Below are 57,671 nucleotides of genomic sequence, written 5' to 3' on the forward strand. Positions count from 1 at the left end.
AATATTCATTCAAAATTTCGGTCATCAGCTCAGATTTTTCTCCACAATAGCAATGATTATTAAGATAATTAAGAAGGTAAGAATTATCTGATATAGATAGTTTAAAAAACAAGGTCTTTATCAAATTTACTCCCTCTTCGGAGATATCTTTATGAGATAATATTAATTCAAATCTTCCTAATGAGGAGAAGAACGGAGCAGATGCACCAGCACCTAACAGAAAAGTGACGTTCTTTTCTAACAACACATTCTTCAACAACTCTTTTTTTGTTATTTTCATATTTATAGCTCCAATACAATTTTCTTAACTATATTGTAGCATCTAAAAATGGGTTAGTGAATAACATGTTTTTACTTCGATACTTAAATATAACAATACGTATCATTTATGGAGAGTTCTAAGAGATTTTAAAAAGTTTAAAAATTGGTTTGATATAGTAACTCATTAATTAACTTCTCTATTTAGATTTTCCTATAATCAAATTTCTATCATCAATTCTTGTCACTCCGCCAATCCTTCTCGTATGAATTTTCATTTTCTAAACAAATCGTACAACTTTAATATATAATTCTAACAGACAATACATATTTAATACATTTCATCCGTACCGACTTTTATTCGGTTCCCATAATGAGTTAGGTTTTCTCGATTTTGCTCTGCATTTTTTATAATATTAAAGTAGTTTAAAATCACATAAAAAATTTTTCTCATCCTTAATACATCTAAACACTAATATTATCAATAGATATAGCTTCTTTTTCTCCGGTAGAAAACGCAAAAAAGCGACAAAATCGTCGCTTTTTGTAGAAAATTGAAAAGCTGACAGCTGAAATGGTAGTTCATTTCTCTTTTTTGTTGATTTACCGCCATTTCAGCTGAGTTTCCATCCTATTTCCGATACATCTTAAACTCCAAAAACAGCTCATTATAATGCGACAGCATCCGTTTACCCAGATTATCATACACTTCCAAATTGTCGAGTTCGTTCATATCTGGATAGAAGCGTTCATCATTTTGAACTTCTTTCGGCAGGAGTTTCTTCGCTGCCATATTTGGCGTTGCATAGCCGACATATTCTGCATTGATGGCCGCATTCTCAGGATCCAGCATGAAATTGATGAACTGGTGAGCCCCGTCCACATTTTTCGCCGTCTTCGGAATCACCATATTGTCAAACCACAGATTCGAGCCGTCTTTTGGAATGACATATTCAAGATCCTCATTTTCACTCAGCATCTCACTTGCTTCGCCGGAAAAAGTAACCGCCACACCCGCTTCGTTATCTGCCATCAAAAGTTTAATTTCATCCCCAACGATGGCTTTGACATTCGGTGTCATTTTTTTCAGCTTCGTGAGAGCCTGCTGCAGGTGCGCTTCATTTGTATCATTCAGCGAGTAGCCCAGACTATTCAGGCCCAGCCCCATCACTTCCCGCGCCCCGTCGATCAGCATGATTTGATTTTTAAGCGCCGGATCCCAAAGTGAATCCCACGTGTCGAAACTTTTATCTGGAAACATTTCTTTATTATAAATAATCCCCAGCGTCCCCCAGAAATAAGGAATCGAATATTGATTGCCCTCATCAAACGAAAGGTCCATAAATTCAGGATCCAGATATTTTTCATTCGGCAGCTTGCTGTGATCGAGCGGAATCAACAGATCTTCGTCTTTCATTTTATTGATTGCATAGTCACTTGGTACGGCAATATCAAACGTTGTACCCCCCTGTTCGATTTTGGTCATCATCGCCTCATTAGAATCGAACGTCTGATAAATCACTTTGATTCCCGTCTCTTTTTCAAACTTTGTGATCAAGGAGGGATCGATATAATCGCCCCAGTTGTAAATCGTCAGTGTATTACTGCTTTTGCCGGAGTAGCCTTCCGCCCGGTTCATTCCCGCAGCAAGCACCATCATCAATGTCGCCGCCACGAGCACCGGAATGAAAATCTTTAAAAGTGGCTTCATTCTTTTGTCGCCCCCGATCGCAAGGTTTTCGTGTTATTTTTACGATTGATAAAGTAGTAACCGATCACTAGCACAATCGTAAAGAGGAAAATTAGTGTTGATAACGCGTTGATTGAAAGGGAAATCCCCTGCCGCGCCCGCGAATAAATCTCTACTGATAGCGTTGAAAAACCATTTCCCGTTACAAAGAAAGTGACCGCAAAATCATCCAGTGAATAGGTGAGCGCCATAAAGAAGCCCGCTAAAACGCCCGGTGTAATATAAGGCAGAATCACTTTCGACAAAACGTTCCACTGACTGGCGCCAAGATCTCTGGCCGCATCGATCAGCGTTGGGCTCATTTCCTGCAATTTCGGCAGAACCATCAGAACGACAATCGGAATACTGAAAGCAATGTGGGAAACTAGTACCGAAATAAAACCGAGCTTCACCCCTAAAATGGTAAAGAAGATTAGAAAACTAGCACCAATAATGACATCCGGACTCACAATCAACACGTTATTCAGGCTGAGTAGAGAATTTTTGGCAAATGGATGCGGCATAAATTTGATCGCAAGTGCCCCGCAAACTCCGATAATCGTTGCAACCACCGAGCTGAACAGCGCAATCACAAAGGTATTTAAAACGATGATCAAAAGCCGTGTATCTTGAAAAACTTCCTTGTAATAGCCTAGCGTAAAACCTTTAAATCCGTGCATGGTGCCACCCGAATTAAACGAATAGAACATCAAATAGAAAATCGGTGCATAGAGTAAAATAAAGACGATCACCAAGTAAATATTGCCCCAGTTTCGTTTTTTCATTTACGTACACCCCGCTTTCTTTTTGTCCCCGTCAAGAACATAATGAGAATCATGGCGATAATTAGAAATACCCCAATCGTCGAGCCCATTCCCCAGTCCTGGGTGACCAAAAAATGCTCCTCAATGGCTGTTCCTAGTGTGATGACGCGATTTCCAGCGATCAAACGTGTGATCATAAACAAGGAAAGCGCCGGTATAAAGACTGCCTGACAGCCCGCTTTAACCCCGTCCAGTGTCAGCGGGAAAATGACCCGCCGAAACGTGATCATGCTGGAAGCCCCTAAGTCTCGTGAAGCCTGCACGAGCGATGGATTGATCTCCTCGATCGCATTGTAGATGGGTAAAATCATAAAAGGAATGAAAATATAAGTTGAAACAAATAAAAAACTGAAATCGGTAAACAAAATCTGCTTCGTCCCAATCCCGATAAATTCCAAAAACTGATTGGCCGCCCCATATGTCCCGAAAATCCCGATAAACGCGTAGGCTTTGAGCAATAGATTGATCCATGTTGGTAAAATAATCAACAATAGAAAAAGCTGCTTATGCTTGAGTTTTGTCAGCAAATAAGCCGTTGGATAGGAAATCAGCAAAGTAAACACCGTAATCAGAAACGCATACCAGAACGAACTCAAGGTCATTTTCAAATAAACCGGCGTAAAAAAGTTTTGATAGTTGGCAAGTGTCAATTGCCCATCCACGTCAAAAAACGAATAGTAGACGATCAAAAGGATGGGCGCGATGACAAACAGCAAAATCCAAAAACAATAGGGGATTAGATAAAAATTCCGTGCTCTTCTTGTCATGACGTCGCCTCGTCATAGCTTTCAAGCCGCTTGTCAAATTCTTCTTCCGTTTCGCCCAGCCGCATGACATGGATAGCTTCCGGATCGAATGCCAGTCCTAACTTATCACCGATTTTAGCTTTCTTGGTTGTATGAACAAGCCACTCATTGCCGTCCACATCAATACAGCCAATCTCATAATGCACGCCGCGGAACAGCATCCAGTCGACCGTTACCTGCAATTTGCCTTTTTCAGCCGCCGTAATCTCCAAATCTTCCGGCCGAATCACAATCTCCACGACTTCATTCGGATGGAAGCCCTGATCGACACATTCAAACCGCCTGCCAACAAATTCCACTTCAAAATCCTGCACCATTTTGCCTGGTACAATGTTCGATTCCCCAATAAAGTCCGCCACAAAACGGTTGATCGGCTCGTCATAAATATCGATTGGCGTCCCGCTCTGCTGAATCTCCCCCTTATTGAGCACAAAAATTTCATCACTCATCGCAAGGGCTTCCTCTTGGTCGTGTGTTACGAAAATAAACGTAATCCCCAGCCGCCGCTGCAAGTCGCGCAATTCATACTGCATTTCCGTCCGTAGCTTCAAATCCAGTGCCGATAGCGGCTCATCCAGCAAAATCACTTCCGGCTCATTGACAATCGCCCGCGCAATCGCCACACGCTGCCGCTGACCTCCTGACATCTCACTGATTTCTCGCTTCTCATAGCCTGATAGGTTGACAAATCGAAGGGCTTCTTTCACTTTTTCTTCAATCACGTCTTTTTTCATCTTTTTAATTCGCAAACCAAACGCCACATTTTCAAAAACATTCAGATGCGGAAAAAGTGCGTAATCCTGAAAAACCGTATTGACCGGTCGTTTATTCGCCGGCACCTGGTTGATTTTTTGGTCGTTGAGATAAATTGATCCTTCCGTCGCCTCCAAAAAACCGGCAATCAGGCGAAGAATCGTGGTTTTTCCACAGCCAGACGGACCTAGCAGTGTATAGAATTTGCCCTTCTCGATTTCAAAGCTCACATGATCCAGCACCGGCGGATCATCATCAAATTGCTTGGTGACATTTTCAAAACGAATAATTGTTTCCGGCAAAATTTTCGCCTCCCTTTTTATAGATAAGAATCGGTCGCCACGAGAATAAATTTTACGGGCGTATCCGTCAGATTTTTCAATTGATGTGCTTCATGTGCTGTAAAATAAACGGCCTCCTGTGCCCGGGCCTGATATTCCTGTTCGCCAAGTGCGACTGTCAGCGTCCCTTCCAGCACATAGGCAAAAGTCTCCGCAAGAGATGGTTCAAACGGCTTAAAGCAGGCAAATGGCGCAATTTCCACAAAAACCGGCTCCATTTCCTGTTCATTCGATTCCGGCACGAGCCAGGTAATCTGATAGCCCTTTTCCTCATCCTCGTAAAAAGTATGTTCTTCTTTTCCATAAACGACTTTTTGCGTATTGTCATCTTCATCAAAAAAGTCTTTTGGTTTGATGCCTAAAACTTCTAAAAGCGCAAACAATGTCTCAATCGATGGGGAACTGAGGTTTCGTTCCAACTGCGAAATATAGCCTTTTGAAAGGTCTGTTCGCTCACCCAGCTCTTCTTGCGTCAGATTTTTACTTAAACGTAGATTCTTGATTCGATTCCCAATATCCATTGTTGCACCCTTTCTTCCAGTTTAGTCATGGTAAACCTGAAAGCACACTTGTTTAGTAAAATTAAACTTTAGGTTTACTCAAAGCAAGCATCATTATACAATATTCTATTTCAGACTACAAGAGGTTCAGCCAAAAAATTTTCACTCGTCAAAAAACCGCCTCAGCACAGTGGTTCCTGGCCTCAGCGGTTTCGTCTATTACGCCAATTCTTCTTCGTATAAATAAGTTTCCAGTCGATTCAAATTCTGCCTCAAATCCCGCGCCAAATCACGTGAGATCTTCCCAGTTTCAAAAAGCTGCTGAATATTATCGCGTTCAAGCTGAATCCCCACGACTTCAACCTCGCGCACCTTCTCCTTCTGCACACGTTTACGCGGTCCAGGCCGCTCCTCATGAACGCGTCCCAGCCAAAGCAGATGCTCATTCAAAAGTGGACGAATCAAATAGGCATTCTCAGATGTCATTTCTGTCTTCAACCGTTCGATGACCATTTTTTCATTTTCCACTCGTAAAAACTGAATTTCCTTCAGACCAGCAGCCTGCTTTTTCGTAAAGCGACGTACCTTGCCGCCCGATTTTTTCCATTGTTTCGGATGAAAGATCAACCAGAAAAATCGCGTGGCAAACATCAGCACCATCTTGATTTTCGTTCGGATCCGTTCCTTGATGGCCGATTCCATCAGATTCAGATAATGCTGGTAGCGATAGCTGTTTTGCGGCGTGATTTGACCACTTTCCAGAAGCTCAGTTGTCAGGTCGCGCTGCCATTCGATGATTTCAAGTCGCTTTGCCTTCTCTTCTGCTGTCATGCGGTGCGGCTGATCTTCCTGCTCGATATGATGGATCCGCCTGCGATAGTCCGCAATAACCTGCTCCGTCGCTGCCTGATTATCCGGCACCATCTGTTCCTTAAGTCCGCGAATCACATTTTGAAGCACTTTGATGCGAATCAGCTTTTCAGCCCGCGCATCATCCGAATCCGTTTCATCCTTGCGCGCCAAGATGGGCAAAATAAACGTTGCCAGTAGCAGAGTCGTCAAAATGACCCCCGAGGCTAGACAAATGATTAGAGCCCGCTGCGGGAATGCCTCCCCGTCGTCCAGGACAAAAGGAATCGAAAGTGCCGTCGCCAGTGTGACCGCCCCGCGAACACCCGACAAGCTGGTCAGAACAGAGGCCCGCAATGCCGGCTTTTGAACGCGTTTCTTTTTCTTATGATCCCCTCGGCGCCATTCAAACAGCCAGTAGCCATACACCCATAGAAAGCGTAAGATGATCAGGGCTGCTGTGATCAGCAATATGTAGAGGATGACTTGCCAGTTGCTGATACCCGAGTCCCGCCAGACCACTTCTACAATGGACGGCAGCTGTGTCCCGAGAATCAGAAAAACCAGACCATTCAAGACAAAAATAATCACCGACCAGGTACTTTTCGATACCATGGCAAGCTGCATCTGTTGCGGATCCATTTTTTTCTGCTCGACAGCGTGCATAATGCCCGCCGTCACAACAGCCAGAATCCCTGAAACGTGCAGCTCTTCTGCCGCCAGATAAATCGCAAACGGCGTTAAAATCTGAATCAGCATTTGCAAAGTCACATCTTCCATTCCAAGTCCGCGAATCCATTTTAAAAACCGGAATTTAAGGAAGCTCAGAATAAGCCCGACAAGGATACCGCCGATCGCAATGATGACAAAACTGACACTCGCATTTAGCAAACTGAAAGTCCCCGTCACCATCGCCGCGATTGCAAATTGGAAGGCCGTCAAGCCCGATGCATCATTCATCAGCCCTTCCCCTTCCAAAAGGTGCGAAATCCGCTTCGGCAAGTTGATCCGCCCGGAAAGCGAGCTGACCGCCACGGCATCAGTCGGTGCCAGTGAAGCAGCAAGCGCAAATGCAGCCGCCAGTGGAATGGTGGGAATCATCCAGTTGACAAAATAGCCGATCACGATGACCGTTATAAAAACCAGCCCGAGCGCCAGCATCAAAATCGGGACCCGCAGCCGCCACAACGCCCGTTTATCCGTCCTGACCCCGTCATTAAACAGAAGCGGCGCAATAAACATGACCAGAAACAGCTCTGGATTCAGCGTCAACTCAAAATGAAGCGGCAAAAGTGCAATCAATATGCCGAGCCCAATCTGAATGAGCGGGACAGAAACAAACGGAATAAACCGATTGATTAAATTTGAAATAAAAATAGCCACTAATAACAATAGTACAAATAAAAAAATTTCCAATAAAACTCCCCCTTCCTTTTTCCAGTAAGGCCGAAAAGGAAACATGCCCTAAAAGCACTTGCAATGAAACTCCCCCGAACAACTTTCCCTACTGATCCTGCTGTCCTTTATAACTGTTGATCTCTTCATTCAGTTTTCGCATCTTGTCATCCAACTGTCGAACGATCGACGCCGCCTCTTTGAGTTCATCTGTCAAATGCTTGGGCGCCTCCTGCTGATATTTATAATAAATTTTATGCTCCAGACTCGCCCAAAAATCCATGGCAACCGTCCGAATCTGAATTTCTACAATCATTCGCTCAGAACGGTTCGTCAAAAAAATCGGCACCTCACATAGCAGATGCAGACTGCGATAACCGCTTGGCTTCGGGTGATTCACATAGTCCTTCACACGTAAAATTTTCAAATCGCTTTGACTTTCAAGCATTTCCTGAATCTTAAAAATATCCGTCACAAATGAACAGCTGATTCGGATTCCCGCAATATCATGCACATGTTTCCGCGCATTTTCCGGCGTGATGTCCAGCCCTTTTTTCTCCAATTTAGCTCCGATACTTTCAAAACTTTTCACACGCGATTTAATATGCTCCATCGGATTGTAATCATGAATAAATTGAAACTCTTCATTTAAGATTTTTAACTTCGTATTGACTTCTTCCAGTGCGAAACGATGTAGCAGCATCACATTACGCCATTCCTTTAGTTCATTTACAGAAGGTTGCACATTGGTTCCCTCTTTCTCTATTCAGTCTCCTTACCATGTTACTACAAATTCCGTAAAAACGCTTTTAGATTGGTAAAAACTTAGAACTTTCTAAGGAAATTTTCATCAAAAAAAGCAGAAATCTGGCATGTATTCTTGAACAAATTTGTTCCCACCAGATTTCTGCTTTCATTTAGAGATGTTTGCGACTGTCGATCTCTTTTTGCACTTTCCGCAAAGCTTTCTTGCTACCGCGCTCAAAATCATGCTCTTCTTTTCGACTTTCGTAGGATTCGAACAATTGTCGCAGGTCATAATCAGGCGGATAGAGCTCACTCGCTGAAAATAGGAGCCGCGTGCGTTTTGCCTGAACTTGCAGCGACCTACCGTCTCGGAAAACCGTGATCTGCCCGTTCTGCATTTTCGGCTCATACACTAAGGCTGTTTCTTTTGTGTCCAGAAGCTCCACTTTATCGCCGCGTTGATAGGTGGAGATTTCTTGCTTGAGTGATGAAGCGGGTTTCATTTCTGGAAACTGCTTTTTCTGGAAGTCAGTCGACGTGTGCTCCATGTAATAAGCGGCTTTTTTAACGACCGCCTCGTTTAGCTGCATTTTTTTGGCGATAAATAAGGCATGACTGGCGCCTGACCGGTCGAGCAGCAGCTGATATTTCGGGACGAGCGTTTCTTTGGTGAAGGCCATGGCCGCATTTTTGAAATCCGGATGGGCCTTGCCGAATTGTTTGATCGCTTCATAGTGCGTGGTGGCCACAATCAGCGCCCCTTTTTCGTAGCAGCTCTCAAGGATGGCCTTGGCTAAAGCGGCCCCTTCGTTTGGCTCTGTCCCACTGCCGATTTCATCAAAAAGCAGCAGACAAGGCCGGGAAAGTTGTTTTTCAATCCGCGCGATATTGGCCATATGGGAAGAAAAGGTACTCAAGGCATTGTCGATACTTTGATCATCGCCAATATCCACAAAAAGCTCCTTCAAAAAGGCAATTTTCGACCCTTCAGCCGCCGGAATGAACAGCCCGGATAGCGCCATCAACGTTAGCAGGCCGACCGTTTTCAGTACCACCGTTTTCCCACCGGCATTCGGGCCCGTGATAATCAGACCGCGGAAAGTTTCGCCTAGCTGGAAATCAAGCGGGACGGCCATTTCGCGGGCAATGAACGGATGTCTCGCCCGATGCAGCACGATTTGTTCTGCTTCATTTACGATAGGTCGTGTAGCGTCCATTTCTCTTGCCAGCTGACCACGTGCAAAAATCAAATCAAATTCCGCAATCATCGCCAAATTTTCGAGAATCGGCTCGATCTCCGCCATAATTTCACCGGAAAGCAGCGCCTGAATTTGGTAGACTTCATTTTGCTCGCTAACTTTCAACGCCTGCCACTCATCATTTAGTTTGCTCACGGCCTCAGGTTCAATAAAGACGGTCGTTCCGCGGCCATTTTCTTCAATAATCGTTCCCCTGATCTGCTTTTTATAGCTTGCTTTGACAGGCACCGTATAGCGGTCATTTTTCTTAGTAATGAAAAAGTCCTGCAGCATCGGCTGATTGGTTCGATTGCGAATGAATTTGTGCAGCCGCTCGGTCAATTTGGCCTCACATGCATTTGCCGCCTGTCTGATTTTCCGCAGGGTACTGGAGGCTTCATCGGCCACCTGTCCATTACGAATGGAGCGATCGATCAGTTGCTCCAACTCTGGAAATTCTTCCAACGCCGCGCTATAATTCGCCAAATCGTGTGCCATCGATTGATTTTTTTGCAGAAAACGCTTGATTCGTCCCGCACTGCGTAAAAAGTCAGCAACTTGTTGAAATTCGTTCGGCTCTAAAATGAACTCCTTTTGCAGCTTGTTGAAAATCGATTGAATCTCCCCGGCAGCTGTGAGCGGCAACTTCTGCCCGCTATCCAAAATTCGTTTTGCCTCTTCTGTTTCATTCAACTTTTGCTGAATTGCCGCCCAGTTAGAAAGCGGTCGCACATTTCTTGCGGCTTCCCGCCCGCGATCACTGTAAACATGTGCGGTTAACTGCTCAATAATCCGATCAAATTCTAAAGTTGTCATTGTTTTTTCATTCATATTATAAAGGCTCCTTTTCACTCGCCCAAAAACACTGCGTCCGCAAAAAAAGCTGCAAGAACACCTGCAGCTTTGGTACACACATAAACGCGTGCCCTTTGAAAGCATTTTTTGGCATCTTTTTTAGGTATACTGAAAAAACCTCAAATTGAGTCTGTTTTTTCAGTGATTCAATTCCTAATTAAAAGAGCCCTACACTCACAAAAAAGCACCTCGATTTTTTTAAGCGGACGCTTAACTTTCCCCTTTAGTTTAGGTGGTTTAGCCCCGAATGTCAAGGTTCATCACGAACTGAACCCCTTTTGGTCCTAAAAAGCTTTCACCCGTATAAGTAAACCCGGCTTTTTCATAAAGACCACGCGCCGCAAGATTCGCTTCATTGACCCCCAACGTTAGCAGCCGCTTCGTCTGAAATTCCTGCCGCACAAATCCCGGCAACTGTAGTAGCGCCTGTTTGGCATGTCCCTGCTTAACAAAACGTGAATCTGTCGAAAAGCTGCGAATCAGCATTGCTTCCGACTCCAGTGTATATTTTCGCGTAACCGCTCCCCCGTCCAAAACAAAAAAACAAACCAGCTGATCTTCCTGATAGCCAAGTATTGGAAAGTAAGCTTCTTCTTTCTCCATTTGATACAGACAATCCCGCGGCTGGCTGGAATAATACTGCATCTCTTCCGTTAATAAATAATGCGCTACATCTTCTTGTAAATGTTCTTGATAACGTATTAATCGCACATTTGCCACCTCTCTTCCCGTTTATTTTAACAAAAGCTTCTTGATAAAGAAATTTTTTGCAGGCGTTTTTTTCGATAAAGGGTTGCAATCTCGCCTTATCTATTTTAAGATAGAATTTGATTTAAATAAAAATCCTCATCAAACTGGTGAGGTAGAGGTTGCAGGAATCACTAGTAATTCGTTGTAGGGGCGCTTTCCCCGTTTGAAAACGACTGAACAGGAAACCTGCCGAAGCATCCATTCGATTGCGCGAATCTGATGCTGGGACAGTTCTCGAAAGGGGCTGGACTGCTGTAGCCGACTGTTAGGCTATGGGTGTGCTATCTGACAGGATGATGCTGGTTGAACGAAGATTTTTCAAACCGCGCTTCTTTTCGGAGCCGGTTTTTTATTTTGCAAACCGTTCGACTCGTTAGGCACATCTACCCTCCATTATTTAAAAACAAAAAGGATAGAAAGGTAGATTTAGTTTGAAAAAAGAAAACAACGGAGAGATCAAACGCTCTCTCAAAACGCGTCATTTATCCATGATCGCAATTGGCGGCTCGATCGGGACTGGGCTCTTTTTAGCCAGCGGAAATGCCATTGCCACGGCTGGTCCTGGTGGCGCTCTAGTGGCCTATTCGGCTATCGGCATCATGGTCTTTTTCCTGATGACCAGTCTCGGTGAAATGGCTACCTATATGCCCGTTTCCGGCTCATTCAGTACTTACGCCAGCCGCTTTGTCGACCCGGCATTCGGCTTTGCACTCGGGTGGAATTACTGGTTCAACTGGGCGATTACACTTGCTGTCGACATTTCAACGGCTGCTCTGATCGTTCAATTCTGGTTTCCAAACACGCCCGGCTGGATCTGGAGCGCGATTTTCCTCGTGCTGATTTTCGGTTTGAACGCCTTATCCGTTCGAGCTTATGGCGAATCTGAATACTGGTTCTCAATTATCAAAGTGGCCACTGTGATCATCTTCCTGATCGTAGGCGTCCTGACTATTTTCGGGATCCTCGGCGGCGAATATATCGGCTTTAAAAATTTCACAACAGGTGAGGCACCCTTTAAAGGTGGATTCTTCGCCATTTTGGGAACATTTTTGATCGCCGGCTTTTCCTTTCAGGGTACGGAGCTTGTCGGAATTGCAGCCGGTGAAAGTGAGACACCTGAAAAAAGTGTTCCAAAAGCCATCAAACAGGTTTTTTGGCGCATCCTGCTCTTTTATATTTTTGCGATTTTTATCATTGGTCTGATCATTCCTTACACAAGCCCGAACTTGCTCGGCAGTGGCGCTGAAGATATTGCCATCAGCCCATTCACGCTCGTTTTTGAAAAAGCCGGACTTGCATTCGCAGCTTCTGTGATGAACGCCGTGATTTTGACATCCGTTCTTTCTGCCGGGAACTCAGGACTATATGCTTCAACCCGGATGCTGTGGTCGCTGGCAGAAGACGGAAAAGCCCCGCGCTTTTTGAAAAAAGTCAACCGGCGAGGCATTCCCATTGCGGCACTTGTCGTGACGACTCTTGTCGGGGCCATGACGTTCATTACAACCCTTTCGGAAAACGGCTCTGTCATCTATACTTGGCTACTTAGTGCCTCTGGATTAACTGGCTTTATCGCTTGGGTCGGCATTGCTGTCAGCCACTACCGGTTCCGTCGCGCCTTCATCAAACAAGGCCATGATTTAAGCGAGTTGAAATATCGTGCCAAGTTTTTCCCATTTGGTCCACTCTTGGCACTCGTTCTTTGCATCCTGGTTATCGTCGGACAGGATTACAATTCCTTCCTGCATCCAGACTTTTCAAATCCCGAATGGTGGCAAAAAATCGCCGTTTCCTACATTGGCCTGCCGATTTTCCTAGGCTTTTGGGGAATCTATAAATTTACAAAGAAAACAAAAGTTATCAAGCTGGAAGAGGCTGAATTCGATCATTACGAGTCGTAAACAGATTGCCCGCATTTAGGGCTGTAGCAGCTAAGAAAGAGGCGGTAGATTAAAGCCAATCTACCGCCTCTTTTTTGTCGTTTATTTTTTTATATATTCACTTCATTACGAATCGGTTCAGCGGTCGGCTTCGTAAAGCTTGCAATCAACAGTCCCACGATAAATCCTGCAAGCGCAAAACTCACCCAGCCGAGCGAGATTGAATAAAATGGAATGAAACGCCCGAAGAATTCATTGATGGCCACAATCGGCACGTGAAATGCATTGAGCCCTTCTACCAAACTGATAATTCCCGTAAAGGCTATCGTCGTGACATAGACGACCTGCCGCCCTTTAAACAGTGGATTAAGAAAAGTCAGTAAAATCAGTACAATCGTCAGCGGATAGATCATCATCAGCACTGGCGTTGAAAAGGTGATCAAATTATTCAAGCCAACATTCGCCACCAGACAAGCAAATACGGAAAAAATCACCACATAGTGCCCATAGCGAATTTTAGGATAAAGCTTTTGAAAGTAACTGGCACAGGCCGAAATCAAGCCAATGCTCGTTGTCAAGCAGGCAAGCGCGATAATCACAGCCAACAAAATCTGTCCAAAGTTGCCAAAGTAGTAATCAGCAGCTCCCGATAAAATAGGTCCACCGTTATCAAACACACCCAGTGTCCCCGCACTCATCGACCCAATGTAGCCAACAAAAACATAAATAACAGCCAAGCAACCGACAGCAATCAGCCCGGTTTTGAGACAAGCCGAAGCAATGGCACGTTTTGACTGCGCCCCCTTCGCCTTGATTGCATTGATCACAATGATGCCAAAAACAAGAGAAGCGAGGGCATCCATCGTGTTATAGCCATCCACAAACCCCGAAGTAAACGGTGCCTGAATAAAATCACCCGTTGGCGCTGACTGCTCACCAAGTGGCTGCACGATTGACGCAATAATCAAAATAAGAATAAAAATAAGAAGTGCTGGTGTTAAATATTTCCCCACCCGATCGACAATTTTGGATGGCGAAAGTGACAGCCATAAAGAAATGCCAAAAAAGATGACTGTAAAAATAAATAAGGCGAGTTTATGCGAACCTCCACCTAAAAATGGCGCAATTCCAATTTCAAACGAGACCGTCCCTGTCCGCGGTAATGCAAAGAACGGGCCGATCGTCAAATAAAGTACCACCGTAAAAATGACCCCATAAAGCGGATGCACACGACTCGCCAAGTTTTCCAAGTCATTACTCCCCGAAATCCCGATGGCCATTACACCTAGCAGCGGTAATCCTGCCCCCGTTAGCAGAAAACCAATGATCGCCGGCCAGACATTTGTTCCCGCCTCTTGTCCAAGCTGTGCAGGAAAAATCAAGTTGCCTGCTCCGAAAAATAACGCGAACAGCATCAAGCCGATAACCAAGTAAGCAGAAAATGAAAGTTTTTTATCCATAAAAAGACCCCTTTATCTAAATATTCTTAAAGTAGGTCTAGCATAGCGGATATTTGGGTCAAAAGCAATAGAAAAAAGGAATATTAGCGCAATAGTCACGACAGTAGGATCGCTGTATTCACACGAATCAGGATAAATTTACTGAAAACTTTTCCATTTCTTTATTTTTCAAAATATTATAATTCTTATCCTTTGTTATTGTCGTAAAATTTGAGCCGCCTTTTGATTCAGCATCAGAATCGCCGCTTTTTCCTGTTCGGTTAATTCCCCCGCCAGCTTTAAAAAGGCCTTGATCGAATAGCTGTTAGCCGGAATTTGCTGAATAACACTCTCCCCTTTTTTAGTCAGCCGCACAAAATAATACCCTTTGACCGGCACTAAAATCAACAGTCCCTTTTCAATCAGCACTTTTATATTTTCACGACCAATCGCTTCCTCCTTTGACTTCTCACGGATGAGCGATTCATAGTCCATTTCGCCTTCTTCCTTTATCCAGTCGAGCAGCTCAAACTGTTTCGGCGTGAGCCCAAACCCCGCCTGATTTTCAAGCGTCAAATGCTTCAGTGTATGTGCGATCGTATGGTAATGAAGCAAGAGTTGTTCTGCAAAGTCCATTTCTTGAATCATTGTTTTCATTCCATTCGCCTCCTCGCTTTATTCTACCACCAATAAATGGGATTATTTGGCCCTTTACACAAACATAAAGAAAGATTTACAAATTAATTATTTTAAATTAGTTGCTTATTTTAAGTAAGGGTGATAGAATTTATTTAGACACAATGAGAGGTTTACTTTTCTGATAAACAGGAAAAAAATGAGTAGACTGATAAAAAATGGAGGAATGAATAAAATGGCAAATGAAAAATGGAACATTGACCCGGCACACAGTTCAATCGAATTTCAAGTCAAACATATGATGGTATCGAAAGTAAAAGGTGCTTTTAACGCATTCACAGCAGACGTAGACATGGATCCTGAAAATCTCCAGGAAGCGAACATCCGCTTTTCTGTTGACGCGGCAAGTATCGACACACGGCAAGCGCAGCGTGACGGTCATTTGAAAAGCCCCGACTTCTTCAATGTGGATGAATATCCGCACATCACCTTCCAATCAACAAATATCACGGCTGATGGCGATGATGAATATGAAGTAACTGGCGACCTGACAATCCGTGATGTCACAAAACCGATCACTTTCCATGTGACCTATGAAGGCAGTGGTAAAGACCCAAATACAGGCAATATCGTCGCTGGCTTTGAAGGACGCAGTAAATTCAACCGCAAAGATTTTGGCCTGAACTATAATGCAGCCCTTGAAACTGGCGGCGTATTGATCGGCGATGAAGTAAAACTAAACATTCAAATTGAAGCAAGCAAATAAGCACGAAAAAATCCCGCGAGGCTCATCCTCACGGGATTTTTTATTTTCATCAGGTTCTTTCAATCAGCATGGCAAGCCCAAGTCCGCCACCAATACATAATGATGCCACACCCAGCTTTTTATCCTCTTGAATAAGCGCATGAACAAGCGTCGTAATGATACGTGCACCGGAAGCCCCGATCGGATGCCCCAGCGAAACACCTCCGCCATAAATATTCACGCGTTCTTTTTCCAGCCCCAGCTCCTGTTCCACAATCAGTGAAGAAGCCGCAAACGCCTCATTGATCTCAAATAAATCAATCTGTTCCGCCTCAACACCAGTTTTGGCTAAAAGCTTTCGGATGGCAAAAATCGGCGAGATGCCCATATCCGCAGGAGCCGTCCCGATTTCCGCATAATCACGAATCACAGCCAAGTAAGGTAGCTGATGTGCCTCTGCATAGTCCTTTGACGCAAGCAAAATAGCGGATGCCCCGTCATTTAATGTGGACGCATTGCCAGCTGTGATAGAGCCCTCAGGTAAAAAGACCGTTTTTAAGGCACCCAATTTCTCCAGCGTACTATTTTCACGGATTCCTTCATCTTTTGCGAGCAGCACTTCCCCATTTTCAGTGACAGAGATCATTTCTTTGTCAAATTTGCCCGCCTTGACCGCCTTGGCAGCCTTTTGATGAGACGCCAGTGAAAAACGATCCTGCGCGTCGCGACTGATTTCATAAGTTTCCGCCAGCTTCTCAACCGTCAGCCCCATATGCGTTTTTGAAAAAGCATCCGTCAAACCGTCACAAATCATACTAGAAATCGGCTCCCCGTAATCATTCGTCTCCGGGTCATAAGGCTTAACAAGCGGTGCCTGTGACATGCTTTCAGTTCCGCCCGCAAGCACGACCTCCGCCTCGCCAAGCTGAATCAATTGGCGTGCAAGTACGAGCGCTTTTAGACCGGAGCCGCAGACCTCGTTGACTGTCATAGCCGGCACGGTTTCTGGAATCCCACTTTCGATCGCCACCTGTCGTGCCACATTTTGACCACTGCCGCCTTGCAGGACATTCCCGAAAATCACTTGGTCGATCTGATCAGCCGAAACGGCCACTCTATTTAAAAGGCCTTTTGTCACGACAGTACCGAGTTGGGCTGCCGAAAGACCTCGCAAGCTTCCTTTATATTTCCCTACTGGGGTGCGTGCTGCATCAATAATTACGACTTCCTTCAAATAAACCGCCTCCACAAAAATATGATAATCCCTTTTGATTGCTAAAACGCTAAAATGCAAACAGTTTTCACATCTTTTCGCCTCTCTTATGATATACTAAAACAGAATCTTTTTCACTAACAAAGAGGTGTAAATATGAAAATCGGAATTGATTGTCTTTCTTTTTTTATCCCAGATTTATTTTTAGATATAGCTGAGCTAGCTGTCGCACGTGACACGGACCCAGCTAAATTCAAAATTGGCATTGGTCAGGATCAAATGGCCGTTCAGCCGCTCACGCAGGATATTGTCACACTTGGAGCCAACGCGGCCAAAAAAATCGTCACAGATGCTGACCGGGCACTGATCGATATGGTTATCGTTGGAACGGAATCTGGAACGGATTTCTCCAAAGCTAGCGCAGTTGTCATTCATGAGCTGCTGGATATTCAGCCGTTTGCCCGCTCTTTTGAAATCAAAGAAGCCTGCTACGGTGGAACAGCCGCCTTGCAACTGGCCAAAGAATACGTCGCCAACCATCCTGATCGCAAAGTGCTTGTCATTGCCAGCGATATCGCACGCTATGGGCTGAATTCAGGCGGTGAAGTCACACAGGGTGCTGGTGCAGTCGCCATGCTGATCACCAAAGATCCGCGCGTACTTGTTTTAGCAGACGACAGTACGTTCCTAACAGAAAATGTCTATGACTTTTGGCGTCCTGCTTATAGCGAATTTCCGATTGTCGACGGTCCGCTTTCCAATACGACCTATATCGAATCTTTCCAAAAAGTTTGGCACCGTCACAGCGAAGTAACCGGCTTGACACTCAGTGACTATGATGCCCTCAGCTTCCATATTCCTTATACGAAGATGGGCAAAAAAGCATTGCTCAGCGTATTGGATGAAACAGATGAAGCCACGCGTGAACGACTTCTCGCTCGTTATGAGGAAAGCATCCGTTACAGCCGCCGTATTGGCAATCTTTATACCGGCTCGCTTTATATGGGCTTAATTTCCCTGCTTGAAAACAGCGCGGCACTCACTGGCGGAAGTAGAATTGGGCTATTCAGCTACGGTTCTGGCGCGGTGAGCGAATTTTTCACTGGCTATCTGGCAGAAGGCTTTGAAAATCATTTATTCCAATCGGCGCATCAGGAACTGCTTGAAAATCGTCGACAAGTTTCCATTTCAACATATGAAGAACTTTTCATTCAAAAACTGCCTGTTCACGGTGAAAGTGCTGTTTATGAGGACCCAATGCGTTTTTCCATCCAAAAAGTCGAAGGAGACATTCGCTACTACCGCAAAACGGAAAGCTAACAAGTTCCCTCCACTTTCAATATAAACGTAAGCGGCATAAAAGAGAAGCAGGTCGCTCAAAGCCTGACAACTTTCATGCCGGAAAGAAGCGCTTCTTTTTTAGATCGCTTCTTTTTCTGCGGACATTTTTTTCAAAATAACTGCTAGTATTCTGCTAGGATTTGAGCTAAAATAGTTTTATTATGCATTTTTAAAAAGGGGGAATCCATTTGGAAAAGAAGCAGAATGAACAGCTGATTGGCATCTTCGCTGGTGCCATCGCTTATGTGATTTGGGGCATTCTTCCCATGTACTGGAAGCTTGCTGAACAAGTCCCGGCTGGCGAAATTCTTGCTTATCGCATCTTGTGGTCGTTCGTCTTCATGGTATTTCTCATTACCATTCTAAGAAAGACACAGGAAGTTTGGGCAGAAATTCAAGCGGTACTAAAAAATCCGCGGACGGCTATTTTGATTACACTGGCTGCTCTACTGATTACAGTCAATTGGTTTACTTTTATCTTTACTGTTAACAGCGGGCATGTCACAGAAGCAAGTCTGGGCTATTATATCAATCCACTTGTCAACGTGCTGATCGCAATGATTTTTCTGAAAGAACGACTGACTCGTGCTGAAATCGTCGCCGTTTTACTTGCTTTTGTCGGCGTGCTGATTTTATCGATTCATGGCGGTAGCATTCCTTACGCTGCACTGATCATGGCGGTAAGTTTCAGCCTATACGGCTTGATCAAAAAATATGTGCCGGTTTCTACCTACACAGGATTGACACTTGAAACGGTCATTATTGCGCCATTTGCTCTTATTTACCTATTATTTTTTGCCGAAAACTTCTTTATGAGTTTTGATTTAAAGACGGATCTCGTCATGGCTGGTGCAGGGATTGTGACGGCGATCCCACTACTGCTTTTTGCCACTGCCGCCAAAAAGATCAGTTATACAATGGTTGGATTTTTACAATATATCGGACCAACGCTCATGTTTATTTTGGGCGTGCTGGTTTATCAGGAAAGCTTTGACCATACCGAATTGATCGCCTTTCTATTCATTTGGGCTGCTATCCTGACATTTACTTTTGCGCACATTCTGATTGCCCGCAAAAACAAGCAACTGGAAAATGCCGCCAAACACATAAAAGCCAATTCCTGATATAATAGGAGTTGGCTTTTACATTTGTTTACAAAAAGGGAGTGCGAGAAATTGACAACAGATCATTTACTGCTTGCAAATTTATCCAAGCTGCACACAACCGAGCTTGGGCTAGTTCGAATAAAGAAAAATCTGTCTCTGGATACTGATCAGGTTGTCGACTGGTGCAAAACTAAAATCTGTTCGCCTCATGCTGCCATCTCCCAAAAAGGAAAGAATTGGTACGTGGAGGCAGATGGCTGTATCCTCACAATTAATGCGCACAGCTACACAATCATTACCGCGCATAAAAAGAACTAATACAGGGATATTTTACAAAAGGAGTGGAACGATTTATGGCACATAAAACCAATGCTTGCCGACTGCTGGATCAGAAAAAGATTCCGTACACGCTGCATGAATATACATTTTCAGAGGATGCACTTGATGCCGTCCATGTCGCACAGGAGACCGGTCAGGACCCGAGTGAAGTTTTTAAGACACTTGTCGCACATGGAGATAAAACGGGCTATTTGGTCGCTTGTATTCCGGCTGACAAAACGCTAGACCTAAAGAAACTAGCTAAAATCAGTGGAAATAAAAAATGTGAAATGATCCATGTCAAGGATTTGGAAAAAATCACCGGATACATTCGCGGCGGCTGCTCACCGATTGGCATGAAAAAACTGTTCCCCACATTTTTGGACCAATCTGCCGAACAAAAAAACATTCTTTTCCTCTCTGCAGGAAAACGCGGTCTGCAGGTGGCCTTAGCACCAGAGGATCTGCTCCAAATAACGCGCGGCCAAATGACTTCGCTCACTTAAAAAGCTTCAATTGAATCGTAAAAATAAGAAAACCTGAAAGGAAGCAATCTCCCACTTCTCCAAGTGGTTGCTTCCTTTCAGGTTCTTTTTATATGCATGCAAACTTATTTTTTCTTAGTCACAATCGGTTTCTGTGCAACTTTCAGAGCGCTTAGCCGTCGTAGCAGCTGATTTGACCGTTTGGGCGATACTGCCGACCGGGTCACTTTCGCGGGCCCGTTTGACCGTACTGCCAAGCTTTTCAACGGGGGCACTTTCCCGTACTTTTTGGCGAATCGTGACATTGGCACCCATTTTTGTCGGTTGCTCAGTCGCCTTCTGTGCCACACTTTGATCAGCTAGTTGTTTCTTTGCGATCGAGAGCATCAGTTTAATCCGATTTAACTGATTCACAGAACTTGACCCAGAATCGTAGTCAATGGACATGATATTCGCTTGTGGATAGCGTTTTTTCAGTCCTTTGATCATCCCGCGTCCGGTAATATGGTTGGGCAGACACGCGAACGGTTGCAAGCAGGCAATATTGGGCACATCACTATCGAGCAGCTCAAACATTTCACCCGTCAAGAACCAGCCTTCTCCCATTTTATTTCCAAGTGAGAGCAGCTGACTGGCCTTCTCAGCAATAACTTCGATACTTTCCGGTGCCGTAAACCGTTCACTCGCCCGTAACGCCTCATTTACTGGCTTGCGGAACTGATTGATCAGCGGAATCGCCAGGCTCTGTTTGGCAAAAGATTTCACCTTCGAATGATTGAATGTGTTGGCCGCAAAATGATCATCATAACAGCAATAAAGCAGGAAGTCTGAAAGATCTGGAACGACCGCCTCGCCGCCCTCTTGTTCGATTACATCGACAATTTGATTATTGGCACCTGGATGGAATTTCACCAGAATTTCACCCACCACGCCTACACGCGGTTTCACTTCATCTGTAATCGGCAACTGATCAAACTGCTCCACCATTTCCTGTGCAAGCTTTTTATAGGCTTTGAACGAATAGTCGCGCATCAGTTCCTTACCTTTTTCCAGATATTCCGCAAATAGCGCATTGGCCGAGCCTTTTTGCACTTCATAAGGACGTGTCCGATATAACATTCGGTCCAAGCCGTCGCCAAGTGCAATCCCAGCCATAAAGCGAGTCAGCACTTTTGGTGTCATTTTAAAGCCAGGTTGTTTTTCCAAGCCGTTCGCATTGAGTGAAATCACTGGAATGTGATCCATGTCTGCTTCCTTCAAGGCTTTTTTCAGCATTGAAATATAGTTCGTCGCCCGACAGCCGCCGCCCGTTTGCGTCATCAATACCGCCAATTTATCCAAATCGTAGTGGCCATGTTTCAGCGCATCCATCATTTGACCTATCGTCAAGATCGCCGGATAGCAGGCATCATTATTGACGTAACGCAGGCCTTCATCAACAGCACGTGGTGTCACAGCCGGCAAGACTTCAAGCTGATAGCCCGTTTCCCGCCCAGCGGCTTCAAGCAGGGCAAAATGAGTGGGGGCCAGCTGAGGAGCCAGAATCGTATAGGTCTTCCGCATTTCTTTGGTGAACAGCGGACGTTCTTTCGGAGCCGGCATTGGCACTGGCTTAATCTCATTTTTATCGCGTTCACTGATCGCCGCTTTCAAGGAACGAATCCGAATCCGTGCAGCGCCTAGATTATTGATTTCATCGATTTTTAGCAAGGTGTAGACCTTATTATGACCTTCAATGATTTCCTGACACATATCCGTTGTGATCGCATCTAGACCGCAACCGAATGAAGTCAGCTGAACGAACTCCAGATTTTCCTGTGTCGCTGTAAAACTAGCTGCCCGGTAAAGACGTGCATGATATTTCCACTGATTTTCGACCCGCAGTTTGAAATCTATTTCACCCAGATGAGAAATCGAGTCTTCCGTTAAAACAGCCATGCCGTTCATCGTGATTAGTTCAGGAATTCCGTGATTGACTTCCGGATCGATATGATACGGGTGTCCAGCTAGAACGATCCCTTTGATGCCATTTTTCTCCATGTAATGCAAGGCTGCTTCGCCTTCTTGCTGAATATCTCTGCGTACCTGTTCGGCTTCTTGCAGACCCGCTTGAACAGCCACTGCCATTTCATCTGCCGGAATATCCGGGAAAGTTTGCTGCATGACAGAAATCAACGCTTTTTCATTATCAAGTGTCAAAAACGGACTGTACATGGGAATATTTTGTTCTTCCAGCGCATCAACGTTGACGCGAATCACTTCTGGATAGCCCGCTACAACTGGGCAGTTGAAGTTATTCGTTGCTTCGCCAAATTCTGGCTTTTCATAGACAACCGACGGATAAAAAATCGCGTCTACTTTTTTGCGAATCAAGTCCATCACATGACCGTGTGTCAATTTGGCTGGGTAGCAGACCGCTTCGGAGGCAATCGTTTCAATCCCTTTATCATAAAGGTTTTTCGAAGATTTGGAAGAAAGCTGCACACGATAACCCAGTTTATCAAAAATGGTAAACCAGAGCGGATAGTTTTCATAGACGTTAAGCGCCCGAGGAATCCCAATCGTTCCCCGCGTTGCTTCCGATTTTTTGAGTGGCTTATAATCAAAAATTCGTTTGGCTTTATAAGCATATACATTCGGCAAAATGTTCCGTTTCGACTCGACACGTTCCCCGCGTTCACAACGATTTCCACTCACAAAAGCACGGTCATCATCAAAACGCGTGATCGTCAGTTGACAGGTGTTGCTGCAAAGGTTACAACGCGACTGAGACGTTTCAGCACGGAAGTCCCGTAGTTTTTCAAGAACGAGCATTTCTGTCACTTCGCCGGTTTCGTAATTTTCTTTTGCAATAAGGGCGGCCCCGTAGGCACCCATCATACCAGCAATATCCGGCCGCACAACTTCCCGTTCAGTTAAAAGTTCAAAGGCACGCAAAACGGCTTCATTATAAAAAGTACCGCCTTGAACGATCACCTTGTCGCCAATATCTTTCGGACTGCGCAGTTTGATCACCTTTTGAAGCGCATTTTTCACCACTGAATAGGCCAGCCCGGCAGAAAGGTCCTCCATGCTGACGCCCTCTTTTTGAACCTGCTTCACTTTTGAGTTCATAAATACCGTACAACGCGACCCCAGATCAACCGGTTCCTTCGCTTCCAGTGCACAGCTGGCAAAATCCTCAATCGACAAGTTCAACGTTTTGGCAAAAGTTTCAAGAAATGAGCCGCAGCCTGCCGAACAAGCCTCATTCAGCATCAAACTGTCGAGCGCCCCATTTTTAATCTTCATACACTTCATATCTTCCCCGCCAATGTCTAGAATAAAATCAACGTCTGGCAAGAATTCCCGCGCCGCCCGGTAGTGCGCCACTGTTTCGATCTCCCCAACATCAATCTTAAGTGCCGCCTTGATCAGTGATTCGCCGTAACCCGTGATCCCCGATTGGACAATCCGCACCGTCTCTGGAAGCTGTTCGTAAAGTTCACTCGTCGCATCAATGACCGATTGAAGCGGATTTCCCTTGTTACTTCCATAATAGGTGTAAAGAATCTCACGTTCTTGACTCATCAAAATCAGTTTGGTCGTAGTCGAGCCGGCATCAATTCCTAAATAAGCGTCTCCCGCATAGTCCGCAAGCTCGCGCCGTGGTGCTTTCATCGTATTATGGCGCTCTCTAAAGCGAGCCAGATCAGCCTCATCTTCAAATAGGGCAGGCAGTGTCACCGTATCCTTCGCCATTTGCCCCAAGTCCATTTTCGACAATTTCGCAATCAAAGAATCAATATGGAAAGGTTCATCTTCCACACCAGTAAAAGCCGTTCCCAGTGCAATAAAATATTCTGCATTGTGAGGCGCGATAATTTCATCCTCTTTCAGCTTCAACGTCTCTACAAAGCGATGACGCAGCTGATCCAGAAAAGTTAACGGACCGCCTAAAAAAGCCACCTTCCCGCGAATTGGACGACCGCATGCCAGTCCACTGATGGTTTGTGTCACAACACTTTGGAAAATGGATGCTGCAATATCTTCTTTTCTTGCGCCTTCGTTCAACAGGGGCTGCACATCCGTTTTGGCAAAAACACCACATCTTGAAGCAATTGGATAGATCGTTTGCGCTCCTTGTGCATATTCATTAAGACCATTGGGATCAGTTTGCAGAAGCGTGGCAATTTGGTCAATAAAAGCACCGGTTCCGCCAGCACAAGCATTATTCATCCGTTGTTCGATCCCGCCGCTGAAATAAATAATCTTGGCATCTTCCCCACCAAGCTCAATCACAACGTCCGTTTCTGGAATGACCTGTTCGACCGCTTCTGTACAAGCAATGACTTCCTGCACAAAAGGTACCTCTAGAAATTTTGAAATGGACAATCCGGATGAACCCGTAATCTTGAACGTCATTTCCTCTGTTTGGCATTTTTTCTTTAAGTCCTGCATGATTTCAAGTGTTACTTTTTTGATATCGGAATAATGACGTCTGTAAGTTTGAAAAAGAATTTCCCCTTTATCATTCAGCGCTACAGCCTTTGCCGTTGTTGAGCCGACATCTAGTCCTGCGTGAATCATCTAACTCATCCTCTCTACTGCTTGTCTTTACATATCTGTACCTTCAATTGCGCATTTCTTCACATTAGATTCGAAACTTTTGGTTAATTACACGAAAAATTTTCATTCCCCAAAAATGAGTGAGTACTCACTCAAATCACACACTAATAATTGAGCGCATTTATACACTATCCATTTTACACGAATATTTCGCTTTGTAAAGCATTTCACGAGCAAGATTGATCAAATGATTCTTCTATAAAAAAAGAAATCCTGCCGATAGACAGCACGCCAAACTAGATTTTCATCTAATTTCAAAATTGCTGCTCCTCGACTAGGATTTCCTTAAAACCACTTCATTTTAGAAAGTTTTGGCACGTGCTGCTGCTTCTTTTTTCGCGGCTGCTACGATTTCTTCTTCTCGGCTCGGGTCATGGTCAATTCCTTCGACAAAAATGGTCGGCTCCACTTCCGCCCCAATAAAGCCTAAAATAGTTTTCACATAAGGCTCTCCGTGCGAATAGTTGAATTCAAGATTGGAATAAACGCCGCCGCTGCCATGAATCTGGATGGCTTTTTTATTTTTCAAAAGCCCTTCTGCGCCATGTTCTGTGTAACGGAATGTTTTCCCAGCTACAACAAAAGTATCGATATAGGCTTTAAGAACAGGCGGAATGCTCAAGTTCCATAACGGATAGACAAAAATATATTTATCGGCAGCCATAAACTGTTCTGTTAATGCCCCATAAGTAGCCATTTTTTGTTGCGTGCTTTCCGGGATTTCTTTCAAATCCTTCCCTGCTGCAAGCGCTTGGCCAGCCTGCATAAATTCTAAATCGATCAACGGAATATCCATTTGATACAGTTCCAATACTTCCACTTCATCATTTGGATTTTCTAAACGATAGTTTTCTAAAAAGACATTAGCCACCTGTGCACTTCTCGATACTTCATCTGGAAGCGGTGATGCTTTAATCATTAATACTTTCGACAATGTGTTCACCTCGCCATTATTTTTCGTTCCTTTCATATGATAGAACTTTCACATATATTCGTCAACCGTAAGCTTTTCATTGACATTTTCAAATATGTTGCTAGAATAAATACAGAATTTCCGAGTGTATTAGAATTAACTGATACACTAGCGAATAATCAATACACTAAAAGGAGCCATCAAGCATGAAGCGTATTGAAAAAATTTATCAGTACTTGGAATCCCATTCTGACAGCAACCAGATTGAACAGCAATTGAATGAAGGAACAGGATTTACCGCTGCCTCGGTTGCAGAAGCGCTTGGTATTTTGCGCAATAATGTCAGCATGGAGCTGAATGAACTCCACCGCCAAGGGAAAATCGTCAAGGTTATGGGCCGACCAGTCCAATATTTTCTGCGTTCGACGATTGAAGAAGCCTTCAAACGTCCTCTTTCCGAACAGGAGTTAGAATTTGAATCAAGTGCGGCTTGTCTGGCGGAAATGACACCCGGCGTGACAAAACGTAGCCCTTTTGACGACTTGATCGGCGCAGACGGCAGCTTGAAAACTGCGGTCGAACAGGCCAAAGCTGCTGTTCTTTATCCACCCAATGGACTGCACGCACTGATTTTAGGTCAAACAGGCGTCGGAAAAACACTTTTTGCCAATCTGATGTATCGTTTTTCCGTGCATGCGGCCAGACTGCCTGACTCCGCCCCATTTATCATTTTCAATTGTGCCGACTATTATAATAACCCGCAGCTCTTGATGAGCCACATTTTCGGCCATATCAAAGGTGCTTTCACAGGCGCAGATTCTGAAAAAGAAGGACTGGTTGAAAAAGCAAACGGCGGAATTCTTTTTCTTGATGAGATCCATCGTTTACCACCTGAAGGACAGGAAATGATTTTTTATCTGATGGATTCAGGCACTTTTAATAAACTTGGTGAAACCGAACGCAAGCGGAAATCTAACGTTTTGATTATCGGCGCGACCACTGAGGCACCAGAATCTTCCTTATTAAATACTTTTGTCCGCCGAATTCCCATTATTATTTCGCTCCCCTCTTTAGAAGAACGAACAGCGAAAGAGCGGGTTGAACTCCTGACCTATCTGCTTTCAAGTGAAGCACATCGTGTCAATAAGCCGATCCGTATTGAAGATGAGGCGGCCAAGGCACTGCTTGGAAATACTTCATCCGGCAATATCGGTCAGCTGAAATCCAATATCCAACTCGTCTGCGCGCAAGGATTCTTGAACAGTTTTGATAAAAACGATGAAATTTTGATTGATTTTAAGACACTACCGATCAATATTAAAGACGGTTTCTTCCATTTTAGCGGCCGACGCAAAGAACTGCAGGAGATTTCTGAGTATCTGGAGCCCTACACCACGATTTTCCCAGAGCCCAACAAAACGCTCATTCTTTCCGATGAATATGAACCGAATTTCAATCTCTATAAAATCATTGAAGATAAAGCAGCGATTTTGATGGATCAGGGCGTGGAAGATGATGATATTAAGAAATTTATTACCATGGACATCGATATTCACTTGAACAGCTTCTATAATAAGTTTAAAAATACGATTCAAACGCGTGAAAATATTTTAAAAATCGTCAATGAGGAGATTCTTAATTTTGCCGAGGATACACAACTGCGCATTGAACAGCACCTGGGGAAAAAGCTGAATGAGCGCTTTATTCTCGCCTTTAGTCTCCATCTGACTTCTTTTATCAAACGAGTGGAGAGCAACAAACCGCTGAAATATACGAATATCGAAAATGTGGTCAATGATAAACCGGAAGCCTATGAAATTTCCTGCGAGATCAAAGAAGACATTGAAAAAGCCTTTCACATTCGCGTACCCAATATGGAAGTCATGTATTTGACTCTCCTGATCAGCTCGCTTTTGAAGGATCATGAAAATGCTCGTGTGGCGGTACTTGTTGCAGCCCATGGAAATAATACGGCTACCAGCATGGTCAATGTCGCCAAAAAGCTGCTCGGTGAAGGGCTGGCAGAAGGCGTCGACATGCCACTCGATCAAAGTCCTAAAATCGTGCTCGACAAGTTGACCGAACGTGCCAAGGAAATGGATATGGGGCGCGGCGTCCTCCTCTTAGTCGACATGGGCTCTCTGACAAGCTTTGCGCCTGTTATTACAGAGCGAACTGGCATCCCTGTCCGCTCGATCGATATGGTTTCTACAGCTACTGTGATTGAAGCCGTCCGCAAATCAAATATTCTCGACATGGATCTAAGCAGTATCTATGACTCGCTGAAAGACTTCCGTGGCTATGGCGGCTATGCGTCCAAGGAGGAAGATGCGCTTAGTCCTTCCAAACCGCACGCGATCGTGACCATTTGTGCAACGGGTGAAGGAACCGCAGAGAAATTACAGGAATTTATCGAGAATATTTTAGATTCGATCACAACCGACCCGATCAAAGTGATTCCAATTGGTGTGCATGAGATGGATGCACAGCTTAGTGCCCTTCAAGAAGAAAACGATATTCTGATGGCAGTCGGCATTGAAGACCCGGAAATCCAAATCCCGTTCATTCCGCTCGAACGTCTATTTGCCAGTGATGGGGAAGAACAGCTTGTAAGCCTTGTGAAGCAGCGCAATGTTTTTATTAAGAAAAGCGAGACCAATCGAATCACCCGTGAAGTCATTGAAAACAGCCTGAGTGAGTTTTTGACTTATTTAAATCCTAAAAAGACGGTGGACCTGCTGCTGAGCTTCGGGAAGAAACTGGAATCGTACCTCGGCTATACGTTTGATAATACGTTTAAAATCAATCTGCTGGTTCATGTCGGCTGTGCACTTGAACGAATGGTGCTAAATGACGGACTGATTTACCGAGAAGAACGGGAAATGCTTGACTCAGATTGTTTCACCGCTCTTATCAAAACGAATCAAGAAATTATTCAACGGATGAACCTCTCACTGACAGAGGATGAACTTTGCTACATTTATGATATTATCACCTCATTTGAAGTTCCAACCAGTGTGAATTAGTTAAAATTAAACCGATTAAGACACTTTCCAAGTCGTTTTGGAAGTGTCTTTTTTTATATTAGTGTATTATCTATTTTTCCCCGCATGTTTTTCTTTTTTTCTAAAGGGGTAATGATAGTTGTGGTTTTGCTTACTAAATCGCAAAGTTAGTGTATTATTTCAATGTTTTTCTGTATCAATATATTAATTTAAACAATTTTACGATCGTAAAAAAACAAGTAATACACTTACTTTGATAAAGGGGGCGGAGATAATACGCTAAACTTGGCACGCTTTTTGCTTATATAAAAGCAGGATAATCATTCAATGGAGTTAGGAGGAGATTTTATGCCAGTAGGAATTATCATTGGCACACATGGGGAAGCTGCACGGGAATTGCTGAAATCAGCAGAAATGATTATCGGCACGCAAGAAAATGTTGCCTTCATTACTTTTGTGCCAGGTGAAAATACGGATACGTTGATAACCAAGTTTAACGAAAAACTTGAAGAGATCGATACTGCTGAGGGCGTGATCTTTATGGTCGACTTGTTTGGCGGAAGTCCGTATAATGCAGCGAGTCAAATCGCTTTACCGGCAGATCAAATGGATGTCGTAACGGGAGTCAATATCCCAATGTTGCTTGAAACACTCTCAATGCGTGCTGCCACTGGATTTTCAGAGTTTGTTGATATTGCAATCAATGCTGGTTCAGGCGGAGTGAGATCCCTAAAACAATCATTACCAAAAAATGAAGATACTGAGGAGGACGAATTATAATGGATATTCGTTTAGCTAGAATTGATGACCGCCTCATTCACGGTCAAGTCGCAACAGTTTGGACCAAAGAAACACAAGTTCAACGGATCATTGTTATCAATGATGATGTGGCAAAAGATGAAGTTCGTAAAACATTACTCACACAGGTTGCTCCTCCAGGGGTAAAAGCTAGTGTGGTGGATGTGGCAAAAGGCATCCGCGTTTATAATAACCCTAAATATGAAACAACTCCTGTTATGTTCCTATTTACAAACCCTACAGATGTATTGACACTTGTAGAAGCAGGCGTTGACATTAAGACTGTCAATATTGGCGGTATGGCTTTCCGTGAAGGCAAGCATATGATTACAAATGCAGTTTCTGTCAATGAAGAGGACGAAAAAGCTTTCCGCGAACTTGATAAACGCGGCATTGAGCTTGAAATTCGTAAAGTAGCTTCTGACAGCAAAGTGAAACTGATTCCGCTTCTTGACAAAGAAAAATAAGCTGGGACATCTTGCTTGCGTAGAGCTGACGATTTGGCAGCTCTTTCGCTCAAGCAGTTTTGAATATTCAAGATGAAATCAAAGGGGTGATTTATCAAAAAATTCCACTCAAAGTTGATTTTCAGTACTTATTCATTATTCATTAAAAATCGGGAGGGAAAAAAACATGTCAGCAATACAATTAATTCTTGTATTCTTAGTTTCCTGTATCAGTGGTATGGGGAGTATCTTGGATGAATGGCAAACACACCGTCCACTCATCGCATGTACGCTGATCGGTCTTGTACTAGGTGACATTACAACAGGTATTATCATCGGGGGTACACTTGAAATGATCGCACTCGGCTGGATGAACATCGGAGCCGCAGTTGCACCGGATGCTGCACTAGCTTCCATTATTTCTACTATTCTAGTTATCACAGGCGGACAAGATATCAGCGTTGGTATCTCACTAGCTATTCCGCTTGCTGCTCTTGGTCAAGTACTTACTATTTTGGTTCGTACAATCACAGTTGCTTTCCAACATATGGCCGATAAAGCCGGAGAGAACGGTAATTTACGAAGTCTCGACTGGATACATGTTTCTGCACTCGTCTTACAAGCAATGCGTATCGCAATTCCTGCTGTTATTGTAGCGGTTACTGTTGGTACATCTACAGTTGAATCACTATTAAATGCCATTCCAGACGTTATCGTTCAAGGCTTGAACGTTGCCGGTGGATTTATCGTAGTTGTTGGTTATGCAATGGTTATCAACATGATGCAAGCTCGTTACTTAATGCCATTCTTCTTCTTAGGATTTGTCGTAGCTGCATTCACACAATTCAACTTAGTCGCACTAGGTGTTTTGGGTCTTGTTGCCGCAATCGTTTACATTCAACTTAGCCCTAAATATACGGTTAAAGCAGCAATTGAAGAATATGGCGGAGGTCTCTCGAGAAGGTCCGGCAGTGCCGATGACGATCTTGACGATGACCTAGACGACTAAGGGAGGAGGAAAAATCATGGCAAATGAACAAGTTACAGTTGGTGAAAAGAAAATCACTCGCAGTGATTTAATGAACATTTTTATTCGTTCCAACCTATTCCAAGGTTCATGGAACTTTGAACGTATGCAGTCTCTAGGTTTCTGTTTTTCAGTGATTCCCGTTATCAAACGCTTATATCCTGAAAACACACCAGAGCGCAAGGAAGCTATTAAACGTCACTTGGAATTCTTTAATACACATCCATATATGGCAGCACCAATCCTCGGTGTGACAACTGCAATGGAAGAACAAAAAGCAAATGGTGCCGATATTGATGACGGTGCAATCAATGGTATCAAGGTCGGTCTAATGGGACCACTTGCCGGTGTTGGGGATCCAATCTTCTGGGGTACCGTTCGACCAGTGCTTGCGGCTCTTGGTGCAGGTTTTGCAAAAGACGGCAGCATCATCGGTCCAATTCTATTCTTCGTACTTTTCAATGCAATTCGGTTAGGTTTCCGTTATTGGGGTGTATTCTATGGATACACGAAAGGAACCGACGTTGTTTCTGATATGAAAGGCGGCGTTCTGCAAAAACTGACAGAAGGCGCATCTATCCTCGGGCTGTTCGTCATGGGGGCACTCGTTAATAAGTGGACGACCATTTACGTGCCACTTGTTGCTTACTCGACGACAGACTCTGATGGTAAAACAGTCGACACAACGGTTCAAAGTATTCTAGATCAATTGATGCCTGGACTTTTGGCGTTGCTGCTCACATTCCTATGTATGTGGATTTTGAAGAAAAAAGTCAATCCGCTATGGTTGATTCTCGGACTTTTCGTAGTTGGTATTCTTGGCTACTGGTCTGGAATCCTTGGACTGCCACCAGCAGACTATTCGCCACTAGGATAATAAACTACAAGCAAGTGAGATGACAAATCGGAGAATCGGAAATGTATCCGGTTCTCCGATTTTTATGTTACAATACAACTGATGCTGGGCTGACCAGATAATACGCGACAGAATGCGAGTGATGAGGAACATGGATTTTAATGCAACCAATATTTTTCTAATAATCTTAAATATCGCGGCTTTAGCTTTCATCCTTTATGATGGGGTTGTGCTTTCGTTATGGAAAGGAAAAACGGTGCTGAAAGTAAACTTACGGACGCGTGGACGTTGGGATGGCTATATTTTTGTTGGCTTGATCGTGCTTTTATTCGCCTCAAATATCATGCGCGGCGGTGACCTTTCAACCACGATTCTTCTCGGCATTATGGGGCTTCTGTTTGTTTATATCTGTTTTATGCGCTCTAGTAAAGCAATTTTCAAAAAGACTGGTCTATTTTATGCACTGCTCTTTTTCCCCTATGCGAATATCGAACGCATGAATCTCTCCGAAGATGGGGTGCTTGTAATTGAAACCGGCCGTCAACGATTGATGCTATTTGTAAAATCGGCCGATGATTTAGAAAAAATGCTGCAAGTTTTCGCTGAATACAGCTGATAAAAAAACAATCAGGCACACCGCTTGATTGTTTTTTTGTACGCAAAAAGCAGGAGTCCGCGTTAGTCGCCTCTCCTGCTCGATTTTACTTATTTTATTTAAAGCCCAACACTGCTAAGAGTAATCCCTGCAACACGAAGTTCGATAAATTTGCCATGCAATTGCTCAATTTGTTCATCAAAATCCGTATCAAAACAAATGATGCTTTCTTCTAAGCGAAGAACGGCAAAACCATCTTCCTCATAATCCTCCAGTTGACCCACGATATGAACACCTGAATCGTCTTCTGCCTCTAATATACAATGTTTTTCTTCACTTTCATGTAAAACTGCTACATTCACTTTTTCCGGAATCGTTACTTCTACCGTGTACTTTCGCCCGGGGTCTGGATCATCTTCCGTCCATGTACCGACACAATCGCCGAAATCACTTGTAAAAGCCACTTCTTTACCGGTAATCTTCTGAACCTTTATCTCCACTTACCATATCCTCCTGTGCTTTCAAGTTCTTTTCCTATTATAGCACGATTTGGAAATTGGGGCTAATCTTTATTCAGGATCTTCATAATCTCTTCATTCATCTGGATCTGATTATGGTCATTGCGATCATTAGAAAGCAGAATGACTTTTTTCGTTCGATCAGCTGAAAAAGAATTGATCGATTCATACCCATACATAACCCCATGTACCATGAAAAAGCTGTCACAATTATAAATTCCATAACCGTATTTACAAGCTGGTCCTTTTGCCAGTATTTGATCAAGGCTGTTTTGACTGATTAATTTCCCAGAAAGAAGCGCATCATCAAAATTTTTCAGATCATTGGCTGCCAAATACATATCTCCGGCACCGTAAAACTGTGACAGGTCTTCTTTTAAAGGCTTTGGCACCTGCTTACCGTCTTGATCACCGTAACTGTTGGCATGCTGTGGTAGCTGGTTATACTGTGCCCCGAAGCCTGCTGTTTTCATGCCTGCCGGATCGAAAATATGAGTCTGCATATATTGATGAAAAGATTGTCCAGATACTTTTTCAATCAGATAGGCCATGACAGCATAGTTATCATCCTGATAATCCCATTTCCCTGGGTCCGTTTTGGCGCCCGCTCGCTCGATGGATTGGATAATTTCTGTTGGTGTAATAGCTTTTCCATTTTTTTTGCGTGGGTTCATCCCGGAAGTGTGGCGTAAAAAGTCCTGCACCTTAATTTTATCGCCGTTTGGGAAATAAGGAAGGTATTTTTTGATGGGATCGGTTACTTGAAGCTTGCCTTGTTCCTGCAACTGCATAATGGCAGTTGCAACAAGTGTTTTTTGAGAGGAGCCGATGAAGTAAATAGTTTGTTCGTTGTTGGCACGATTAGTGGCAGTATCTGCAAGTCCTGCACATTTTACCATGGAAAACTTATTTTTTCCGGTATCTTCTATATAAGCTGTTCCCTTAAAACCAACGCTATCTAAGTAACGGCTGATATCCGCTTTTTTATTGTTAATGGCTTGCATTTCCTTGGCTTGCTCAGCCTGCTTTTGCTGCTCTTCTTGTAGCTTTTCTGCTTCCCGCTGCTCCTGCTCTGCTTTTTCCTTTTCAAGCTGCTCAGCGCGTGCCTGTTGCCTTGTCTCATAATCATAATACAGATAACCACCCGTCCCTAAACATATGGCTAGCATGATAAGAGATGTAATTAGGAGGTTTTTGCGTCTTTTTTTCTTTCTTCGGTAATAGTTTGTTCTCGTTTTTACGTCCATCTCTGTCCTCCAAATTAGATTTCTGTAATTATAGTAACACAATGTAACATAATTGTAAAATACGTCATATTTACTATTTTAACCAAAAAAATAAGGGCAGATAGCACCCTTATTCTTCAGCGATTGTATTTAATTTTCCTTTTTCATTGCGCTGCTCAAGTAGGTCCTCTATTGCTTCCAGCCACTTTTTCTGCTTATTGACAACAAATTGATAAGTGGTCCCGTTTTTCATCTCCACTTTTAATAGGTTGGATAGCATCTCTTTGCCAAGAATTTTTGTCTTGACACCGCTGATTTGCGCAATGTCTTGCCAGTGCAGATTAATCTCTGGATCAAAATAGTCACTGGGCTTATGAATCAGTAAGTCATGCGTCAAAAATAGCACACCTGGATAGGCCTTAAAGCCATCCTTCACATTCGCTCGCCCTTTATATAAAACATCTAATTTTTCTTCCACCATCGTCACTCCTTTTTATAATAGACTGCCAAACGGTCCTTTTTTAACTGGCTTTTCTGGCACTAAAATCTGCAGATGACTTGGTAAAACTTCGATTTTGACAGGCAGCTCAGGTCCTGGGTCCCCGTCCACATTGACAGTAATTTCATTGCCAGTTGCCTCTAGTGACAATTCACGCGTCTGAATATAACGAACGCCGCCACTTTCTTTCAAATTACCGCGCACTAATTGCCGGATCATACCTGGTGCATTCAGTAAATCCAGCTTCTCAAGAATAAACACATGCAGAAGCCCATCATCGAGTTTAGCTTCTGGTGCCCATTTTTCCATACCTCCAACAGAATTGGTCAGTCCGGCGACCACGAGTGCCGCATCCCCTTCCCAGTCCTCTTCGTCTGCTGCCAGTTGAAAATGGAGCATCTCATGGCGGTTAAATGCTTTTAAGCCCTCGATAAAATAAGCCACTGAGCCAAATTTTGTTTTCTGCTCCACGCTAACCTGATCGACTGCCTGAGCAATCATACCGATCGCCAAAACATTCATAAAATATTGATCATCAATTTTCCCAATATCCATTGGCATCAATTTAGCTGTTTCCAATGCTTTAATCGCTTTTTCCGGTTTTAACGGAATCCCAGCTGATCGTGCGAGATCATTCACCGTCCCAAGCGGCACAAAACCAAATGCCGGACGTGTATCATGCGGAGCCAAACCATTGACCGTCTCATTCAACGTCCCATCGCCACCCATTGCAATCACAGCATCCAGCCCTTCTTCCGCTGCTTTGGAAGCAAATTCTGTCGCGTCGCCACCTTTTTCCGTCTGTTTAACAACCACTTCATCAAAACGTTTTAATAAGGCTTGTTCAGCCTTCTGCTGATAGTCTGTGCTTTTTTCTTTACCGGCTGATGGATTAACAATTAATAAAGCTTTTGTCATCTAGAACACTCCTTTATTCCCTCATTAACTATACCAAAATCACACTGGTTTGAAACAAACTGCCACCTCATAAAAAAGGGCGCTCCGAAAAAGAGCAGCCCCTTACTGATTCCCTGTTTTGCGGAAGATGACCAGCTTGCTTGCAACATAGTTGAAAATAATGATCAATACATTCGCAACGATCTGGGAAAACATTTCGCCAAGGTGCATCTGATCGACCATCACGATCATCACAATCATGTTTAACCCCAAAGAAAGCAGTCGGAAGAAAAAGAAAGAGCCCATTTCCCACAAGAAAGCCTTCATCGTGCTGGTTTTATTTTCAAACACATATTTTTTATTGGTAATGTAAGCAAATAATACTGACAAGATCCACGCCACAACGACGGCCACTTTATAATCAGCGCCTGTTGAAATCAAAAGATAGAAAACGATCAAGTTGACGACCGTTGTCAGCACGCCCATAATGACGTACATAATCAATTCTTTTGATAGTTTATTCTTAAGCATAAGATTCCTTCTTTCAAAAATACAAGTCCATTTTATTTTACCTTGTCAAAAGGCATCACGTCAACTTTCTGATTGAAATTTCACATAGAAAAAGGTAGAGTGAAGGAGAGAATAAAAGGAGGCTTTCATATGAACACATTCCAAGCACTGACGGTCACAAAGGACGGCGACAAAACTGCGCTGACTTTTGAAAAATTAACGAAAGAGGCTCTTCCGGACGGGGAAGTACTCATCAAGGTAGCCTATTCAGATATCAATTATAAGGACGGCTTGGCGACACTTGCAGATGGCAAAATCGTCCAAAATTATCCGTTCATTCCCGGCATTGACGCCAGTGGAACTGTTGTAGAAAGCAGTGACCCGGCCTTCCAACCAAATGATCCCGTCATCGTCACCAGCTACGAGCTCGGCGTTTCGCATTTCGGTGGATACAGTGAATATATCCGCGTCCCTGCCAGCTGGGTCGTGCCACTTCCAAAAGGGCTTACACTGGAGGAAGCCATGATCTTCGGGACGGCAGGATTTACGGCCGCTTTGTCTGTAGATGCACTCGTTCAGGCGGGCATCAAGCCGACAGATGGAAAAATTGCCGTAAGCGGTGCGACTGGTGGTGTCGGAAGCATTGCAGCCGCCATTTTAACGAAGCTTGGCTATCAAGTTGTTGCAGCAAGTGGGAAAAAGGATGCGGCCGCTTTTCTTGGCAAGTTGGGCATTCAGGAGATCGTTCCTCGCGAAGCCTTCCAGCCTGAAAAAATTCGTGCACTCGACAAAATGCACTATGCCGGCGCTATTGATGCAGTCGGTGGAAATACGCTCAGCTACCTGCTGTCTGCCACTCAGTATGGCGGTGCAGTCACGACTTGCGGAATGGCAGCTGGCGGCAAACTGGCTACCACTGTTTTCCCATTCATTTTACGGGGCATCTCGCTACTCGGTATTGATTCGGTCTACTGCCCCTATGACAAACGGGTAGCTATTTGGCAGAAACTGGCAGGTGAGTATCATCTCGATCAGATGGATGCACTCGTTCAAAAAATCACCTTTGCTGACCTGCCGCATGCGCTGGACAACGTGACTCGTGGCGGCATTACTGGACGCTATTTAGTGCAAATTGGCGCAGAATAATAAAAAGAAAGCACCTGGCGTTAAGAAATGAGCAGATTGTCTTGATTTCTTATCGCCGAGTGCTTTTTTATTGTGGCAAAATCGTCTCTAGTTTCGTCCCCGGTGAGACGCGCAGTCGTTTTAGACGGTACATGCCTTGATTTTTATTTGCCGTGCTGTTCTCAATCGCAAAGCCCATTCGATACCCGGCTTCTTGGGCCGCTTTCTCTGTATCCTCATTATAACGCCCCACTGGATAGCAAATGCTGTTTACTTCCTGTCCGGTGATTGCTTCAATACGTTTCTTGGAATCCGTCAGCTCCCGCAATTGCGCTTCATAGGGCAACTGGTTCAGTTCCGGATGATTGACCGTGTGGCTTTCCATCTCGATGCCATTTGCCGACATTTCTTTCATGGCCTGCTCATCAAAATGGTTGTCGGCTCCAATTTTACTAGTAATCACAAAAATGTTTGCCGGCAATGCATATTTTTTCAAGATGGGATAGGCATTTGTATAGTTATCCTGATAGCCATCATCAAAGGTAATCACCACTGGTTTGTCCGGCACATTCTTCCCCGTTTCTAACATGTCGCCAAGTTCGCGCAGATAGAGTGGATGATAGCCGTTATCCTTCAACCATTTCATCTGTTCCTCAAATTCATTCGGTGAGATAATCAGATTGTTTTTCACATTCTCGTTGATAGAATGATACATCAGTACTGGAATAGCTAGTGTATCCGGAGATTCATCATGCTCGCCGCGCGTAAAAGCAGTTTGAGTTTGTTCCGATGGCTGCGCTGTCTCCTTGTCAGCCACTTGCTCTTTTGGCTGCTTAGCTGGAGCGGCGTTTTCTTGCTTCTCTTTGGTTTCTCCCTGTGGCGCTTTCTCTGAAACATCATTTTGGCTGCCTGCACATCCAGCAACAGCCAGCAGTAACAGAGAAAATGTGAGTAAAACAAGTAAGCTTTTCCCTTTTCTCATTCCATGTCCTTTCTTAGCGGTAAGCGGCGAGAATTTGCTGTTCATTCAACTGCTCAATCACTTGCACAGCCTCTTCATAACTTTCATCCAGCAATAACTGAATGACTTTTTCGAGTTGCAGGATCGTGTTTTCACTCGTTGTATGGATAATCGCAAATACCTCTTGATTGCCAAATTGATCGATCCGCTCAAAGAAATCTTCCGCAATTTGTTTATAGTAGTCATTTTTCAAATAGGAAAGCAGCTCCATAATTAAAAAACGTTCATATTTCCGTCTTGATACTTCTGGACTTTCCCGATATTGCCACTCTATCTCCGCTTGCTTACTGCTGATTCGGAGTACATCGAGAGGCAGTTTTTTTGAACCAATTCGTTTGATTGCCTGTTTCACAAAAAGACCGATAATATCCAACATTTCTAAGTAACGTTCTTTAGAAATCGTACTATTTTTCACAACTGCTCCACGATAGTCGATATTTTCAACATATCCGTCTGCAGCAAGCATGGCAATCGCCCGTCTGACAGGTGTTCGACTAATATTCAGATCTTTAGAAATAGCTGTTTCAATTAGACGCGTTCCCGGCGGAAATTGGCCATTTTTAATTCTTTTCTTGATTTCACGATAGCATTTTGTCTCCATTGTTTATCTCTGTTTGTTTTCCATCTCAATCCTTCTCTCTTTATGCTGTATATTTAGATAAAAGATTTCGTAAAGATCATTTCTGTCAAAAAATCATTTTCACGAACTTTTTTCTCCATTGTGATGTAGGGATGGTATGTTGTATTCTCCTGGACAAGCAAAGCCGTCTGAATACGAATGATCTGTCGAATAAGCTCTTCGGCATTTCTACTTCGTTTTGATCTTGAAAGAGCCAGCACGCGCATCAAAGCGTTAAGAAGCAAATAGACACATACTGCACTCAAAATGATCAGCCCGCCTGTTAAAAATTTAGCAGGGGTCGTTTCGAGCTCGAAAAAGAAACTTCCGCACATGATTGCCAGAATCGCCGCAATAAAAACCTGCAGCATCTGCGTCAGAAAAGGTCTTCTTTTTTCAGACTGGCTGCTGCCTTCTGACCTGACAAACATTTTTAATTTTTCGAGATCATCCCGCGTCTCGAATCCATTCTGCGCTAAGTATGCATAGAGTAAATATTCACGCAGCATGAGTATTTCTTTAAAGCTTCTGAGCTGATAGTGCGTTCGAATCCATTTTCTCGCTGGGCGATAAATCATCAAGTAGAAAAAGAGAATGAAAAGAATAAAAAAGAGCGCAATCATCCCAAATAACCATTCTTTAGGTAAAAAATAAATCCCTGCACAAAGCGCACTCACCAAAACCGCACTTAGTAGCAGAAATCCTTTCCACCAACCGGTTAAAAAACTATGCAACAGATTCCAATTTCCCAATTTTCGTTTATAAAAATAGACTAATTTTTCAAAGCTCATCCCAACACTCTTTTCCACAATATACCTATGAACAGTTTACCATGTGCACACCTTTAATAAAAGATGTATCTTACTTTTTGGGCAAAAAAAATGAATGTTTCTTCTCAAATTAAGAAGAAACATTCATTCTTTCAATTAATCGCGATCTACGCCTACGATTTCACCAGTTTGAGCATTAACGCCTACTTCTACATCATCAAAACCTTTTTTAATTGATACAACGTAAACGGTATTATCGCCAAAGCGGTCAATATCATAGCTTAAAACGTCCCCTGATTCTTGTGCTGTCGCTTTTTCCATCGCATCTTTTACTGGAATCAGGTCATCCAAATTTAGGATTTCCGTTTGAACTTCTGCTTTATCTTCTGCATCTAACGTTTCTTGTTTATCTTGCAGCGTTTCTTTCGTGTCTGCATCAAAAGCCATTTCATATTCATTATTATCATCTACACCATCAACAGTATAAAAGAATCGGCCTTTTTCTTTTTCTAGCGATACGGATGTAATACTTGCTCCACTATGTGCTTGCGTGAACTGATCAATAGCATTTTCAAGAGTAAAGTCAAAATCAACTGTCTTTAAATCATAGTCATTTGAAGTGCTGCTAGAATCACTACTACTCGAGTCGGTTGTGCTTGACTGACTTGTCTGGTTGTCATCATCGTAATCGTCTGTATCATTCGAACACCCTACCAGTGCGAATGCCCCCACCATCAATACTAATACTAGCCCCAAAGTTTTTTTGTTTTTTTTCATGTTTGTAACCTCCTGAAAGTTATTCTCTCTTGTTAATTCTAGTTTATCAATTGCCTCGTTTGAACGCTTCCCGCTTAGGAACCAAATCAAACCTAGACTAAAGACCTAATTATGGTTTAACGTGATTTTGACGATTTCAGGGTTATTGAAAACGCGCGGGATGAGCATGGTCGTGTTTCCTAGCCCTCTGCTGACAATCAACTGGCGTCCATTCGCCTCTCGCAAACCAGATGTCGTTTTCGGAAAAAGGCCCTGCCCTGGTGCGAATAATCCATCGGTAAAAGGTAAACGAATCTGTCCGCCGTGTGCATGTCCTGAAAGAATCAAATCAACCGGCTGCATTTGATAAAAGGGCCAAAACTCCGGTCGATGAGAAAGCAGGATGGTAAATAATTCATCGGGAATGCGAGCGGTGGCCTGTTCAATTTCTTGGCGCAAAATCTCTTCTTCTGCCTGATATTTATCAAAAGCTATATAGAGCTCCTCGTCTTCGTCCTCATCCGGCACTTCTAAATGAAACTTCGGATCATCTACGCCGCAAATGGCAATCCGATCTTCGCCCTCTTTCAGATAGCGCGTCTCATTGTGCAGAATGTAAACGCCGGCCTGTTTTAAACCACTGAGGAATTCCTCAAAAAAAGAACTCCGCTGCTCATGATTGCCACTGATATAAAAGAGCGGTGCATACTGACTTAATTTCCGAACCAGCGCAAGGGCCACATCAATCCACTCATCTCCGTCCAATAAATCACCCGTTAGGAAGATGGCATCTGGCCGCTCCGCCTTGACCATTTTGATCAGTTTGTGATTAGAGCGGCCGAACCGTTGACTGTGCAAATCGGATAATTGGATAAATGTTTTTCCGTCAAATGCTGGTGGAATTTTAGGTGAATAGACGGGGTAATGTGTCAGTGTTAATTTTTTTGTGGAGTAATATGCATAGCCTGCAAATGCAAGCCCTGTCCCCACTAGACTACCGTAAAGCTGTTTTTTCATCGTTCCATGCCTCATTTAGTTTTTCCTCTATTATATCAATCTTCCGAGTGAGCGTCACTTTTCCTTCTGCGTGATAAGATACTTTTCCAGCTTGGCAAAGTCTGCCGGGCTGATTTCAACCAAAAGTTCAGTCCCCTGTTCGACATATTCTGTCGTTAAAATATGCGCGTGCTCATTCAGATAGGATGTGATATCGCCTGCTTCATAAGGGATTCTTAAACGAACGGTCAGATAGTCACTGAAAATTTCTGCTCGAATCAAATCCATTAGAAAATCAAGACTGGCCTCTTCACGGGCTGAAAAAACAAGGCCGTCTTCCCGTTTCACTGGATAAACGGCTCCTTCCAATTTGTCTGCTTTATTGTAAGCATAAATTGTTGGGATATTTTCCACACCTACTTTTGCCAGTGTTTCTTCGGTCGTCTGAATCATCGCTTGGTAGTGCGGATCGGCATAATCGACCACATGGATGAGTAAATCGGCTCCGGCTGCTTCTTCGAGTGTCGAACGGAAAGCCTTGACAAGATGGGTCGGCAATTTGCTGACAAAACCAACTGTGTCTGAAAGTAGAAACTTCTTCTTATCGGCAAGTGTAATTTCACGTACACTGGTATCAAGTGTGGCAAAAAGCATATCCTTTTCAAAAACCTGCTTGTGTTCAGCTTTTTGTGTCCGTTTGACCAGACCGTTCATCGTAGTGGATTTTCCGGCATTGGTATAGCCAACGAGCGAAACCACAGGCAACTCATTTTTGATCCGTTTTCGTCGCTGAACTTGTCGTTCTTTGGCAATTTCCTCGAGTTCCTTATTGAGATGGCGAATCTGATTTTGAATGATGCGCCGGTCGCTTTCTAGTTTTTTCTCCCCGGAACCACGATTGGCTAAACCGGAGCGGCCGCCTTGTTGGTCAAGCTCTTCTCCGATTCCTCTTAGGCGCGGCAGTTCATATTTTAGCCGAGCAATTTCTACTTGCAGCTGAGCTTCACGTGTTTTAGCACGATTAGCAAAAATCATCAGAATTAGCGCCGTCCGGTCAATGATTTCTACTTCTAACGCTGCTTCCAGATTGCGGATTTGGGATGGACTGAGTTCATCGTTCAAAACAACGGCATCGATTTCCTCCATCTGAACGATATCTGCCAGTTCGGCTAGTTTACCTTTTCCGACATAGGTGGCTTTATGGATGCGTTCCATGTTTTGGGTGATGACATCCTCAATTTGATAGTGACCCGCAAGTGCCAGATTTTTCAGTTCTTCCATTGTATATTCAAAATCTTTTTGATCGGCGCTGACGCCCACGAGTAGTACTTTTTTATTCATAAAATGACCTCCTGAAATTTGTTCAGTGCGGCCCCAGGATGGCTCACGTCCAGACCTATCTATGCTTTTTTGCGCATAAAAAAGAGAGCTCATTCGTCCGCTCCCTCTCCCTAACAATCATTCAATTCATAAGGGGTTCACTGATTTGTGACAGACCAATCCCGTAACCTGCTTCATTCTGCAGGCTTTCCGCACTATTTAATTAGTTGCAAAAATTTGTTTGGTACGAAGTCTAATCCAAATCATCTCGTGCAAACCCTCCTTCGTTTTAATTGGTTACAGTGTAACACGCGGGTCACCCGTTGACAACTAAAAACAGACGCAGCAAATCTGCGCCTGTTCGGATTAGTGGGTTAAAAGTTCATCTAGATCAAGTTCGTTAAAGCTTTTTACAACAATATCAGCACCAGTCAGTTTTTCAGTCGTTTCAAGCCCAACAGCATACATACCGGCTTCTTTGATTCCCTGAATGCCGGCAGCAGCGTCTTCAAAACCGATCGTCTCTTCTGGTGCCAGATTGATACTGGCTGCTGCTTTGAGGAAAATCTCTGGGTCTGGCTTGCCTTTTTTGAGCGTGGCTGGATCCACCACATGGGCAAAATAGTTCGCCACATCTAATTTATCAAGAATCATAGGGGCATTTTTAGAGGCGGAAGCAAGTGCACATGGGATGCCTTTTACACGAGCCGCTTCTAGAAAATCATGCACGCCTGGCAAAAGATCGCTTGGTGAAAGTTCACTTAATAGCTCGACGTAGTGGGTATTTTTTTTCGCTGCCAATGCTTCTTTTTCTTCCTGTGTATAAATGTCTTCTTTGCCGCCAAACGCCAGAATCCGGTCCAGCGAGTCCATCCGGCTGATGCCTTTTAGTGTTTCATTGAATTTTTCATCGATTGTGATGTCGAGTTCTGCAGCCAGCGCTTTCCAAGCCAAATAGTGAAACTTGGCGGTATCGGTAATCACGCCGTCTAAATCAAAGACGAGACCTTTTTTCATGTTCGTTCCTCCTACTGCTTTTCGTAATGGATAGTCATTTTTTTACCAGCTTCAAGTTGATAGTGTTGCGCACAAATCTCGATACTAGCAGCTTGATCGGCCAGGACTGTCACGGCTTGATGGGTTAAAACAAAGCTGAAATGAACGCCCTCTCGGCTCATTGAAAAGGTTATCTCCTGCCAGTGCGCAGGTAAATTAGGCATCACGCTCAACCATTCACCGCGATAATCAATGCCCGCGAAAGTTCTAAGTGTGACGTCAAGTGTTGCGGCCATCACGCCTGTATGAATCCCTTCGGCTGTTGTGCCGCCTTGAATATCTGCATAATCAGAATAGAGCGCTTCCTGATAAAGCTGCCATGCAAGTGCTTTTTCACCAGCAATTTCTGCCAGCTCGGCATGGACAATTCGCGACAGGGTGGAGCCGTGTGTGGTGCGCTTCAAATAATAAGCCAGATTTTTGGCCAGATAGTCTTCTCGCAACTTATAACCAAGATCCGTTAAAATCTGATCTGCACGGTCTTTCGTCAGATTATAGAAGGTCATCAATGTATCGGCCTGCTTCATGACCTGATAATCATCAGCCGATTCACCTTCTGCCTTTAAAATCCGATCCATCCGGTAAATATTGCCATATTTTTCCCGATAACCGTCCCAATCGATTTCTTTCAAATCAAGAAAGCCCTGATATTGCGCAATAATATCGTCTTCGCTGATTTCCAAATAAAGCTGATGCTTCATTTTATCATAAATCACGAAGTCTTGCTCCACAACATCGGCTTTTATTCGATTCGCTTCAATAACTGCGGGATCAAAAATTGACAGAAAATAGGCAATTTCTTCAAACAGCCAGACCACCATCATATTCGTATAGGCATTGTCCTTCAAACCGCCTACTTCACTGTTCGGATAGGCTTCATGAAATTCATCTGGTCCCATCACCCCTTCAATATGATAGCGTCCAGTCGTTTCATCCAGAACTGCCAAGCTCTTCCAAAATTGCGCAATCGAAAATAGCATTTCCAAGCCATACGTTTCCATAAAGGCTCGATCGTTGGTGTTTTTAAAATAAAGCCAGACATTATAGGCAACAGCCAGCGAAACGTGCCGCTGCAAACGACTGCGATCCTCATCCCATTCCCCGTTCAACGGATTTATATGAAGCAGTTGGGTTTCTTCTGTACCGTCATGCCCTGATTGCCAAGGGAACATGGCGCCTTGATAACCCGCTCGTTTCGCTTCCTCTCTGGCGGCATCTAATCTGCGATACCGATACATTAACAGATCTTTGGCGGCATCTGGGAAATGATAGATGTAAAAAGGCAGGATAAAGATTTCATCCCAAAAAATATGTCCACGATAGGCTTCCCCGTGTAGGCCTCGCGCGGTAATGGAGGCATCAAGATGCTGGCTATGCAGCGGCGAAGCGGAAATCAGCAGGTGATACGTATGCAGGCGAAGCATTTTTTGCGACATTAAATCACCCGTCACCTTGATATCAGCCGTTTGCCAAAGTTTTTCAAAAGCGGCCTGACTTTCTGCCAAACTCTTGGCAAATGTTTTCTCCGTAAGCAGCTCATTTTGTAACACGTCGAGGCTTGGCTTCACTAAGGTGTGTGAGGCATGGATCAGCACGCGCTTCTCGAAGGTATAGCAGTTCTCCTGCTCCGCTTGAAAGGCTACTTTTTGCGTGATTTTATCCGGTTCAAGCTGCTCTTCATCGCTCACATCCAGCCCTTCTGGAACGGTCAATTGTGTCCGTGTCAGCACTTCAATTCCTGTTGAAAGTAGGCGCGTTCGCATCATTGCTCTACGTTTAGAGGTCTTTCTTGCAATCACGCTAAAATGATGCTGATTGAGCGTTCGGTAGCGTGCCACATTAAAATTGCGGATCGTTCCGTCGAGTGTTGTGACCAGTTTGACCGTACCGCTGAAATTAAGCGGTCTGATCCGGTAGCGTGTGACGGTTTCTTCCATGACAGCCATATTGACGATCCGCTCACTGATCAGTTCTACTAGCTTGCCGGATGGACTCGCCAAAATCAATGCCACATGCAGCAGACCGTTTTTTAAATTCAGTGTCCGCTTCAACTCGCGAATGTTGGTCTCATCTGGTATGAGCAGCTCTCCGTCCAGCTCCACCACAATGAACTGGGCACTTGCCTGATTAACAAGGTCTTCATTCGTGACCATTCGGCCGGCCACTTCTGATTCAGCACGATTATAGCCGCTTGCCAAATAGGTAGCCGGATAGGTGGCTTCACTAATCTGCATTTCTGGTGTCGTGCCGCGAATCCCCATAAAACCGTTGCCAATCGTGAGGAGCGATTCGGTCGAATATTCCTTTTTCCCTGCTTGGAAGCCGTCATATTCAAGTTGCCAAACAAGCTGGTCGGCTTTTGCATCGAAGGCCGCCTGTAACGTTTCATACTGGTCTCTTTCCTTTGCAGAAATAAACGGATAGTCCAGTTTCTCCGATAAGAAACGGCTGAGATCAATTGTTTGGCCTTCTGAATGGGATAAAATGGTTTCACTGAAGCGACTTGAAAATGTGCCGTCAATCACGCCGCCTGCCAGATTTGGATACTTGTCTTTTAGTAAGTCGGCCACTTCCGCCAGACTTTCTTCGATGTTCTCCGGTTGCAGTGAAAAAGAAGCGGACTCGTTTTCTACTTCCTGCTCGACTTTTTTCACCTTGATTTCATTGGGTAAGTAATCTACGACTAAATAGTTCATTTTTATCCTCCTAACAAAACTTGACTATACAAGTTACGTTCACTGCTAGTATAGAGTATCCCTTCTAAAAATACAAGTCATAATTTTATTGGGAAGAATTAGAAAACTTATGGTAGAATAAGGAGGAAATGATTACCGTAAAGGATTGAGAATGAATGAACAAATTTCATGACATATTTCTGGATTTAGAAGCTAACATCCTTGCTGACAAGTACCCCGTCGCCTCTCTTCTTCCCAGCGAAAATCAACTAATGAAGCATTTCGGTGTCTCGCGTGAAACCATTCGAAAAGCATTGGCACTCCTAATCAATGCAGGCTATATCCAAAAAAAACAGGGCAAGGGATCGATCGTCCTCAACTATCATAAGTTCGATTTTCCGATCTCTGGTTTAACGAGTTATAAGGAACTTCAAGAGGCTCAGCATATGTACAGCAAGACGATTATTGCAGAGCTCTCCCTTCAGCGTGTTCCTGAAAATTTGGCTCAACTCACTGGTTGGAAAGTAAATGATACGATTTGGAAACTGGTGCGAAAGCGTGAAATCAATGGAGAAACGGTTATTTTGGACAAGGATTTCCTCTTAAAATCCATCATTCCAGACTTGCCGCTTGATGAGGCCGAAAACTCAATCTATCGTTATTTTGAAGACGATTTGGATTTGAAAATTGGCTATGCACAGAAGGAGATCACTGTTGAGCCAGTTACTGACGAAGATTTAGCTTTAATGGATTTAAATGCGCATACACATGTGGTGGTTGTACGCAGCGTCGTCTACTTGGAGGACACCAGATGCTTTGAGTATACAGAATCTCGCCACCGACTCGATATGTTTAAATTTGTTGATTTTGCGCGAAGAAGAAAAATGAATTAATCTACGAACAGTCTCGAATTCTCAACTGGAATTGGAGGCTGTTTTTATTTCCAATAAAAAATACTTGCAATTTTTAAAAGACAAGGTTATGATTATACCGAACTTGTATATATAAGTTATTTCAAAAATGGAAGGGGTTTATCTAAATGGGCAAGTATACAGAAGATGCTACCCAGTTGCTTGAGCTTGTTGGAGGGAAAGAAAATATTGCCGCTGTTTCCCACTGTGCAACACGGATGCGCTTCGTTTTAAATGATGAAGCAAAAGCCGATAAAGAGAAAATTGAGCAGCTACCAAGTGTGAAAGGCATGTTTACCAATGCCGGGCAGTTTCAAGTCATTATTGGGAATGATGTGTCTACATTTTATCAAGAGTTTTCTCGTATTTCCGGAATTGAAGGCGTTTCCAAAGAGGCGGTAAAAGGGGCCGCGAAAAAGAATCAGAATATCGTGCAGCGTGCTGTGGCGGTGCTGGCTGAAATCTTCACACCGCTGCTTCCTGCCATCATCATCGGTGGTTTAATCCTCGGTTTCCGCAATGTGCTCGGGGATATCGAATTCGGTGGTCAAACGATTGTGGAAATGTCCACTTTTTGGGCAGGCGTCAATGATTTTCTTTGGCTGATTGGTGAAGCGGTCTTCCACTTCCTGCCAGTCGGAATCGTTTGGAGTATCACGAAGAAAATGGGCACCACTCAAATTCTGGGGATTGTACTGGGGATCACTTTAGTCTCCCCGCAACTCTTGAATGCGTATGCTGTGGCCGGCACTGCCGCTGCTGATATTCCAGTTTGGGATTTTGGCTTTGCCACGATTGAAAAAATCGGCTATCAGGCGCAGGTCATTCCAGCCATGTTAGCAGGCTTTATGCTAGTTTATCTGGAGCGTTTCTTCCGCCGAGTCATTCCGGAAGTGGTCTCGATGATTTTTGTTCCACTTTTCTCACTCGTGCCTACTGTTTTAGCAGCCCACTTGATTCTTGGACCAATTGGCTGGACGATCGGTTCTTGGATTTCAAATGCGGTCAACATGGGACTGACTTCTTCTGTCAGCTGGCTGTTTGGCGCACTTTTCGGCTTCCTTTATGCACCGCTTGTCATCACCGGTCTGCATCATACGACACTTGCCATTGATTCTCAGCTGATTGCAGATTTTGGAACGACTAATTTATGGCCGATGATCGCTCTTTCAAATATCGCCCAAGGTTCAGCGGTTCTAGCAGTCATCTTCCTTCATAAAGGAAACAAGCAAGAAGAACAAATCTCGATTCCCGCAACGATTTCTTGTTATCTAGGTGTTACAGAACCAGCAATGTTCGGGATCAACTTGAAATATCTGTATCCATTTGTCGCTGCCATGATTGGCTCTGGGATTGCCGGACTTTTCGTTACCTTGATGGGTGTACGGGCGAATGCAATCGGTGTCGGTGGAATCCCAGGTATTCTTTCTATTCGTCCGCAGGATTGGGGTGCTTTTGCGATTGGGATGGCCATTGCCGTTGCTGTTCCATTCTTCCTGACCATGTTCTTCCGTCGAACGGGCATTTTGAATAAGATTGACCGGGTCGACAGTGTGGCGGTAGCTGCTTCTGGTGCCGCGAGCGAGCCGACTGTCACTACTTTCCAACTGAACGATGAAAAAACTAGTGAAGCAGAACTAGTCGCGCCTGCTGACGGGGAAGTCATTCCAATCACGGAAGTTCCTGACCCCGTTTTCAGTCAAAAAATGATGGGCGACGGATTTGCGGTCCGCCCAACCTCTGGGCAAGTCGTTTCTCCTGTCAGTGGTCAGATTATCAGCATTTTTGACACCAAACATGCGATTGGTTTTAAACTGGCAAACGGTCTTGAAATTCTGCTACACATGGGGATCGATACGGTCGATCTTGGCGGCACGCCGTTCACGCTGTCCGTCCAACCGGGTGACAATCTTGAAGCTGGGCAAAAATTAGGCTCAATCGATTTATCTGCCCTCCAAGCAGCAGAAAAAGGAACCGACCTGATCGTCGTTATTACCAATATGGACCAAGTAGAAGAATTTAACTTGATGCGCAAAGGACAAGCAACTGCCGGACAAAATGTGGCCATTGCCATTCCTACTAAGCATTGATCCAATTGAAGCAGGAAAAAGCCCCGCAACTCTGCATGTAGAGTTGCGGGGCTTTTCGTTCGCTTATTTCCTACTAGGGGCGCTTTAAGGTGAAAGTCTCTCCCAGCTTGGCGTAGTCATTCCCAGCCAAACGCGACACTGGTTGGAGGACGTCTGTAAGCAGATACTCCTTTTTTGAATCAAAGACTGCCTCGTCAAACATGTAGGCCTGCACGCGCGCCAGCAAAAGATCAGCGGTTACCTCACCGGCATCATTCCTAATTTCAATCACCTGCACTAGTTTACTCGGCAAAATAATTTGCGCCTCACTAATGACAGGTGTGGCAAAATCAGGTAAATGCAGCAGGGTTAAGTTGGTTCGTTCGATTTCACTTTCAGAAGGTCCAAGCCTTGCTGCTGTCTCATTCACCTCTGAAATAAAATCACCGCTTACAATATGCACCATCATTTCCTGCTGCCTGATTGCATGACGCGCTGTATCTTTTTGCTTTCCTGCCGCGCGCTGCACACTGACACTGATGATGGGCGGGTCACTCGACACGATATTGAAAAAACTAAACGGTGCCGCATTGACCGTTTGACCATCCTCCATCAACGTTGTCACAAAGGCAATTGGGCGAGGGATGATGGCGCCACTTAGAAATTTATAGTGCTGTTTGGCTGACAGCTCGTCTGCTTGAAAAATCATTTTTTCTCCTTGTCCTGCGTGCCAGTATGTGCCTCGTACCAGCTGCGTGCCGCTTCCAGCTCTTCCATAGTGAGCGAATGTCCAGCGGCCGTCCAAACAGTTGAAACATCCGCGCCACGCTGTTCTAATTCAGCCACGAGTCGTTCGGAATCCTTTGATAAAACCAGTGGATCATTGAGCCCCGCTGTCAAAAATACCGCCCGTTCCCGAAGCGTGAATGTCTGCGGTTCATTATCAGCCGGCATCGCATGGAACAAAATTGCCTTCTGGAAGCTATTCTTTTTTTGCAGCAGACTGTTGGCAGCAATATTGGCACCATTTGAGTAACCCACTGCCACGAGCTGCTCGACACTGAGGTGATATTTTTCGGCCAAGAGGTGTACTTCTGCGAGCAATTGATCCGTTTTTTCCGCCAAGCTCTCCAAGTCAAGCCGGCCATCTGGATAGCGTTTGAAAAAGCGATTGGCCGTACCTTCCAACACATCGCCGCGCAACGAAAGAATCGCAGCTTCACTTGAAATGAAGCGGCCAATGTCGACAAGCGAATGCTCATCGCCGCCAGTCCCATGCAAGAGCAGCAAAGGGGCAGCCGCTTCATTTGCAGCAGGAATAAACAAATGTTCCATCATTATCAGCTCCTTTTCGTGTCAAGCGGCCGTACCATTTTTTCGATTTCAGCGCGTTTGGGTTCTAAAAATGGTGGCAGCGATAATTTTTCTCCCAGTGTTTCATAAGGTTCATCTCCCATAAAGCCCGGACCGTCCGTTGCAAATTCAAAGAGAATCTGGCGGCTGACTGGGACGTAGAGGGATTCAAAGTAGTAGCGGTTGACAAAGCCTGAATTGGGCGCTTCAAAGGTGTTCATCCGTTCGATCCATTTCATCAGCTCTTCGTGGTCCTCTACTCTGAAAGCTACATGATGCACTTCCCCGTAGCCTTGCATCGCATGCGGCAGATCGGAACGCTCTTCGACAATCAGCGAAGCCCCATTGCCGCCTTCTCCCACTTCATAAAGATGCAGGCCTTGTTCTTCTTTCACATATCGGAAGCCAAGCACGGCTTTCAAAACCGCGTCCATATTTTCTAACTCAGGGACTGTCAAAAATACAGGTCCCAAACCATAAACGGCATATTTTTCTGGAACCGGTCCATTCTTCCACGGAGTCCCGGCCTGAACGCCTCGATCATTTTCATCAGAGATTAGCATCAGTCTCTGCTCGTCAAAATCCTCAAAAGTCAATACTTTCCGTCCAAAAATCGTTTCAATATCGCCATGCGTCACGTCAAGCTCTTCAAAACGCTGATGCCAATATTCCAATGCCGCGTCACTTGGCACACGGAAGCTTGTACGTGAAATACTGTCCGTTCCGCGACGTCCTTTTGGCAGATTAGGAAAATCAAAAAATGTCATATCCGTTCCCGCCGAACCTTTATCGTCCGCAAAGAAAAGATGGTAAGTGTGAATATCATCCTGATTGACCGTTTTTTTCACCAAACGCATGCCTAAAACTTCCGTAAAAAATTGATAATTTTTTTCCGCACTGCTCGTCATCGCTGTCACGTGGTGGATTCCTTTTAATTCTTTTATCATCATTTTTCCCCTCCAAAATAAGTTTCGATTTCGTGTCGTTTTTCCTCTAAAAATGGTGGCAGACTTAAATGTGCCCCTAGCTCCTCAACCGGTTCGTCCAGTGCAAAGCCTGGCTCATCACTAGCAAATTCAATGCGCATTCCCGCCGGATCCCGAATATACAGGCTCTTAAAGTAGCCCCGATCAACAAATTCTTCTATTTGCAGTCCGTTTTCGCCAGCCAACTGATGAAGCATGTCAACCTCTGCTGCCGTTTTTACCCCGTAGGCGATATGATCAATGGACCCCTTGCCAAAACGCGTCTTCTTGCCGCTGGTGGTTTGGGTAAAAGTCAGCTTGCTCAGCCCGGCAGTGTCTGTCAAACTTTCCCCTTCTGTAACAAAGCCAAACATTTCTTGGAAAAATCTGCGCTCTGCCTCTACATCTGGCACATGATAAGCGGCTCCAATGATTCGTTTGATCTGCTTGTCTGCTGGAATATCCGTATGTCGCGTCGCCTTTTCAGGAGCAATCTGTTCATTTATTTCGATGAGCGCGAGTTTCATTCCGTCCGGGTCTTCCACATATAGCCCGTCTTCCTGAACCGAAAACGCAATGTCATACTGCTCCAGCCGGTCGCGCCAAAATGGCAAGCTATCAATTGGAACACCCAGTTGAATCGTGCCAAAATACGCTTTTTCCTGATAGCGGCTACCAATATGCGGCACTTCAAAATAGGTCAAAATCGTTCCCGGCGTACCTTCGTAATCCCCATAGAACAGATGACGCATTTTGATATTCGCTTGATTGACTGTATTTTTAACGAGCCGATAGCCTAGCACAGTTGAATAAAAGTGATCGGTTCGTTCAAATTCTTTAATTAGTGCAGAAACGTGATGCATATGAATCATCATTTTCCATCGCCTCCTTCTTAACTATCTATAGTTTATAACTAAACTTTTAAAAAAGGAAATTATATGCTCACAAAAAGTAAGTAACTATTCAACATCAAAAAAACGAACCGCCAATTGAAGCGATTCGTTCCTTATTTAGTCTGAAATGCCTGAGGATAATGCTTCCGCAAAATGGCCGCCATATCCTCTTTTGAAACTCCATACTTAAGCAGCGGATACAACATCATCTCAAAGTACTGCACCCATGACCAATCCATATACTCCTCATCATCAGCCAGATAGCCTACAATCTTGCACTTAGGTGGATCAAGATGAGGAGGTTCCGTCAGCGCCTTCAATATCTCCGTTCTAAGCGGCTCAATCTCAGCCATTGTTCGTTCCCCGCGGCTACGCGCCTTCGCAATTTCGATATACGCCTCGACTTCTGCTCTCGTTTTTGGGAGGAAGAAACGATCCTCTACAAGTCCCAAGCATTCAGCCATTAAATCCACTCGTGCCGGATGAAGAGCCAGCTGATTTCTCCATGATTCACGATCAAACTGCTCATCAATCTCCATAATAATCGCAAACAATTCCTCTTTCGTTCGTTTTACATCCTTGTCCCACTTGAACCATTCATAGGTAGAATCAAAAGGTTCAATCTCCATAAAACCGTGCTTCTTATACAGCGAAATAGCCGGCAGATTCTCTGGTAAAACGCGTAAATAGACAATCGGATAATACCATCATTCCGCTTCCTTGAGTAAATGAGTCAACAGCGCTTTCCCGTAGCCTTTCCTGCGCTCATCCTTTGCAACGAGTAGATGAGCCAATTCCAAATCCTGCTCCTCCTCATCAACCCAAATCTCGCCATATGCCACGATTTTCTCCCCGCTTGTCAAAACAAAAGGGAACTGATCGTCTGTTTCTAGCCAGCTTGCCAGGTCTTGAATGGAAAGATGCTCCTTCCGGGTTGAAAAAAGAAGCCCCTCCTTTGACGCTAAAAACAAGGCTAAAATCTCCGCCAAATCCTGCTCGCATGCAGGACGAAACACCACCTGATCATCTGCTTTCATTTTGCTTCTCCTGCCAAAGCTCCAATAAAACGGTCAGTTCATCCTGCACATCCTTGCGCGTCATTTCCGGCTTGATTTTCAACCGATCGACCACTTCAAACTCAATCGCCTTGACGCCATACAGTTTGGCCTCGTCTTGCATTTCTGGCGGCAACATGGTGCCATCGCCGATCTTATAGCCAAATGCCAGCTTATTTTTAATCCCTTCAAGGTTCATCGTTGCCCCGAGTAATTTTTTCCCCGATTGTGTCGAAATAAATTGATAGACACCTGCATCGGGCGCTTTTTCCTTATAGGCTCTAATTTTTTCTTTGCGTGTTTCGCGATCTGTCATTGTTTTTCCTCCTCTAGTAACCCGCTTCCCGCAGCAAACGACTTAAAATCCGCAGGCGTTCACTCAGCAATTCATCATCATTTTTTAGCGCTTGTTCAAACAGCTCAATGTCTTCCTCGATATGGTCATTATCCGTGCAAACTTCTACGCTCATCGCATCTCCCTGCAAGCCGATCCGATCGATTTCCGGATTTTCAGGATCAAAGAAATGCGGATATTTATAGGCATCTACAAAATGCAGTTTCGTCCGCGCGATCAAAATCGCCAAATCTAGCACACGATGAAGGGGTAATTCTTCTGATTGGCGTGACCATTTGCCGCCAGTATGCCGCCATACTTTTGCCGAGATGTCGACTTTGCCGCGATCATTCCATTGAGCAAGTCCCAGCGAAAGCCCCTTTGCCTCGGAATCATAGGCCATTTTGCCATCTACTTCTTCATAATTAGGAACAATCATTACAGGTTTATGTTTTAAATGAACAGGAATCATTTTAATTACTCCTTTACTAATTTAGTAAATTACTAAATTAGTATAACCTAACTGCCGTTTTTCTGCAAATTTGCTTTTTCTCATGAAATTTTTATTTTTCCTTCACTTTACTTTTTGGAAGAAATGGGCATAATTAAGGATATGTTTCACTAATCACAGAAAGGATTGGCTGAGTGAATGCGCAGAAAAAGACGAGTACGGCAACGCGAGGAAAAAGAGCAGAAGAAAAAACTGCCTACGATCCCTCTTCGGCTGAATATCTTATTCTTCGTGATTTTTCTCTGCTTTTCGGTATTGATTTTGAGGCTGGGCGTACTTCAGATCGTCCACGGTGATGAATACAAGGCCGAAGCAGAAAAAACCAACAATGTAACGATTGAAAAAAGCATGCCGCGCGGTGAAATTTATGATAGCAATTATAATTTATTAGTCGGAAATGCAGGTTACAATACGATTACTTACACACGAAGTCAGAATACAGATTCCGAAGAAATTCTCAAAGTTGCTCAAAAGCTCAACACACTGATTGAGGTAACGCCTGATGATAATTTGACAGAGCGCAATTTAAAAGATTATTGGATTGTTTCCCATGAAGACGAATCCATCAGTCGGCTCTCTGATAAAGAGAAAAACATGGACGGCTCCGATCAGTACCAAGCACAGTTAAAAGATGTAACAGATGAAGATCTTGCCAGTCTGACAGACAATGATAAAAAAGTCGCCACCCTTTATAAAAAGATGACGAACGGTTATGCCATGACGGAGCAAACTGTCAAGGACGAAGGCGTTACGAATGAAGAAATCGCCCGCGTCAGTGAAAACCTGGATGAACTGCCTGGTGTCGATACCACGATGAACTGGGATCGTTACTATCCATATGAAGATACGCTCCGCTCCATTCTCGGCTCTGTCACAACCGAGCAGGAAGGTTTGCCGGCTGACAAAGCAGATTACTATTTATCACAAGGTTACAGCCGCAACGACCGGGTTGGGAAAAGTTATCTAGAAGAACAATACGAAAGTGTCCTTCAAGGGAAAAAAGCAGAATATGAAAGTGTGCTGGATGCAGACAACAATGTCATCAGCACCGTTCAGAAAAAAGCCGGCTCTAACGGAAAAGACCTCGTGCTTTCCATTGATGTCGAGTTCCAAAAAGCAGTCGAAGAAATTCTGCAGGAAAATATTAAAAAAGGTAAGGCCTATGCCGGATCAGACCTATTCGACCGAGCATTCGTTGTTGCCATGGATCCAAATAACGGCCAAATCTTGGCACTTGCTGGGCAGAAGCTGAATGATGACGGCGAGTTTGAAGATTATTCGCTTGGAACGTTTACAACGGCCTACAATATGGGGTCCGCTGTCAAAGGGGCCACTGAACTGATGGGCATGATGAGTGATACCATCACAACGACCAGCACCTTTGTCGACCAGCCGATCTATTTGAAAGGCACGCCGAAGAAGAGTTCCTGGTTCAATACGGACGGCTACAATGATATGACACTGGACCCTGTTGGCGCCTTGGAACGTTCTTCCAACTCCTACATGTACCAGTTGACCATGAAATTTGCCGGTACGACGTATGTGCCTTATGGGCCGCTAGATGCACCGCTTTCTACATTTGACGAGATGCGGAAGTACTACAATATGTTCGGTCTGGGTGTCAAAACTGGCATCGATCTGCCGGGTGAACAAATCGGCTATCAGGGACCGGATGACACGATCGGGAAAATTCTCGACTTTGCGATTGGGCAATATGATTCCTACACACCTATTCAACTGGCTCAATACGGGGCAACGATTGCAAATGGTGGTAAACGAATCGCACCAACGCTTGTCAAAGAAATCCGCAATCCTAGTTCTGGCGGCGATCAGCTGGGCTCCGTTTACAAAGAAAGTGAGCCAAAAGTGCTGAACACCCTTGATGCCACCGAAGACGAAATCAAAACCGTCCAAGAAGGCTTTTATGAAGTTGTCAATGGCGCGAATGGTACGGCGAAGGGATACTTTGATTCCGATGACTATGTTGCAGCCGGTAAAACGGGGACTGCTCAGGCTTTCTATGACGGTCCGAAAGAATCCAGCAACATGGCAGAGGTTTGGAATACAACCTTTGTCGGCTATGCACCTGCTGACAATCCGGAAATTGAGATTGCTGTTGTTGTTCCTTGGCTCTATCGTGATGGCTATTCAGACAGCAAAATTAACTTATCGATCTCCAAACAGGTTTTTGATAAATACTTTGAACTGAAAAAACAACATGAAAATGATCAGCAGGATAGTGAAAATCCAACGATCAACAATAAAGATTTGGCAGCACAAGAACAGCAAAAAGCCATTCAAAGCAAGGCAAATGGCGATTAAGTAAACCATACGGCGGCAAGCGATTCAGATTCACTTGCCCTCCAACTCAATAAAAAAAGAAACAGGCCGGAATAAGTAGCTTTCCGGCCTGTTTCTTTGTGTGGCTGAGAAATGTAGCTCCCAGTCCTAATTTTATTGAAAACTGATTCGTGCCGGTCCATCCGGCAGATCCATTTTTATTTCTTTATCGGGTAAAATTTCAACTAGCCCTGCATCACTCAGATAACTGCCCGCTTGAGGCAAAACGACGTCCTCAAGTCCAGTCATGAGTCCCGCTTTTACCACACCTCGGACAAAAAAAGGATGCCCTAGGAAGTGCTCGGCTTCCTGAATGCGTCCTTCTCGAATCAGCGCACGAATGACGGTTGAGCTGACTTTTTCACGAGTCTGCTCTTTTTCAATAGGCACCGCTGTGACTTCGATCCCATACGGTGCACAAAGCGACCGGAGTAGCTCGACATCTGAATCTCGTCCCTTGCCAAAATTGAACTCTTCTCCGACGATAATATGACGCAGCTGCAAATTGGTCAAATGCTCGTGGACGAAAATTTCAGGAGACGTCTCGGCATAGCTTGCGGTAAAGGCGGTTTCAATCAGGCTGTCAACGCCGTAATGAGCCAGCCAATAAGCTTTTTCAGCACCCGGCGTCAGCATTTCCCGATAGGCTTCCAGACCATGCAGCGCATAAAGCGGATGCGGGCTAAAGCTAATCACTGAAAACCGTTCCTCTGCGGTTTTGATTCTTCTTGCGGTTCGCAAAATTTTCTGGTGTCCCACATGTACGCCGTCAAATTTGCCAATTGAAAGCACAGCCGGT

Annotated in this window: 53 protein-coding genes, 1 pseudogene and 1 riboswitch (1 of these 55 cut by a window edge); of the genes and pseudogenes, 17 read left to right on the forward strand and 37 right to left on the reverse strand. The window is 44.2% G+C overall.

Annotation, left to right across the window (positions count from 1 at the left end; genetic code table 11):
- The 10 genes from CS921_RS10265 to CS921_RS10310 form a co-directional block, all read right to left on the reverse strand.
- On the reverse strand, positions 1-280 hold a 280-nt coding region (locus CS921_RS10265), incomplete at its 3' end, for a hypothetical protein (RefSeq protein ID WP_205527779.1).
- A 609-nt stretch (positions 281-889) separates the two neighbouring features.
- A complete protein-coding gene (locus tag CS921_RS10270) occupies positions 890-1,969 on the reverse strand; it encodes an ABC transporter substrate-binding protein (RefSeq protein WP_099223543.1) in 1,080 nt (359 codons plus the stop codon).
- Positions 1,966-2,772 carry an ABC transporter permease gene (locus CS921_RS10275; protein WP_099223545.1) on the reverse strand — a complete coding sequence of 269 codons (807 nt, stop codon included), beginning with the start codon at positions 2,770-2,772 and terminating at the stop codon, positions 1,966-1,968. The genes CS921_RS10270 and CS921_RS10275 overlap by 4 nt, the downstream gene beginning before the upstream one ends.
- On the reverse strand, positions 2,769-3,578 hold the full coding sequence (locus CS921_RS10280; protein ID WP_099223547.1) for an ABC transporter permease: 810 nt from the start codon (positions 3,576-3,578) through the stop codon (positions 2,769-2,771). The genes CS921_RS10275 and CS921_RS10280 overlap by 4 nt, the downstream gene beginning before the upstream one ends.
- A complete protein-coding gene (locus tag CS921_RS10285) occupies positions 3,575-4,672 on the reverse strand; it encodes an ABC transporter ATP-binding protein (RefSeq protein ID WP_099223549.1) in 1,098 nt (365 codons plus the stop codon). The genes CS921_RS10280 and CS921_RS10285 overlap by 4 nt, the downstream gene beginning before the upstream one ends.
- Positions 4,673-4,689: 17 nt before the next feature.
- Positions 4,690-5,232 carry a helix-turn-helix domain-containing protein gene (locus tag CS921_RS10290; RefSeq protein WP_099223551.1) on the reverse strand — a complete coding sequence of 181 codons (543 nt, stop codon included), beginning with the start codon at positions 5,230-5,232 and terminating at the stop codon, positions 4,690-4,692.
- A 198-nt stretch (positions 5,233-5,430) separates the two neighbouring features.
- Positions 5,431-7,476 (reverse strand): Na+/H+ antiporter, encoded by a 2,046-nt coding sequence (locus CS921_RS10295; RefSeq protein ID WP_099223553.1) that lies wholly within the window; start codon positions 7,474-7,476, stop codon positions 5,431-5,433.
- An 88-nt stretch (positions 7,477-7,564) separates the two neighbouring features.
- Positions 7,565-8,158, reverse strand: a complete 594-nt coding sequence (locus CS921_RS10300) for a GTP pyrophosphokinase (protein WP_099223677.1) — start codon at positions 8,156-8,158, stop codon at positions 7,565-7,567.
- Positions 8,159-8,372: 214 nt separating this feature from the next.
- Complete coding sequence (locus CS921_RS10305; RefSeq protein ID WP_099223555.1) at positions 8,373-10,271, reverse strand: endonuclease MutS2; 1,899 nt, start codon at positions 10,269-10,271, stop codon at positions 8,373-8,375.
- Positions 10,272-10,532: 261 nt separating this feature from the next.
- Positions 10,533-11,006 (reverse strand): GNAT family N-acetyltransferase, encoded by a 474-nt coding sequence (locus tag CS921_RS10310; RefSeq protein WP_099223557.1) that lies wholly within the window; start codon positions 11,004-11,006, stop codon positions 10,533-10,535.
- Positions 11,007-11,150: 144 nt separating this feature from the next.
- A riboswitch (Lysine riboswitch) is annotated at positions 11,151-11,337 on the forward strand.
- Between the two features lie 139 nt (positions 11,338-11,476).
- Between CS921_RS10310 and CS921_RS10315 the strand changes: the two genes are divergently transcribed.
- Positions 11,477-12,943, forward strand: coding sequence for an amino acid permease (locus tag CS921_RS10315; RefSeq protein ID WP_099223559.1), 1,467 nt, complete (start codon positions 11,477-11,479; stop codon positions 12,941-12,943).
- A gap of 89 nt (positions 12,944-13,032) precedes the next feature.
- Here the strand turns inward: CS921_RS10315 and brnQ are convergent, their stop codons facing one another.
- On the reverse strand, positions 13,033-14,382 hold the full coding sequence (gene brnQ, locus CS921_RS10320; RefSeq protein ID WP_099223561.1) for a branched-chain amino acid transport system II carrier protein: 1,350 nt from the start codon (positions 14,380-14,382) through the stop codon (positions 13,033-13,035).
- A 195-nt stretch (positions 14,383-14,577) separates the two neighbouring features.
- The gene (locus CS921_RS10325) at positions 14,578-15,018 is read right to left on the reverse strand and encodes a hypothetical protein (RefSeq protein ID WP_099223564.1); all 441 of its coding nucleotides are present in this window, start codon (positions 15,016-15,018) and stop codon (positions 14,578-14,580) included.
- A gap of 214 nt (positions 15,019-15,232) precedes the next feature.
- Between CS921_RS10325 and CS921_RS10330 the strand changes: the two genes are divergently transcribed.
- Positions 15,233-15,763: a YceI family protein gene (locus tag CS921_RS10330; RefSeq protein WP_099223566.1), complete on the forward strand. Its 531-nt coding sequence runs from the start codon at positions 15,233-15,235 to the stop codon at positions 15,761-15,763.
- Positions 15,764-15,812: 49 nt separating this feature from the next.
- On the opposite strand, the gene CS921_RS10335 is transcribed toward CS921_RS10330, so the two are convergent.
- Entirely contained in the window at positions 15,813-16,976 is a 1,164-nt protein-coding gene (locus CS921_RS10335) for a thiolase family protein (protein WP_099223568.1), read from the reverse strand.
- Between the two features lie 135 nt (positions 16,977-17,111).
- Between CS921_RS10335 and CS921_RS10340 the strand changes: the two genes are divergently transcribed.
- From CS921_RS10340 to ybaK, 4 genes are all read left to right on the forward strand, one after another.
- Positions 17,112-18,275: a hydroxymethylglutaryl-CoA synthase gene (locus CS921_RS10340; RefSeq protein WP_099223570.1), complete on the forward strand. Its 1,164-nt coding sequence runs from the start codon at positions 17,112-17,114 to the stop codon at positions 18,273-18,275.
- 209 nt (positions 18,276-18,484) lie between these two features.
- The gene (rarD, locus tag CS921_RS10345; protein WP_099223572.1) at positions 18,485-19,420 is read left to right on the forward strand and encodes an EamA family transporter RarD; all 936 of its coding nucleotides are present in this window, start codon (positions 18,485-18,487) and stop codon (positions 19,418-19,420) included.
- A gap of 51 nt (positions 19,421-19,471) precedes the next feature.
- Positions 19,472-19,720: a DUF3781 domain-containing protein gene (locus CS921_RS10350; RefSeq protein WP_099223679.1), complete on the forward strand. Its 249-nt coding sequence runs from the start codon at positions 19,472-19,474 to the stop codon at positions 19,718-19,720.
- 35 nt (positions 19,721-19,755) lie between these two features.
- A complete protein-coding gene (ybaK, locus tag CS921_RS10355; RefSeq protein WP_099223574.1) occupies positions 19,756-20,226 on the forward strand; it encodes a Cys-tRNA(Pro) deacylase in 471 nt (156 codons plus the stop codon).
- A 114-nt stretch (positions 20,227-20,340) separates the two neighbouring features.
- On the opposite strand, the gene CS921_RS10360 is transcribed toward ybaK, so the two are convergent.
- Entirely contained in the window at positions 20,341-24,774 is a 4,434-nt protein-coding gene (locus tag CS921_RS10360) for a 2-hydroxyacyl-CoA dehydratase (protein WP_099223576.1), read from the reverse strand.
- 340 nt (positions 24,775-25,114) lie between these two features.
- Positions 25,115-25,747 (reverse strand): NAD(P)H-dependent oxidoreductase, encoded by a 633-nt coding sequence (locus tag CS921_RS10365; protein WP_099223681.1) that lies wholly within the window; start codon positions 25,745-25,747, stop codon positions 25,115-25,117.
- A gap of 185 nt (positions 25,748-25,932) precedes the next feature.
- Here CS921_RS10365 and CS921_RS10370 point away from each other — a divergent pair, with 185 nt between their 5' ends.
- The 6 genes from CS921_RS10370 (at position 25,933) to CS921_RS10395 (ending at position 32,474) form a co-directional block, all read left to right on the forward strand.
- A complete protein-coding gene (locus CS921_RS10370; protein ID WP_099223578.1) occupies positions 25,933-28,752 on the forward strand; it encodes a sigma-54-dependent transcriptional regulator in 2,820 nt (939 codons plus the stop codon).
- 327 nt (positions 28,753-29,079) lie between these two features.
- Positions 29,080-29,511, forward strand: a complete 432-nt coding sequence (locus CS921_RS10375; RefSeq protein WP_099223580.1) for a mannose/fructose/sorbose PTS transporter subunit IIA — start codon at positions 29,080-29,082, stop codon at positions 29,509-29,511.
- The gene (locus CS921_RS10380) at positions 29,511-29,996 is read left to right on the forward strand and encodes a mannose/fructose/sorbose PTS transporter subunit IIB (RefSeq protein ID WP_099223582.1); all 486 of its coding nucleotides are present in this window, start codon (positions 29,511-29,513) and stop codon (positions 29,994-29,996) included. The genes CS921_RS10375 and CS921_RS10380 overlap by 1 nt, the downstream gene beginning before the upstream one ends.
- A gap of 166 nt (positions 29,997-30,162) precedes the next feature.
- Positions 30,163-30,984: a PTS mannose/fructose/sorbose transporter subunit IIC gene (locus tag CS921_RS10385; RefSeq protein WP_099223584.1), complete on the forward strand. Its 822-nt coding sequence runs from the start codon at positions 30,163-30,165 to the stop codon at positions 30,982-30,984.
- Between the two features lie 16 nt (positions 30,985-31,000).
- Complete coding sequence (locus tag CS921_RS10390; protein ID WP_099223586.1) at positions 31,001-31,879, forward strand: PTS mannose transporter subunit IID; 879 nt, start codon at positions 31,001-31,003, stop codon at positions 31,877-31,879.
- Positions 31,880-32,009: 130 nt separating this feature from the next.
- Positions 32,010-32,474 carry an Lmo0779 family protein gene (locus CS921_RS10395; protein WP_099223588.1) on the forward strand — a complete coding sequence of 155 codons (465 nt, stop codon included), beginning with the start codon at positions 32,010-32,012 and terminating at the stop codon, positions 32,472-32,474.
- Positions 32,475-32,572: 98 nt separating this feature from the next.
- On the opposite strand, the gene CS921_RS10400 is transcribed toward CS921_RS10395, so the two are convergent.
- From CS921_RS10400 to CS921_RS10420, 5 genes are all read right to left on the reverse strand, one after another.
- Positions 32,573-32,953 carry a hypothetical protein gene (locus tag CS921_RS10400; protein ID WP_099223590.1) on the reverse strand — a complete coding sequence of 127 codons (381 nt, stop codon included), beginning with the start codon at positions 32,951-32,953 and terminating at the stop codon, positions 32,573-32,575.
- Positions 32,954-33,015: 62 nt separating this feature from the next.
- Positions 33,016-34,218, reverse strand: a complete 1,203-nt coding sequence (locus CS921_RS10405) for a serine hydrolase domain-containing protein (RefSeq protein WP_099223592.1) — start codon at positions 34,216-34,218, stop codon at positions 33,016-33,018.
- Between the two features lie 109 nt (positions 34,219-34,327).
- Complete coding sequence (locus CS921_RS10410; RefSeq protein ID WP_099223683.1) at positions 34,328-34,675, reverse strand: PH domain-containing protein; 348 nt, start codon at positions 34,673-34,675, stop codon at positions 34,328-34,330.
- A 15-nt stretch (positions 34,676-34,690) separates the two neighbouring features.
- Complete coding sequence (locus CS921_RS10415) at positions 34,691-35,614, reverse strand: diacylglycerol/lipid kinase family protein (RefSeq protein ID WP_099223594.1); 924 nt, start codon at positions 35,612-35,614, stop codon at positions 34,691-34,693.
- 102 nt (positions 35,615-35,716) lie between these two features.
- Positions 35,717-36,124, reverse strand: a complete 408-nt coding sequence (locus CS921_RS10420; RefSeq protein WP_240422335.1) for a GtrA family protein — start codon at positions 36,122-36,124, stop codon at positions 35,717-35,719.
- A gap of 129 nt (positions 36,125-36,253) precedes the next feature.
- Between CS921_RS10420 and CS921_RS10425 the strand changes: the two genes are divergently transcribed.
- Positions 36,254-37,249 (forward strand): acrylyl-CoA reductase family protein, encoded by a 996-nt coding sequence (locus CS921_RS10425; protein ID WP_099223596.1) that lies wholly within the window; start codon positions 36,254-36,256, stop codon positions 37,247-37,249.
- A gap of 67 nt (positions 37,250-37,316) precedes the next feature.
- Here the strand turns inward: CS921_RS10425 and CS921_RS10430 are convergent, their stop codons facing one another.
- The 8 genes from CS921_RS10430 to CS921_RS10465 all read right to left on the reverse strand — a co-directional run bounded on the left by CS921_RS10430 (position 37,317) and on the right by CS921_RS10465 (position 46,462).
- On the reverse strand, positions 37,317-38,210 hold the full coding sequence (locus CS921_RS10430; protein ID WP_162921742.1) for a polysaccharide deacetylase family protein: 894 nt from the start codon (positions 38,208-38,210) through the stop codon (positions 37,317-37,319).
- 13 nt (positions 38,211-38,223) lie between these two features.
- On the reverse strand, positions 38,224-38,850 hold the full coding sequence (locus CS921_RS10435; RefSeq protein ID WP_099223600.1) for a GntR family transcriptional regulator: 627 nt from the start codon (positions 38,848-38,850) through the stop codon (positions 38,224-38,226).
- A gap of 53 nt (positions 38,851-38,903) precedes the next feature.
- Positions 38,904-39,659, reverse strand: a complete 756-nt coding sequence (locus CS921_RS10440) for a hypothetical protein (protein ID WP_099223602.1) — start codon at positions 39,657-39,659, stop codon at positions 38,904-38,906.
- 135 nt (positions 39,660-39,794) lie between these two features.
- Positions 39,795-40,415: a PepSY domain-containing protein gene (locus tag CS921_RS10445; protein WP_099223604.1), complete on the reverse strand. Its 621-nt coding sequence runs from the start codon at positions 40,413-40,415 to the stop codon at positions 39,795-39,797.
- A gap of 105 nt (positions 40,416-40,520) precedes the next feature.
- A complete protein-coding gene (locus tag CS921_RS10450; RefSeq protein WP_099223606.1) occupies positions 40,521-41,411 on the reverse strand; it encodes a metallophosphoesterase in 891 nt (296 codons plus the stop codon).
- A 54-nt stretch (positions 41,412-41,465) separates the two neighbouring features.
- Entirely contained in the window at positions 41,466-42,731 is a 1,266-nt protein-coding gene (gene hflX / locus CS921_RS10455) for a GTPase HflX (protein WP_099223608.1), read from the reverse strand.
- Positions 42,732-43,076: 345 nt separating this feature from the next.
- Positions 43,077-43,727, reverse strand: coding sequence for a beta-phosphoglucomutase (gene pgmB / locus CS921_RS10460; RefSeq protein ID WP_099223610.1), 651 nt, complete (start codon positions 43,725-43,727; stop codon positions 43,077-43,079).
- A gap of 11 nt (positions 43,728-43,738) precedes the next feature.
- Complete coding sequence (locus tag CS921_RS10465; RefSeq protein ID WP_099223612.1) at positions 43,739-46,462, reverse strand: glycoside hydrolase family 65 protein; 2,724 nt, start codon at positions 46,460-46,462, stop codon at positions 43,739-43,741.
- Between the two features lie 155 nt (positions 46,463-46,617).
- On the opposite strand from CS921_RS10465, the gene treR reads away from it, so the two are divergent.
- The 3 genes and pseudogenes from treR (at position 46,618) to CS921_RS15720 (ending at position 49,442) form a co-directional block, all read left to right on the forward strand.
- The gene (gene treR, locus CS921_RS10470) at positions 46,618-47,334 is read left to right on the forward strand and encodes a trehalose operon repressor (protein ID WP_099223614.1); all 717 of its coding nucleotides are present in this window, start codon (positions 46,618-46,620) and stop codon (positions 47,332-47,334) included.
- Between the two features lie 146 nt (positions 47,335-47,480).
- A pseudogene (treP, locus tag CS921_RS10475) lies at positions 47,481-48,893 on the forward strand (PTS system trehalose-specific EIIBC component); the annotation flags it as partial.
- Between the two features lie 12 nt (positions 48,894-48,905).
- A complete protein-coding gene (locus CS921_RS15720; RefSeq protein WP_240422338.1) occupies positions 48,906-49,442 on the forward strand; it encodes a PTS sugar transporter subunit IIA in 537 nt (178 codons plus the stop codon).
- Positions 49,443-49,515: 73 nt separating this feature from the next.
- Here CS921_RS15720 and CS921_RS10480 read toward each other — a convergent pair whose 3' ends face one another.
- The 8 genes from CS921_RS10480 to CS921_RS10515 all read right to left on the reverse strand — a co-directional run bounded on the left by CS921_RS10480 (position 49,516) and on the right by CS921_RS10515 (position 54,493).
- A complete protein-coding gene (locus tag CS921_RS10480) occupies positions 49,516-50,130 on the reverse strand; it encodes a flavin reductase family protein (protein WP_099223618.1) in 615 nt (204 codons plus the stop codon).
- The gene (locus CS921_RS10485; protein ID WP_099223688.1) at positions 50,127-50,756 is read right to left on the reverse strand and encodes an alpha/beta hydrolase; all 630 of its coding nucleotides are present in this window, start codon (positions 50,754-50,756) and stop codon (positions 50,127-50,129) included. The genes CS921_RS10480 and CS921_RS10485 overlap by 4 nt, the downstream gene beginning before the upstream one ends.
- Before the next feature lie 5 nt (positions 50,757-50,761).
- On the reverse strand, positions 50,762-51,721 hold the full coding sequence (locus CS921_RS10490) for a ring-cleaving dioxygenase (RefSeq protein ID WP_099223686.1): 960 nt from the start codon (positions 51,719-51,721) through the stop codon (positions 50,762-50,764).
- Positions 51,721-52,614 carry a VOC family protein gene (locus CS921_RS10495; RefSeq protein WP_099223620.1) on the reverse strand — a complete coding sequence of 298 codons (894 nt, stop codon included), beginning with the start codon at positions 52,612-52,614 and terminating at the stop codon, positions 51,721-51,723. The genes CS921_RS10490 and CS921_RS10495 overlap by 1 nt, the downstream gene beginning before the upstream one ends.
- A 131-nt stretch (positions 52,615-52,745) precedes the next feature.
- The gene (locus CS921_RS10500) at positions 52,746-53,261 is read right to left on the reverse strand and encodes a hypothetical protein (RefSeq protein WP_099223622.1); all 516 of its coding nucleotides are present in this window, start codon (positions 53,259-53,261) and stop codon (positions 52,746-52,748) included.
- A gap of 78 nt (positions 53,262-53,339) precedes the next feature.
- Positions 53,340-53,669, reverse strand: a complete 330-nt coding sequence (locus CS921_RS10505) for a GNAT family N-acetyltransferase (protein ID WP_099223624.1) — start codon at positions 53,667-53,669, stop codon at positions 53,340-53,342.
- Positions 53,656-54,003, reverse strand: a complete 348-nt coding sequence (locus CS921_RS10510; RefSeq protein WP_099223626.1) for a GIY-YIG nuclease family protein — start codon at positions 54,001-54,003, stop codon at positions 53,656-53,658. The genes CS921_RS10505 and CS921_RS10510 overlap by 14 nt, the downstream gene beginning before the upstream one ends.
- A 13-nt stretch (positions 54,004-54,016) precedes the next feature.
- Positions 54,017-54,493: a DUF6530 family protein gene (locus CS921_RS10515; RefSeq protein WP_099223628.1), complete on the reverse strand. Its 477-nt coding sequence runs from the start codon at positions 54,491-54,493 to the stop codon at positions 54,017-54,019.
- Between the two features lie 177 nt (positions 54,494-54,670).
- Between CS921_RS10515 and CS921_RS10520 the strand changes: the two genes are divergently transcribed.
- On the forward strand, positions 54,671-56,854 hold the full coding sequence (locus CS921_RS10520; protein WP_099223630.1) for a peptidoglycan D,D-transpeptidase FtsI family protein: 2,184 nt from the start codon (positions 54,671-54,673) through the stop codon (positions 56,852-56,854).
- Positions 56,855-56,986: 132 nt separating this feature from the next.
- Here the strand turns inward: CS921_RS10520 and CS921_RS10525 are convergent, their stop codons facing one another.
- Positions 56,987-57,671: the 3' portion of an FAD synthetase family protein gene (locus CS921_RS10525; protein WP_099223632.1), read on the reverse strand. It continues 44 nt past the right edge of the window; the window shows 685 of its 729 coding nt (coding positions 45-729); its start codon lies off the right edge, out of view — the gene reads right to left on this strand; the stop codon is at positions 56,987-56,989.

This window comes from Listeria costaricensis (genome assembly GCF_900183385.1).
GTDB classification, from domain to species: domain Bacteria; phylum Bacillota; class Bacilli; order Lactobacillales; family Listeriaceae; genus Listeria; species Listeria costaricensis.

Excerpts from the sequence above, each read along its gene's own strand:
- CS921_RS10505 (WP_099223624.1), bottom strand. The coding sequence starts at position 53,669 with ATGAAAGCAGATGATCAGGTGGTGTTTCGTCCTGCATGCGAGCAGGAT.
- CS921_RS10495 (WP_099223620.1), bottom strand. The coding sequence starts at position 52,614 with ATGATGATTCATATGCATCACGTTTCTGCACTAATTAAAGAATTTGAA.
- CS921_RS10340 (WP_099223570.1), top strand. The coding sequence starts at position 17,112 with ATGAAAATCGGAATTGATTGTCTTTCTTTTTTTATCCCAGATTTATTT.
- CS921_RS10360 (WP_099223576.1), bottom strand. The coding sequence starts at position 24,774 with ATGATTCACGCAGGACTAGATGTCGGCTCAACAACGGCAAAGGCTGTA.
- treR (WP_099223614.1), top strand. The coding sequence starts at position 46,618 with ATGAACAAATTTCATGACATATTTCTGGATTTAGAAGCTAACATCCTT.
- CS921_RS10415 (WP_099223594.1), bottom strand. The coding sequence starts at position 35,614 with ATGACAAAAGCTTTATTAATTGTTAATCCATCAGCCGGTAAAGAAAAA.
- CS921_RS10450 (WP_099223606.1), bottom strand. The coding sequence starts at position 41,411 with ATGAAAAAACAGCTTTACGGTAGTCTAGTGGGGACAGGGCTTGCATTT.
- CS921_RS10465 (WP_099223612.1), bottom strand. The coding sequence starts at position 46,462 with ATGAACTATTTAGTCGTAGATTACTTACCCAATGAAATCAAGGTGAAA.
- CS921_RS10385 (WP_099223584.1), top strand. The coding sequence starts at position 30,163 with ATGTCAGCAATACAATTAATTCTTGTATTCTTAGTTTCCTGTATCAGT.
- brnQ (WP_099223561.1), bottom strand. The coding sequence starts at position 14,382 with ATGGATAAAAAACTTTCATTTTCTGCTTACTTGGTTATCGGCTTGATG.
- CS921_RS10420 (WP_240422335.1), bottom strand. The coding sequence starts at position 36,124 with ATGCTTAAGAATAAACTATCAAAAGAATTGATTATGTACGTCATTATG.
- CS921_RS10280 (WP_099223547.1), bottom strand. The coding sequence starts at position 3,578 with ATGACAAGAAGAGCACGGAATTTTTATCTAATCCCCTATTGTTTTTGG.
- CS921_RS10325 (WP_099223564.1), bottom strand. The coding sequence starts at position 15,018 with ATGAAAACAATGATTCAAGAAATGGACTTTGCAGAACAACTCTTGCTT.
- CS921_RS10480 (WP_099223618.1), bottom strand. The coding sequence starts at position 50,130 with ATGATTTTTCAAGCAGACGAGCTGTCAGCCAAACAGCACTATAAATTT.
- CS921_RS10445 (WP_099223604.1), bottom strand. The coding sequence starts at position 40,415 with ATGAAAAAAAACAAAAAAACTTTGGGGCTAGTATTAGTATTGATGGTG.
- hflX (WP_099223608.1), bottom strand. The coding sequence starts at position 42,731 with ATGAATAAAAAAGTACTACTCGTGGGCGTCAGCGCCGATCAAAAAGAT.
- CS921_RS10435 (WP_099223600.1), bottom strand. The coding sequence starts at position 38,850 with ATGGAGACAAAATGCTATCGTGAAATCAAGAAAAGAATTAAAAATGGC.
- CS921_RS10500 (WP_099223622.1), bottom strand. The coding sequence starts at position 53,261 with ATGGAGATTGAACCTTTTGATTCTACCTATGAATGGTTCAAGTGGGAC.
- CS921_RS10520 (WP_099223630.1), top strand. The coding sequence starts at position 54,671 with ATGCGCAGAAAAAGACGAGTACGGCAACGCGAGGAAAAAGAGCAGAAG.
- CS921_RS10490 (WP_099223686.1), bottom strand. The coding sequence starts at position 51,721 with ATGATAAAAGAATTAAAAGGAATCCACCACGTGACAGCGATGACGAGC.
- CS921_RS10425 (WP_099223596.1), top strand. The coding sequence starts at position 36,254 with ATGAACACATTCCAAGCACTGACGGTCACAAAGGACGGCGACAAAACT.
- CS921_RS10305 (WP_099223555.1), bottom strand. The coding sequence starts at position 10,271 with ATGAATGAAAAAACAATGACAACTTTAGAATTTGATCGGATTATTGAG.
- CS921_RS10485 (WP_099223688.1), bottom strand. The coding sequence starts at position 50,756 with ATGGAACATTTGTTTATTCCTGCTGCAAATGAAGCGGCTGCCCCTTTG.
- ybaK (WP_099223574.1), top strand. The coding sequence starts at position 19,756 with ATGGCACATAAAACCAATGCTTGCCGACTGCTGGATCAGAAAAAGATT.
- CS921_RS10275 (WP_099223545.1), bottom strand. The coding sequence starts at position 2,772 with ATGAAAAAACGAAACTGGGGCAATATTTACTTGGTGATCGTCTTTATT.
- CS921_RS10510 (WP_099223626.1), bottom strand. The coding sequence starts at position 54,003 with ATGACAGATCGCGAAACACGCAAAGAAAAAATTAGAGCCTATAAGGAA.
- CS921_RS10430 (WP_162921742.1), bottom strand. The coding sequence starts at position 38,210 with ATGAGAAAAGGGAAAAGCTTACTTGTTTTACTCACATTTTCTCTGTTA.
- CS921_RS10300 (WP_099223677.1), bottom strand. The coding sequence starts at position 8,158 with ATGCTGCTACATCGTTTCGCACTGGAAGAAGTCAATACGAAGTTAAAA.
- CS921_RS10375 (WP_099223580.1), top strand. The coding sequence starts at position 29,080 with ATGCCAGTAGGAATTATCATTGGCACACATGGGGAAGCTGCACGGGAA.
- CS921_RS10380 (WP_099223582.1), top strand. The coding sequence starts at position 29,511 with ATGGATATTCGTTTAGCTAGAATTGATGACCGCCTCATTCACGGTCAA.
- CS921_RS10515 (WP_099223628.1), bottom strand. The coding sequence starts at position 54,493 with ATGATTCCTGTTCATTTAAAACATAAACCTGTAATGATTGTTCCTAAT.
- pgmB (WP_099223610.1), bottom strand. The coding sequence starts at position 43,727 with ATGAAAAAAGGTCTCGTCTTTGATTTAGACGGCGTGATTACCGATACC.
- CS921_RS10270 (WP_099223543.1), bottom strand. The coding sequence starts at position 1,969 with ATGAAGCCACTTTTAAAGATTTTCATTCCGGTGCTCGTGGCGGCGACA.
- CS921_RS10330 (WP_099223566.1), top strand. The coding sequence starts at position 15,233 with ATGGCAAATGAAAAATGGAACATTGACCCGGCACACAGTTCAATCGAA.
- CS921_RS10440 (WP_099223602.1), bottom strand. The coding sequence starts at position 39,659 with ATGAGCTTTGAAAAATTAGTCTATTTTTATAAACGAAAATTGGGAAAT.
- CS921_RS10290 (WP_099223551.1), bottom strand. The coding sequence starts at position 5,232 with ATGGATATTGGGAATCGAATCAAGAATCTACGTTTAAGTAAAAATCTG.
- CS921_RS10370 (WP_099223578.1), top strand. The coding sequence starts at position 25,933 with ATGAAGCGTATTGAAAAAATTTATCAGTACTTGGAATCCCATTCTGAC.
- CS921_RS10395 (WP_099223588.1), top strand. The coding sequence starts at position 32,010 with ATGGATTTTAATGCAACCAATATTTTTCTAATAATCTTAAATATCGCG.
- CS921_RS10390 (WP_099223586.1), top strand. The coding sequence starts at position 31,001 with ATGGCAAATGAACAAGTTACAGTTGGTGAAAAGAAAATCACTCGCAGT.
- CS921_RS10405 (WP_099223592.1), bottom strand. The coding sequence starts at position 34,218 with ATGGACGTAAAAACGAGAACAAACTATTACCGAAGAAAGAAAAAAAGA.